The sequence below is a fragment of the Burkholderia catarinensis genome (assembly GCF_001883705.2).
GTDB lineage: Bacteria > Pseudomonadota > Gammaproteobacteria > Burkholderiales > Burkholderiaceae > Burkholderia > Burkholderia catarinensis.
On record NZ_MDEQ02000019.1, the window covers coordinates 1 to 55389 of the forward strand.

58 protein-coding genes and 4 tRNA genes (1 of these 62 only partly in view) are annotated in these 55389 nt (G+C 66.7%); 19 read left to right on the plus strand and 43 right to left on the minus strand.

The genetic code is table 11. The annotated features are described in order from the left end of the window. Nucleotides 1-123: 123 nt before the first annotated feature. From BFF94_RS26485 to BFF94_RS26495, 3 genes are read left to right on the plus strand one after another with little or no spacing between them, the layout of a single operon-like run. Nucleotides 124-759 carry an SCO family protein gene (locus BFF94_RS26485; RefSeq protein ID WP_128842134.1) on the plus strand — a complete coding sequence of 212 codons (636 nt, stop codon included), beginning with the start codon at nt 124-126 and terminating at the stop codon, nt 757-759. Nucleotides 760-766: 7 nt separating this feature from the next. Beyond that, nucleotides 767-1213 carry a copper chaperone PCu(A)C gene (locus BFF94_RS26490; protein WP_128842135.1) on the plus strand — a complete coding sequence of 149 codons (447 nt, stop codon included), beginning with the start codon at nt 767-769 and terminating at the stop codon, nt 1211-1213. 10 nt (nt 1214-1223) lie between these two features. Next, nucleotides 1224-2093, plus strand: a complete 870-nt coding sequence (locus BFF94_RS26495; RefSeq protein WP_128842136.1) for a cytochrome c oxidase assembly protein — start codon at nt 1224-1226, stop codon at nt 2091-2093. A gap of 22 nt (nt 2094-2115) precedes the next feature. Here the strand turns inward: BFF94_RS26495 and BFF94_RS26500 are convergent, their stop codons facing one another. After that, the gene (locus BFF94_RS26500; protein ID WP_128842137.1) at nt 2116-2607 is read right to left on the minus strand and encodes a GNAT family N-acetyltransferase; all 492 of its coding nucleotides are present in this window, start codon (nt 2605-2607) and stop codon (nt 2116-2118) included. A gap of 124 nt (nt 2608-2731) precedes the next feature. After that, nucleotides 2732-3598, minus strand: a complete 867-nt coding sequence (locus tag BFF94_RS26505) for a pirin family protein (protein WP_128842138.1) — start codon at nt 3596-3598, stop codon at nt 2732-2734. A gap of 109 nt (nt 3599-3707) precedes the next feature. On the opposite strand from BFF94_RS26505, the gene BFF94_RS26510 reads away from it, so the two are divergent. Both BFF94_RS26510 and msrC read left to right on the plus strand, forming a co-directional pair. After that, nucleotides 3708-4625, plus strand: a complete 918-nt coding sequence (locus tag BFF94_RS26510; protein ID WP_128842139.1) for a LysR family transcriptional regulator — start codon at nt 3708-3710, stop codon at nt 4623-4625. 104 nt (nt 4626-4729) lie between these two features. After that, a complete protein-coding gene (gene msrC / locus BFF94_RS26515; RefSeq protein WP_128842140.1) occupies nt 4730-5233 on the plus strand; it encodes a free L-methionine (R)-S-oxide reductase MsrC in 504 nt (167 codons plus the stop codon). 147 nt (nt 5234-5380) lie between these two features. On the opposite strand, the gene map is transcribed toward msrC, so the two are convergent. Then, a complete protein-coding gene (gene map, locus BFF94_RS26520; RefSeq protein ID WP_128842141.1) occupies nt 5381-6187 on the minus strand; it encodes a type I methionyl aminopeptidase in 807 nt (268 codons plus the stop codon). Next, nucleotides 6187-6423: a ParD-like family protein gene (locus BFF94_RS26525; RefSeq protein WP_128842148.1), complete on the minus strand. Its 237-nt coding sequence runs from the start codon at nt 6421-6423 to the stop codon at nt 6187-6189. The genes map and BFF94_RS26525 overlap by 1 nt, the downstream gene beginning before the upstream one ends. Nucleotides 6424-6571: 148 nt before the next feature. Between BFF94_RS26525 and BFF94_RS26530 the strand changes: the two genes are divergently transcribed. The 3 genes from BFF94_RS26530 to BFF94_RS26540 all read left to right on the plus strand — a co-directional run bounded on the left by BFF94_RS26530 (nt 6572) and on the right by BFF94_RS26540 (nt 8564). After that, entirely contained in the window at nt 6572-7189 is a 618-nt protein-coding gene (locus BFF94_RS26530; protein ID WP_219140052.1) for a helix-turn-helix domain-containing protein, read from the plus strand. A gap of 50 nt (nt 7190-7239) precedes the next feature. After that, complete coding sequence (locus tag BFF94_RS26535) at nt 7240-7788, plus strand: GNAT family N-acetyltransferase (RefSeq protein WP_128842142.1); 549 nt, start codon at nt 7240-7242, stop codon at nt 7786-7788. Nucleotides 7789-7916: 128 nt separating this feature from the next. After that, on the plus strand, nt 7917-8564 hold the full coding sequence (locus tag BFF94_RS26540) for a terpene synthase family protein (RefSeq protein WP_128842143.1): 648 nt from the start codon (nt 7917-7919) through the stop codon (nt 8562-8564). On the opposite strand, the gene BFF94_RS26545 is transcribed toward BFF94_RS26540, so the two are convergent. The 9 genes from BFF94_RS26545 to uvrC form a co-directional block, all read right to left on the minus strand. Then, nucleotides 8542-9117, minus strand: a complete 576-nt coding sequence (locus tag BFF94_RS26545) for a TlpA disulfide reductase family protein (RefSeq protein ID WP_128842144.1) — start codon at nt 9115-9117, stop codon at nt 8542-8544. The genes BFF94_RS26540 and BFF94_RS26545 overlap by 23 nt on opposite strands. Further along, the gene (locus BFF94_RS26550) at nt 9107-10174 is read right to left on the minus strand and encodes a transporter (RefSeq protein ID WP_128842145.1); all 1068 of its coding nucleotides are present in this window, start codon (nt 10172-10174) and stop codon (nt 9107-9109) included. Before BFF94_RS26550 ends, BFF94_RS26545 begins: the two co-directional genes overlap by 11 nt. Before the next feature lie 149 nt (nt 10175-10323). Then, nucleotides 10324-10695: a DUF2946 domain-containing protein gene (locus BFF94_RS38495; protein WP_372454331.1), complete on the minus strand. Its 372-nt coding sequence runs from the start codon at nt 10693-10695 to the stop codon at nt 10324-10326. Between the two features lie 852 nt (nt 10696-11547). Continuing rightward, nucleotides 11548-11621, minus strand: a tRNA-Cys gene (locus tag BFF94_RS26560). A gap of 100 nt (nt 11622-11721) precedes the next feature. Further along, nucleotides 11722-11797 (minus strand) — tRNA-Gly (locus BFF94_RS26565). 52 nt (nt 11798-11849) lie between these two features. Next, a tRNA-Gly gene (locus BFF94_RS26570) sits at nt 11850-11925 on the minus strand. 52 nt (nt 11926-11977) lie between these two features. Then, nucleotides 11978-12053 (minus strand) — tRNA-Gly (locus BFF94_RS26575). Nucleotides 12054-12192: 139 nt separating this feature from the next. After that, the gene (gene pgsA, locus BFF94_RS26580; protein ID WP_128842147.1) at nt 12193-12780 is read right to left on the minus strand and encodes a CDP-diacylglycerol--glycerol-3-phosphate 3-phosphatidyltransferase; all 588 of its coding nucleotides are present in this window, start codon (nt 12778-12780) and stop codon (nt 12193-12195) included. Between the two features lie 111 nt (nt 12781-12891). Further along, complete coding sequence (uvrC, locus tag BFF94_RS26585) at nt 12892-14925, minus strand: excinuclease ABC subunit UvrC (protein WP_219140054.1); 2034 nt, start codon at nt 14923-14925, stop codon at nt 12892-12894. A gap of 76 nt (nt 14926-15001) precedes the next feature. On the opposite strand from uvrC, the gene earP reads away from it, so the two are divergent. The 3 genes from earP to BFF94_RS26600 all read left to right on the plus strand — a co-directional run bounded on the left by earP (nt 15002) and on the right by BFF94_RS26600 (nt 18535). After that, nucleotides 15002-16195 (plus strand): elongation factor P maturation arginine rhamnosyltransferase EarP, encoded by a 1194-nt coding sequence (gene earP, locus BFF94_RS26590; RefSeq protein WP_219140055.1) that lies wholly within the window; start codon nt 15002-15004, stop codon nt 16193-16195. A 128-nt stretch (nt 16196-16323) separates the two neighbouring features. Further along, nucleotides 16324-16881, plus strand: coding sequence for an elongation factor P (gene efp, locus BFF94_RS26595; RefSeq protein WP_128844773.1), 558 nt, complete (start codon nt 16324-16326; stop codon nt 16879-16881). 268 nt (nt 16882-17149) lie between these two features. Next, nucleotides 17150-18535, plus strand: coding sequence for a sigma-54-dependent transcriptional regulator (locus BFF94_RS26600; RefSeq protein WP_128844775.1), 1386 nt, complete (start codon nt 17150-17152; stop codon nt 18533-18535). 169 nt (nt 18536-18704) lie between these two features. Here BFF94_RS26600 and nagZ read toward each other — a convergent pair whose 3' ends face one another. The 22 genes from nagZ to BFF94_RS26710 form a co-directional block, all read right to left on the minus strand. Beyond that, nucleotides 18705-19733 (minus strand): beta-N-acetylhexosaminidase, encoded by a 1029-nt coding sequence (nagZ, locus tag BFF94_RS26605; RefSeq protein ID WP_128844778.1) that lies wholly within the window; start codon nt 19731-19733, stop codon nt 18705-18707. Nucleotides 19734-19749: 16 nt separating this feature from the next. Beyond that, on the minus strand, nt 19750-20178 hold the full coding sequence (acpS, locus tag BFF94_RS26610; RefSeq protein WP_021159685.1) for a holo-ACP synthase: 429 nt from the start codon (nt 20176-20178) through the stop codon (nt 19750-19752). A gap of 72 nt (nt 20179-20250) precedes the next feature. Beyond that, nucleotides 20251-21027: a pyridoxine 5'-phosphate synthase gene (gene pdxJ, locus BFF94_RS26615; protein WP_128844781.1), complete on the minus strand. Its 777-nt coding sequence runs from the start codon at nt 21025-21027 to the stop codon at nt 20251-20253. Further along, nucleotides 21024-21860: a DNA repair protein RecO gene (gene recO / locus BFF94_RS26620; protein ID WP_219140056.1), complete on the minus strand. Its 837-nt coding sequence runs from the start codon at nt 21858-21860 to the stop codon at nt 21024-21026. The genes pdxJ and recO overlap by 4 nt, the downstream gene beginning before the upstream one ends. After that, nucleotides 21847-22746 (minus strand): GTPase Era, encoded by a 900-nt coding sequence (era, locus tag BFF94_RS26625; protein ID WP_128844784.1) that lies wholly within the window; start codon nt 22744-22746, stop codon nt 21847-21849. Before era ends, recO begins: the two co-directional genes overlap by 14 nt. 60 nt (nt 22747-22806) lie before the next feature. Further along, a complete protein-coding gene (gene rnc, locus BFF94_RS26630) occupies nt 22807-24018 on the minus strand; it encodes a ribonuclease III (RefSeq protein ID WP_219140057.1) in 1212 nt (403 codons plus the stop codon). 153 nt (nt 24019-24171) lie between these two features. Next, nucleotides 24172-25065 (minus strand): signal peptidase I, encoded by an 894-nt coding sequence (gene lepB / locus BFF94_RS26635; RefSeq protein WP_128845111.1) that lies wholly within the window; start codon nt 25063-25065, stop codon nt 24172-24174. 16 nt (nt 25066-25081) lie between these two features. Continuing rightward, nucleotides 25082-26875: a translation elongation factor 4 gene (gene lepA / locus BFF94_RS26640; protein ID WP_128845113.1), complete on the minus strand. Its 1794-nt coding sequence runs from the start codon at nt 26873-26875 to the stop codon at nt 25082-25084. Nucleotides 26876-27057: 182 nt separating this feature from the next. After that, nucleotides 27058-27294, minus strand: coding sequence for a glutaredoxin family protein (locus tag BFF94_RS26645; protein WP_128845117.1), 237 nt, complete (start codon nt 27292-27294; stop codon nt 27058-27060). Nucleotides 27295-27301: 7 nt separating this feature from the next. Continuing rightward, the gene (locus BFF94_RS26650; RefSeq protein WP_128845119.1) at nt 27302-28804 is read right to left on the minus strand and encodes a DegQ family serine endoprotease; all 1503 of its coding nucleotides are present in this window, start codon (nt 28802-28804) and stop codon (nt 27302-27304) included. Between the two features lie 16 nt (nt 28805-28820). Next, a complete protein-coding gene (locus tag BFF94_RS26655) occupies nt 28821-29873 on the minus strand; it encodes a MucB/RseB C-terminal domain-containing protein (protein WP_128845121.1) in 1053 nt (350 codons plus the stop codon). A 5-nt stretch (nt 29874-29878) separates the two neighbouring features. Further along, nucleotides 29879-30496 carry a sigma-E factor negative regulatory protein gene (locus tag BFF94_RS26660; RefSeq protein WP_219140058.1) on the minus strand — a complete coding sequence of 206 codons (618 nt, stop codon included), beginning with the start codon at nt 30494-30496 and terminating at the stop codon, nt 29879-29881. An 86-nt stretch (nt 30497-30582) separates the two neighbouring features. Continuing rightward, the gene (rpoE, locus tag BFF94_RS26665; protein ID WP_006490873.1) at nt 30583-31182 is read right to left on the minus strand and encodes an RNA polymerase sigma factor RpoE; all 600 of its coding nucleotides are present in this window, start codon (nt 31180-31182) and stop codon (nt 30583-30585) included. A gap of 91 nt (nt 31183-31273) precedes the next feature. After that, entirely contained in the window at nt 31274-31747 is a 474-nt protein-coding gene (locus tag BFF94_RS26670) for a protein YgfX (RefSeq protein ID WP_219140059.1), read from the minus strand. Nucleotides 31748-31758: 11 nt separating this feature from the next. Then, nucleotides 31759-32991: a beta-ketoacyl-ACP synthase II gene (fabF, locus tag BFF94_RS26675; RefSeq protein ID WP_128843548.1), complete on the minus strand. Its 1233-nt coding sequence runs from the start codon at nt 32989-32991 to the stop codon at nt 31759-31761. 164 nt (nt 32992-33155) lie between these two features. After that, nucleotides 33156-33395, minus strand: a complete 240-nt coding sequence (acpP, locus tag BFF94_RS26680; RefSeq protein WP_004197638.1) for an acyl carrier protein — start codon at nt 33393-33395, stop codon at nt 33156-33158. Nucleotides 33396-33539: 144 nt separating this feature from the next. Continuing rightward, nucleotides 33540-34289 (minus strand): 3-oxoacyl-ACP reductase FabG, encoded by a 750-nt coding sequence (gene fabG, locus BFF94_RS26685; protein WP_034183095.1) that lies wholly within the window; start codon nt 34287-34289, stop codon nt 33540-33542. A gap of 36 nt (nt 34290-34325) precedes the next feature. Beyond that, nucleotides 34326-35258, minus strand: coding sequence for an ACP S-malonyltransferase (fabD, locus tag BFF94_RS26690; protein WP_128843549.1), 933 nt, complete (start codon nt 35256-35258; stop codon nt 34326-34328). Nucleotides 35259-35341: 83 nt separating this feature from the next. Further along, on the minus strand, nt 35342-36331 hold the full coding sequence (locus BFF94_RS26695) for a beta-ketoacyl-ACP synthase III (RefSeq protein WP_128843550.1): 990 nt from the start codon (nt 36329-36331) through the stop codon (nt 35342-35344). Then, nucleotides 36332-37435 carry a phosphate acyltransferase PlsX gene (gene plsX, locus BFF94_RS26700; RefSeq protein WP_128843551.1) on the minus strand — a complete coding sequence of 368 codons (1104 nt, stop codon included), beginning with the start codon at nt 37433-37435 and terminating at the stop codon, nt 36332-36334. A gap of 129 nt (nt 37436-37564) precedes the next feature. Continuing rightward, nucleotides 37565-37744 carry a 50S ribosomal protein L32 gene (gene rpmF / locus BFF94_RS26705; protein WP_047900174.1) on the minus strand — a complete coding sequence of 60 codons (180 nt, stop codon included), beginning with the start codon at nt 37742-37744 and terminating at the stop codon, nt 37565-37567. Nucleotides 37745-37842: 98 nt separating this feature from the next. Beyond that, nucleotides 37843-38481, minus strand: coding sequence for a DUF177 domain-containing protein (locus tag BFF94_RS26710; RefSeq protein WP_128843552.1), 639 nt, complete (start codon nt 38479-38481; stop codon nt 37843-37845). Nucleotides 38482-38708: 227 nt separating this feature from the next. Between BFF94_RS26710 and BFF94_RS26715 the strand changes: the two genes are divergently transcribed. Beyond that, nucleotides 38709-39341 (plus strand): Maf-like protein, encoded by a 633-nt coding sequence (locus BFF94_RS26715; protein WP_128843553.1) that lies wholly within the window; start codon nt 38709-38711, stop codon nt 39339-39341. Further along, the gene (locus BFF94_RS26720; protein WP_128843554.1) at nt 39338-40060 is read left to right on the plus strand and encodes an SAM-dependent methyltransferase; all 723 of its coding nucleotides are present in this window, start codon (nt 39338-39340) and stop codon (nt 40058-40060) included. Before BFF94_RS26715 ends, BFF94_RS26720 begins: the two co-directional genes overlap by 4 nt. 40 nt (nt 40061-40100) lie before the next feature. On the opposite strand, the gene BFF94_RS26725 is transcribed toward BFF94_RS26720, so the two are convergent. Genes BFF94_RS26725 through BFF94_RS26740 form a run of 4 tightly spaced genes read right to left on the minus strand, consistent with a single transcriptional unit; the run spans nt 40101 to nt 43173 of the window. Next, nucleotides 40101-41093, minus strand: a complete 993-nt coding sequence (locus tag BFF94_RS26725) for a S49 family peptidase (protein ID WP_128843555.1) — start codon at nt 41091-41093, stop codon at nt 40101-40103. A gap of 12 nt (nt 41094-41105) precedes the next feature. Continuing rightward, nucleotides 41106-41507 carry a Rieske (2Fe-2S) protein gene (locus BFF94_RS26730; RefSeq protein WP_219140060.1) on the minus strand — a complete coding sequence of 134 codons (402 nt, stop codon included), beginning with the start codon at nt 41505-41507 and terminating at the stop codon, nt 41106-41108. Next, nucleotides 41504-42163 (minus strand): HAD-IA family hydrolase, encoded by a 660-nt coding sequence (locus BFF94_RS26735; RefSeq protein WP_219140061.1) that lies wholly within the window; start codon nt 42161-42163, stop codon nt 41504-41506. Before BFF94_RS26735 ends, BFF94_RS26730 begins: the two co-directional genes overlap by 4 nt. Nucleotides 42164-42168: 5 nt before the next feature. Continuing rightward, nucleotides 42169-43173: an RluA family pseudouridine synthase gene (locus BFF94_RS26740; RefSeq protein WP_128847481.1), complete on the minus strand. Its 1005-nt coding sequence runs from the start codon at nt 43171-43173 to the stop codon at nt 42169-42171. Between the two features lie 722 nt (nt 43174-43895). Here BFF94_RS26740 and BFF94_RS26745 point away from each other — a divergent pair. The 6 genes from BFF94_RS26745 to BFF94_RS26770 all read left to right on the plus strand — a co-directional run bounded on the left by BFF94_RS26745 (nt 43896) and on the right by BFF94_RS26770 (nt 51131). Continuing rightward, nucleotides 43896-47036, plus strand: a complete 3141-nt coding sequence (locus BFF94_RS26745) for an Rne/Rng family ribonuclease (RefSeq protein ID WP_219140062.1) — start codon at nt 43896-43898, stop codon at nt 47034-47036. A gap of 130 nt (nt 47037-47166) precedes the next feature. Then, entirely contained in the window at nt 47167-48279 is a 1113-nt protein-coding gene (gene moaA / locus BFF94_RS26750; protein WP_128848229.1) for a GTP 3',8-cyclase MoaA, read from the plus strand. A gap of 28 nt (nt 48280-48307) precedes the next feature. Beyond that, entirely contained in the window at nt 48308-48925 is a 618-nt protein-coding gene (gene mobA / locus BFF94_RS26755; protein WP_219140063.1) for a molybdenum cofactor guanylyltransferase MobA, read from the plus strand. Between the two features lie 112 nt (nt 48926-49037). Continuing rightward, the gene (gene moeA / locus BFF94_RS26760; protein ID WP_219140064.1) at nt 49038-50336 is read left to right on the plus strand and encodes a molybdopterin molybdotransferase MoeA; all 1299 of its coding nucleotides are present in this window, start codon (nt 49038-49040) and stop codon (nt 50334-50336) included. Between the two features lie 37 nt (nt 50337-50373). Next, nucleotides 50374-50649, plus strand: a complete 276-nt coding sequence (locus tag BFF94_RS26765) for a hypothetical protein (protein WP_006476519.1) — start codon at nt 50374-50376, stop codon at nt 50647-50649. After that, complete coding sequence (locus BFF94_RS26770) at nt 50646-51131, plus strand: GNAT family N-acetyltransferase (RefSeq protein ID WP_128846205.1); 486 nt, start codon at nt 50646-50648, stop codon at nt 51129-51131. Before BFF94_RS26765 ends, BFF94_RS26770 begins: the two co-directional genes overlap by 4 nt. Before the next feature lie 91 nt (nt 51132-51222). Here BFF94_RS26770 and BFF94_RS26775 read toward each other — a convergent pair whose 3' ends face one another. From BFF94_RS26775 to BFF94_RS26790, 4 genes are all read right to left on the minus strand, one after another. Then, entirely contained in the window at nt 51223-52701 is a 1479-nt protein-coding gene (locus tag BFF94_RS26775) for a DNA recombination protein RmuC (RefSeq protein WP_219140065.1), read from the minus strand. Continuing rightward, entirely contained in the window at nt 52698-53687 is a 990-nt protein-coding gene (locus BFF94_RS26780) for a 2-hydroxyacid dehydrogenase (RefSeq protein WP_128846201.1), read from the minus strand. Before BFF94_RS26780 ends, BFF94_RS26775 begins: the two co-directional genes overlap by 4 nt. An 81-nt stretch (nt 53688-53768) precedes the next feature. Continuing rightward, complete coding sequence (locus BFF94_RS26785) at nt 53769-55199, minus strand: sodium:proton antiporter (RefSeq protein ID WP_128846198.1); 1431 nt, start codon at nt 55197-55199, stop codon at nt 53769-53771. Nucleotides 55200-55242: 43 nt separating this feature from the next. Beyond that, nucleotides 55243-55389, minus strand: the end of a protein-coding gene (locus tag BFF94_RS26790; RefSeq protein WP_128846195.1) for a LutC/YkgG family protein. The gene runs 516 nt beyond the window's last position; the window shows 147 of its 663 coding nt (coding positions 517-663); its start codon lies beyond the right edge, outside the window; the stop codon is at nt 55243-55245.

The following is a 55389-nucleotide window of genomic DNA, read 5'->3' on the forward strand; positions in this document are numbered from 1 at the left end:
CCCACCCCGTAAGGGTTTCGAACGGACGCAGGCGCGCGAATTGCGCTACAGTCGCAACCGCCTGCCGCGCGGCGCATGGCATCGCGCGGCCGGCCACCATTTCTCGTCCGATCGAGCCCCAGGATGTCGTCTGCCCGTCCCGCGCCGCACCGGCGCCCCTCCCGCTTCATCCGCACGGCCGCGGCCCTCGCCGCCGCCGTGGCGCTCGCCGCGTGCACGCACGACGAGCCGCGCTGGAACCTGACCAACGTCACCGGCCACCTGCCCGACCTGTCGTTCACGCTGACGGGCGGCGACGGCCATCCCGTCGACGCCGATGCGTTCCACGGCCAGATCGCGCTCGTCTACTTCGGCTACACGCACTGCCCCGATGTCTGCCCCGAAACGTTGGCGCGGCTGATGGAAGTACTCGCGAAGCTCGGCCCGCAGGCGAACGACGTGCGCATCCTGTTCGTCTCGGTCGACCCCGCGCGCGACACGCCGCAGGCGATGCAATCGTATGTCGCCGCGTTCGACGCCGCGCATGCGCGCGGCCTGACCGGCACCGACCGACAGATCGAATCGCTCGCGAAGCGCTATCGCGTCGCATACCAGATGGAAAAACGCGATCCGGCCGGCGGCTACGAAGTCACGCACAGCTCGGCCGTCTACATCTTCGACGCGACCGGCCGCGCGCGCCTGCTCGCGACCGACCGCGATTCGCCCGACGCCATCGCCGCCGATGTGCGCCGGATCATCGACACCGCCTCCCCTACCTGAATCCGACATGAAGACGAAGACGACACTCAAGGCGTTCGCCCTCCTCGCCGCGCTGTGCGCCGGCGCCCACGCGTATGCCGCCGGCGCGATCACCGCGCAGAACGCATGGGTGCGCTGGCTGCCGAACAAGCTGCCCGCGGGCGGCTACGTGACGCTCGTGAACACGGGCGACAAGCCCGTCGATCTCGTCGACGTCGACAGTCCCGATTACGGGATGGCGATGCTGCACCAGACCGTCTCGAACGGCTCGACGCAGAAGATGGAAATGGTCGACAAGCTGACGGTCCCCGCGCGCGGCAAGGTCGACATCGCGCCGGGCGGCTACCACTTCATGCTCGAGGAGCCGAAGCACGCGATCAAGCCCGGCGACACCGTGCACCTGCGCCTGAAATTCTCCGACGGTGAAACGGTCGACGCGCCGTTCGCCGTGAAGTCGCCGGCCCAGGCGAAGTGATGCGCGCGCGATGAACCTCCTGTACTGGCTCGATCCGTGGGAACCGTCGCCGACCGTGGTCATCGCGGTGCTGGCGGCTGCCGTGCTGTTCGCGCGCGGCGTGAAGAAGGCGAAGGTGTCGCCGCTGCGGCAGTTCTCGTTCTGGTTCGGGCTGACTGCGCTCTACATCGCGCTGCATACGCGGCTCGACTATTTCTTCGAGCACGAGTTCTTCCTGCACCGCGCGCAGCACCTCGTGCTGCACCATCTCGGGCCGTTCTTCATCGCGCTGTCCTACCCGGGCGCGGCGATTCGCGCCGGCATCCCGTTTCGCTGGCGGCAGCGCTTCGTGCGCCCCGCACTCGCCTGGGCGCCCGTGCGCGCGACGCTCGACGTGGTGTTTCATCCGGTCGTCGCGGTCGTGCTGTTCGTCGGGCTGATCTATTTCTGGCTGCTGTCGCCGATCCACTTCATCGCGATGCTCGACTGGCGTCTCTATCGCGTGATGAACTGGAGCATGGTGATCGACGGGCTGCTGTTCTGGTGGCTCGTCGTCGATCCGCGTCCCGCGCCGCCCGCGCGGCTGTCGCCGGGCCGCCGGATCCTGATCGTCGTCGCGGCGATCCCGCCGCAGATCGCGCTCGGCGCGCTGATCTTCTTCACGCCGCACGAGCTGTATCCGATCTATTCGATCTGCGGCCGCGCGTTCACGTGGCTGAGCCCGCTGCGCGATCAGCAGATCGGCGGCCTGCTGCTGTGGATTCCGGGCTCGATGATGAGCGTGATCGGCGCGCTGATCGCTCTGCGGCACTGGCTACGGCTGTCCGCGCGCGGCCGCCTGATCGGCGAACGAGCCGTGCAGCGCGCGGACGAGCCGCCGGTGGCGAACGCCGCGCATTGACCGCTGCGCGGCGCGTGGCGCATCACGCGCGCGCGCTGCTCATCCACACGTGCGGGATGCCGTCCTCGTCGTGCACGTCCGAACTCGGCGTGAAGCCGAATGCCCCGTAAAAACGCTGCAAGTGGGCCTGCGCATGCAGGCTCACCGGCGTATCCGGCCACTGCGCGCGGATATGCTCGAGCGCGCGCGACAGCAGCCCGTTGCCGAGGCCCGCACCGCGAAACGCGGCGGTCGTCAGCACACGGCCGATGCGGACGTCGGTGTTCTGCGCATCCGGCAGCAGCACGCGCAGGTAACCGGCCACACGGCCGGCCGGATCGAACGCGGCCAGGTGCCACGCGGCCTGGTCCGCGTCGTCGATGTCGCGATACACGCAGTTCTGCTCGACGACGAACACGGCGCTGCGCGCTTCGAGGATCGAATAGATTTCGCGCGCCGTCAGCGCGTCGAAGGATTTCCAGCGCCAGTCGAGATCGGCGGCGCTCGGGGATGCGGCGGATGCGGATACGTTCATTTACGGTCCTGATTCGGGCGCGCCGGCCGGCGCGCGGCAACCGTTGATTATGCCTCGAAGCGCACGCGGCGCGCGACGCCCGTCCGCGCGCAAAAAAAGCCCCGCATTGCGCGGGGCCTGTCCGTCATGCCGGCATCTTGCCGAAGCGGCCGCTGTTGAAGTCCTCGATCGCGGTACGGATCTCCGCTTGTGAGTTCATCACGAACGGCCCGTAACCGACGACGGGCTCGTCGATCGGCTCACCGCTCAGGATCAGCAGCTTCGCGTCGCCGTTCGCTTCGATCTCGACATCGCGGCCGTCGCGACCCAGTTGCACGAACTGCGCTTCGCGGGCGACCGTCTCGCCGTTCACCTGCACGGTCCCGCCCAGCACGACCACCGCGAGCGTGCGCCCTTCAGCGACCGGGAACCGCGCATGGCCGCCTGCCACGAGCCGCACATCCCACACGTCGATCGGCGTGTGCGTGCGGGCCGGGCCGCGCCGCCCGTCGAGTTCGCCCGCGATGATCCGCGCACGCCCCGCGCCGTCCGGCAGCTCGACCACGGGGATGTCCGCGTTCAGCAGCGTCTGGTAGCCGGGCGCGCCCATCTTGTCCGCGGCAGGCAGGTTCACCCACAACTGCACCATCTCGAGCGGGCCGCCACGCTTCGTGAACCCCTCCGAATGGAATTCCTCATGCAGGATCCCGCTCGCGGCCGTCATCCACTGCACATCGCCCGGGCCGATCACGCCGCCCGCGCCGGTCGAGTCGCGATGCGCGACCTCGCCGTCATAGACGATCGTCACCGTTTCGAACCCGCGGTGCGGATGCTGGCCGACACCGCGCGGCGCCGAAGCCGGCTCGAACGTCGCGGGGCCTGCGTAATCGAGCAGCAGGAACGGGCTCAGATGCGTGCCGTGAGACTGGTAGCTGAACATCGAGCGCACCGGAAAACCGTCGCCGACCCAATGACCGCGCGGCGCACTGTACACACCCTGGATCTTCTTCATTACCCTCTCCAAATTGCGGCGAAACACGTGTTTCGCATCCTGAAGAGGAATATAGAGGTGGAACGATCGATCCGGTAGACTGCCAGAATCGCACTCAGCGTTCCATTTCATGAACGATAAAGCGCGGGATCTGAACGATCTCTACTACTTCGTGCAGGTCGTCGAACACGGCGGCTTCGCGCCGGCCGGGCGCGCGCTGGACATGCCGAAATCGAAGCTGAGCCGCCGCATCGCGCTGCTCGAGGCGCGGCTCGGGATGCGGCTGATCCAGCGCTCGACGCGCCGCTTCACGGTCACCGACGTCGGCCAGACCTATTACGCGCATTGCCGCGCGATGCTCGTCGAGGCCGATGCCGCCGACGAGGCGATCGCGCTGCTGCACGAGGAGCCGCGCGGCATAGTGCGCGTCAGCTGCCCGATCGTGCTGCTCGATTCGCTGGTCGGCACGATGATCGCCGCGTTCATGGCCGCGTGCCCGCGTGTCGAGATTCATCTGGAAGCGACCAACCGGCGCGTCGACGTCGTCGGCGAAGGGTTCGACGTCGCGATCCGCGTGCGCCCGCCGCCGCTCGAAGACAGCGATCTCGCGCTGCGCGTGCTGGCCGAGCGCGGCCAGTGCCTCGTCGCGAGCCCCGCGCTGCTGCGCGACCATGGCGTGCCGGCGGTTCCCGCCGATCTCGCGCGCCTGCCGAGCCTCGATCACGGCGTGCCACAGTCCGCGCACGTGTGGCGGCTGCGCGGGCCCGACGGCGCTCACGCGGAAATCCACCACCAGCCGCGCTTCGTGACGGGCGGCATGCTCGCGCTGCGTGCAGCGGCGGTCGCGGGCATCGGCGTCGTGCAATTGCCGACGATGATGGTGCGCGATGAGGTCGCGCGCGGCGAACTGGCGACCGTGCTGCCGGACTGGGCGCCGCGCCGCGAGATCGTGCACGCGGTGTTCGCGTCGCGCCGGGGGCTGCTGCCCGCGGTGCGGGCGCTGCTTGATTTCCTGGCGGAGCGGTTTGCCGGGCTCGAGCCCGATTGAGCGCGCCGCATCGCACGCGAATCGCGCGCTGCAGACCGCGTGCGCGTGCCGTAGACTGCGGTACGCGCATCGCGCATTTTCGCAACCCCTATCGCCTTCCCGCCATGTTCACGCTGTCCAACGACCCCAATGCCTCCAAGGCCGATCAATACGCGACGCTCGTCAAACAGGCGCGCGCGCTCGTCGAGTCCGAACGCGACCTGACCGCGAACGCGGCGAACTTCGCCGCGCTCGTCTATCACTCGCTCGACCGTCTCAACTGGGCCGGCTTCTACTTCTTCGACGGGTCGGAACTCGTGGTCGGGCCGTTCCAGGGCAAGCCCGCGTGCGTGCGGATCGCGCTCGGCAAGGGCGTGTGCGGCACCGCCGCACAGACGCGCGAGACGCAGGTCGTGCGCGACGTGCACGACTTCCCCGGTCATATCGCGTGCGACGCGGCATCGGAATCGGAAATCGTCGTGCCGCTGGTGGCCGGCGACGGCACGCTGATCGGCGTGTGGGACGTCGACAGCCCGGTCGCCGCGCGCTTCGATGACGAAGACCGCCAGGGCATGGAAGCGCTGTGCCGCGTGTTCGTCGAACACGCATGGCAGAAGGCACGCGGTTGAGCCGCGGCTACGTAGCGTTCAGGCACCCCGGAGCCGGTCGCCGCGATCGCGTGTGAATCGCACCGCGCGACCTCGAACGAAATGGGCCCCACGACGGGGCCCGATCCATTGCGCCGCTGCGCCGCCGTGCGCGGCGCACGGCAGGCATCAGGCGGCGTGCGTGCCGGAAAGCGCCGCGACCGCCTGCGGCTGCGCGTCTTCGGTCAGCACCTCGAAGCCTGTTTCCGTCACCACGACCATGTGCTCCCATTGCGCGGACAGCGAATGGTCCTTCGTGACGACCGTCCAGCCGTCCGCCAGCACGCGCGTGTCGCGCTTGCCCGCGTTGAGCATCGGCTCGATCGTGAAGATCATCCCCGGACGCAGCGGAACGCCAGTGCCCGGGCGGCCGTAGTGCAGCACCTGCGGCTCGTCGTGATAGACATCGCCGATGCCGTGCCCGCAGTACTCGCGAACCACGCTGAACCCTTCACGATGCGCGACCTGCTGGATCGCATAGCCGACGTCGCCGAGCGTCGCGCCCGGACGAACCGCGCGGATGCCCGCGTGCATCGCCTCATAGGTCGCCGCGACGAGACGCCGCGCGAGTTCGTTCGGTTCGCCGACGAAATACATGCGGCTCGTATCGCCGAACCAGCCGTCCTTGATCACCGCGATGTCGAGGTTCACGATGTCGCCGTCGCGCATCGGCCGCGACGTCGGAATGCCGTGACAGACCACATGGTTGACCGACGTGCACAGCGTCTTCGGATAGCCGTGGTAGCCGATGTTCGCGGGAATCGCGCCAAGCACGTCGACGATGTATTCGCGGCAGCGCGCGTCCAGCTCGTCAGTGGACACGCCGGGCTTCACATGCTCGGTGATCATCGTCAGCACCTGCGACGCCAGCTTCGCGGCTTCGCGCGACTTGGCGATTTCTGCGTTGCCGCGGATCGGGATTTCGCGCTTCGCCATTACGCCACCTGCTCGATGCCGTGCGCGACCGGTTCCGCCGGCGCCCCATCGCCGCCGCGTGCTTCGGCCTCGATCAACATCCGGCAGATGTCGCCGTAGGACAGCGCCGGGTTGAGTTCCGCCAGCATCCCGACGCGCAGCCAGTGTTCGGCCTGCGCATTGATCGAGCGGCTCAGCGCCGTGCTGGTCGAGCGCAGCCGCTCGTGCATGTGCTCGGAAATCTTGATGATGCCCATATATCCCCAATTAAACGAAACGTAGCTGTTTCGTATATTACGCTGTGCGCGCGCGACGGGCAAGCCGTTCGGATGCCGTCGCCCTCTTGGGCCGCCACGACAAACGTCGTTGACATTGAATTCCAGTTTGCTGGAAAATAAATCCATCATGAAAGAATCAGCACCCGCCGCTGCCGACGACGGCATCAACGAACGCATCGCCCGGCGCGTGCGCGACCTGCGCACCGTCCGAGGCTACACGCTCGACGCGCTGGCCGCGCGCTCGGGCGTCAGCCGTTCGATGATCTCGCTCATCGAACGCGCATCGGCCAGCCCCACGGCCGTCGTGCTCGACAAGCTCGCGGCCGGTCTCGGCGTGTCGCTGGCCGGCCTGTTCGGCGGCGACCAGGACGACGCGCCCGCGCAGCCGCTGGCACGGCGCGCGCAGCAGGCCGAATGGCGCGATCCGGCGTCCGGCTATGTGCGGCGCAACCTCTCCCCGGCCGGCTGGCCGTCGCCGATCCAGCTCGTCGAGGTCGACTTCCCGCCTGGCGCGCGCGTCGCGTACGACAGCGGCGGACGCGAAAGCGCGCTGCATCAGCAGGTGTGGATCATCAGCGGCCGCGTCGACGTCACGTTCGGCGATGCGCTTCACGAACTTCGCGAAGGCGACTGTCTGGCCATGCGGCTCGACCAGCCGCTGATTTTCAGCAATCCGTCGTCGCATGCCGCGCGCTATGTCGTCGTGATCTGCGATGCATCCGCCGCCGGCGTGCGGAGCACGTGATGCGCACGTCGTGTGCGCAACCGGTTTAAAGCCAACAGGAAGGTGCCCGTATGAACTCCCCGAAACAGCGCGACGACGTGCGCCTGATCGATTGCAGCGAGGCCGAGCATGCAGCGGCCATCCTCGAGATCCTGAACGACGCGATCGCGAACTCGACCGCGCTGTACGACTACCAGCCGCGTCCGCCGGAAGCGATGGCCGCGTGGTTCGCGGCGAAGCGCGCGGGCGGCTTCCCGGTCATCGGCGCGGTCGATGCGTCCGGCACGCTGCTCGGCTTCGCGAGCTGGGGCACGTTCCGCGCGTTTCCCGCCTACAAGTACACGGTCGAGCACAGCGTGTACGTGCATCGCGACCAGCGCGGCCGCGGGCTCGGCGAGGTGCTGCTGCGCGAAGTGGTCCGGCGCGCGCGGGAAGCGGGAGTACACGTGGTGGTCGGCTGCATCGATGCAACCAATGCCGGGAGCATCGCGCTGCATACGAAGCTGGGTTTCGTGCATGCGGGCACGATTGCGGAAGCGGGCTTCAAGTTCGGGCGCTGGCTCGATGCGGCGTTCTATCAGCTGAAGCTCGACACGCCGGCACAGCCGGTGGATGGCTAAGCGGCGTCGCGGCCCTCGACCGTCGCCCCGCGTCATTCATCCGGGCTCGCGTGATTCATCCCGGGAGCCGCGCAGGGAGTCGGTCGGCGCCCGGGTGCTGATCGACCGCCTGGAAGCGGCCTGCGGTTATGAAATGGCGCCGCGCGTCATCGCGCATCGCGCATCGCGCATCCCGCATCCCGCATCCCGCATCCCGCATCCCGCATCCCGCGGTACGGCGGTACGGCGGTACGGCGGTTATGCGACCCAGCATCGACACGGTGTTTCCGGTCAACGACGTCTTTTCATACGAACGGGAAAAGCACTTGGGCGAAGTGCACAATTTCGTGATGGTTCAGGAGCGCGAACGCGAATGGTCGCTCGAGCGCGCCATCGAAGCATGCCGGCGGCTGGTGGACGACGCGTATCGGGAATTCAGGCGCCTGCAGGGCGCGCTGCGGCAAACCGACGTGTTGCCGAAATCGGCCGGCGAGCGGGAATGGCGGCAACTCGAACACTACGTCGGGATGTGGCACGACCTGATTATCGGTCAAGCCAATGCGCGGCCCCGCTGTGGTCCTATCGCTGGAACCGAACGCACGTCGCGAGTTGCGCCGCCCGTTTGCGAACTGTACGAGCACGTTGTCATTGCCGACTGCGCTTACGCCCACAGCGCTGCCATTTGCGATCTATCCCCCACCAGTGCAATTCCAAACAAGAAAGCGTCCCGTCGCATGCATAGGGGGCCACTTTACAAAGTGATCGATACCGACTCTATCTTCGGAAGAGCGGCGTAACGATACGCTCGAGGCGCTCGGCGGTCCAAGACGGTTGCGAATCATCCCAGCCGTTGTCGACAAGGAACCCGTTCCGGTCGATCGTAAAGCTCACCGGAATCCGCCACATGCGCCCGTAGCCTCCAGCATATGCACTGCCCAGCAGGCCCACCGGAAAGCTCAGATTGGCCGCCACCTGCCGCACCTCAGCAAGATTGTCCGGCCCGTCGAGGCTGAAGCCGAGCACCCGCAAACCGTTCGCCGCGTGGCGTGCGGCATACGCGGACAACAGCGGCAGTTCGGTCCGGCAGGGCTCACACCATGTGGCCCAGAAGGTCAGGATGACCACATTGCCCCGCAAGTCCTCGCTGGCGATGCTTTGTCCGTCAAGCGTGTGCAGGACGAGGCCGGGTGCGGGACGGCCAACTGTCAGACTGCTGGCCTGCGCCGCCGGCAGCCATCCGCTGACGCTGGCGCCCAGTGCAAGACCACCGACCATGCGCAGCCAGTTGCGCCTCGACCGGCCACGCCCAGCGCACCGCGAGTGGTCAACGCCGAAACCGTCAGAATGCATAGCTCGCCCCCACCGTGCCCGACCAGCGCGGAAACAGCTGATAGCCGCTAAGCCGGCTATACAGTGCCTTCTGGACGAACGCATAAACGTTCAGGTTCGTCACGACGTTCACCGTCACGCCGGGCGACAGATAAACGACCGTGCCGGCCGTGTTGCCGGTGTCGGCGAGCGCGCCTTGGTCCGAGCCCTTTCGGGTCACGTTGATCTGGAGCTGCGGGACGATCTTCGGGTTCGCCTCGTAGCGCAGGCCGATACTGACCGTCGCCTGGTTGCCGGGCCGGAAGTCTTCGCCGAGGCCGCGAAGATTCTCGATTACTGCAGCCTGAAATTGGCCGTTGATAAACGCGTCGAAGTTCTGGCTGATCGGCTGGTAGTAGTAGCCACCGACGATCAGATCGGTACTGCCGGTGCCAGGCTGCAGGCTCGTATCAAGCGTCTGTCCGTTCGTGCTGTTCGGGCCTGACGAGAAGAACACCGGGCTGCGCCCGACGGTAGCGCCCGTCAGCACATTCTGGCCACCGTACTTTCCAGTCGGCAGCTTGACTCCCAGCTGCACGCCGAGATTGCGGGTCGGCAGGAAGCCCTGATAGCTGGCGATCAGCTTGACGTCGCCCAGCCCCTTGCTCGTGACGCCACTCAAATTGTCGGGTGTGAGCTGGTCCGGTGTGGCATTCCCGAATGTCGAGTGGCCGCGATCGACGAACGGCACGATCGCGCTGAAGTTCCACTTGGGGTTCGGGCTGTAGTTGATGCCCAGATTCCAGTAGCGGTTGATCGTCTGGTGCTCGACCTCCTGACTGCCGCCCGCCGCATTAATCGCCGCCGGTACGGCGGGCGAAACCGCACGCGTTCCGTTACGCAACTGGTTCTGCGGAATGAAGGTGTAATCCAGGCTGATACGCCAGCCCGGCATCGCCGAATAACCCGTCGCGGCATCCGTGCTCAGCGAGCAGCCACAGGTCGCGCAAGCGTGGGCGGCAACGGGTAGGGTCAGGCCAGTCAAGCAGGCGAGCGTAGCCAATGCCGCGTCGACGGCTTTCTTCGATTCGATTCGCATGTCGTTCCTCTCTCATGTCGTGTGCACGCACGCGAGCAGTCCGCAGCGTTGCGGACGCACGGTGCGAATGTCCCGATTGCCGGCTCGCAGCCGCAGGCGTTTCGCGCGATGCGGAGGAGCCTGTCCGGATCAACGGCTGGGGGACTACGTCAGAGGTAGAACGGCGAATCCCGGGGACGGCCCGCCCTGGAGATATCCCGAAAGACGAACGGGAGCGAAGCTGGGGGGACTGCGACGGCAGAGCTTGGAACCTCCAGCCATTGCGACAAGGAGGGGGAAGGTGCAGGCGTATGATGCGCGAGCAGATCGCAATAACCGCAAGCAGCGAAATGGTCTGCCGCAGGTGCGTTGTTTACGTCAGGCTGCCCGTCGGCCGAGCAGATCGACGCGACTGGCGCATTCCGATCGTGGGATACCAGCCCATGACTCACGATCGGCGCAATGACGACGAGCCATATGGCGAAAATGCCAAGCCAGGCTGTCGTACGAATGCGGGAACGTGCGGTCATGATGAGCGGCATCGGGACGGTGGCAGGATGCTAGCCGGAGCGAGCTTTGGCCACCGGGAAATCACGGCTGGCACGATGCAACAACGCCCCGGACGATTCCCGGCGGATGCACGTTCCAGATCGACCGCCGAGATCAAGCAGCCGCTTGCCATCACGATCGTGCTGCGGATCGGTACGCGCAAGCTGCCCGCCCCTCCTGTTCGACTTCATTTAGCCGTCCCCCGACGAGTCGATTCGCTACGCGGCGCCGAAGTCACATACGATGCCCGGAGCCTTCCGATTTCCGCATACGACAATGCAAACGACGTGCCATGTGGAGCAAATGTCCGCTGCAACGACACGTCAGGCATATGCGAAAAAAACGCCGTCGTGCGAATCGACTGGTTTGTTTCAAACTCGCAACGTCATCGCGGACTTCGTGCGAAACATGTCAGATACCATGCTTCAAGCGGACCTTCTTGCAAGGTGACGTCTGTCGAATACAGCCACTTGCCTACTTCGCAAGATGTACCCCATCGAGCTGGCACAACACCGTTGGCACGATGCCAGCGTCGAGCAGCTGCTCAAGGCGAGCGACATACGCGTCACCCTCTTCTTCTGATTGGAACGTCAGGGAAAGTGGCTTTGGGAGGAGCTTCGAACGTCGGATGATGTATTCCCACGTTCCGGAGGGTCGTAATCGCTTGGTCGCCATGCGCGGACGCGAGCCTATACGGCCAAAGAGCCGACTTAGGCGTGGCTACGCGTGTTTGTTGAGTGGTTAGAGGCGACTTTGCACCACTCCAGGCGACACTCTTATAAGAATGAAAGCGGAGCAGAAAAAAGAAAAAGCCCTGATTTCTCAGGGCTTTTTCTCTTCTTACTTGGAGGCGCGAGCCGGAGTCGAACCGGCCTAAACGGCTTTGCAGGCCGCTGCATAACCGCTTTGCTATCGCGCCAAAAGCGGGCTGTCCGGATGCCGTGAAGGCAAGCGACAGATTTTTATTCGATGACCACCAGTCCATCAAATAAAAAGGGAAGCGTGGCTTCCCCATTACTTGGAGCGGGAGACGAGTCTCGAACTCGCGACCTCAACCTTGGCAAGGTTGCGCTCTACCAACTGAGCTACTCCCGCATTGTCCTGCATTTGCAGCGCCTTGCCGTACAACACGCTGCCAGAAAAATCCTGGAGCGGGAGACGAGTCTCGAACTCGCGACCTCAACCTTGGCAAGGTTGCGCTCTACCAACTGAGCTACTCCCGCATTTGTCCTGCATCTGCAGCGCTTTGCCGTGCAACACGCTGCCAGAAAAATCTGGAGCGGGAGACGAGTCTCGAACTCGCGACCTCAACCTTGGCAAGGTTGCGCTCTACCAACTGAGCTACTCCCGCATGTTGCGCTACTGCTTCTCCGTCACACCTACTTCGCCGTGCAGCGGAGAAGCGAGATTATGTCCAAGGCACATTCGTATGTCAAGGGCTTTTCCAGCCCTTTTTCCAAAAACCTGCGCCGCCGAACACGTGGCGCAGGTCACGCACCACCGCGTTCGCGAATCTGCGGCCACGCAAGCTTCATGTAGTACAGCATCGACCAGATCGTCAGCACCGCCGCGAGATACATCAGCCACTCGCCCCACACGCGCGTGTCGATCGTCACGATGCCGAACGGCAGCGGACCGTAGAACAGCAGCATCGGGATCGCGATCATCTGACACGCGGTCTTGAACTTGCCGAGCTGGTTCACCGCGACGCTCTTCGACGCGCCGATCTGCGCCATCCACTCGCGCAGCGCCGAAATCGCGATCTCGCGGCCGACGATCACGAGCGCGATCGCCGCGTCGACCCGTGAAATCTGCACGAGGATCAGCAGCGCGGCCGTCACCATCAGCTTGTCCGCCACCGGATCGAGAAATGCGCCGAACGACGACGTCTGGTTCCACTTGCGCGCGAGAAACCCGTCGAACCAGTCGGTCAACGCGGCGAGGATGAAGATCGCCGCGGCCGCGAGATTGCGGTGCGCGCCGCCCATCACCGTGTCCGGCAGATAGAACACGCCGACGACGAGCGGAATCAGCACGATCCGTACCCACGTCAGGAAAATCGGGAAATTGAACGGCATGGCATGCGGGACAGTAAAGGATTCGCAATTGTGCCGTGTCGACCGGCCTGCCACAAGAACGCGAAAACGGAACGCGAAAACGCGGGCAAGGCAGCCGGCCGCACGGGCGTGTCAGTGAAGCTGCTTGTAAATCTGCTCCGCGAGCGCGTGCGAGATGCCCTCGACGCTCGCGAGCTCCTCGACGCTCGCGGCAACGACGCCGCGCAACCCGCCGAACCGCGCGAGCAGCCGCTGCCGGCGCTTCGCACCGATGCCTTCGAGCTCCTCGAGCCGCGACGTCTGGCGCGCCTTCGCCCGCTTTGCGCGCATGCCGGTGATCGCGAAGCGGTGCGCCTCGTCGCGGATCTGCGCGACGAGCATCAGCGCGGCGCTCTCCTTGCCGAGTTCGAGCGGCGTGCGGCCGTCCGCGAACACGAGCGTCTCGAGGCCGACCTTGCGCCCCTCGCCTTTCGCGACGCCAACCAGCATCGACGTGTCGAGGCCGAGTTCGGTAAACACCTGGCGCGCGATTTCGACCTGACCCTTGCCGCCGTCGATCAGCACGATGTCCGGCAGCAGGCTCGACGCCTCGGCCTGGCGCGTCGACTCGCCGTCGATGCCGGCCGCATCGTCGGCAGCCGCCGCCTGCGCGGCCTGTTCGACCATCTTCTCGTAGCGGCGCGTGAGCACCTGCCGCATCGCCGCGTAATCGTCGCCCGGCGTGATCCCGGTGATGTTGTAGCGGCGGTACTCGCCCGACTGCATCTTGTGATGGTGGTAGACGACGCACGACGCCTGCGTCGCCTCACCCATCGTATGGCTGATGTCGAAGCATTCGATCCGCAGCGTCGCGAGATCGTCGCATTCGAAGCTGAGCGTCTCCGCGAGCGCGCGCGTGCGCGCCTGCTGCGAACCTTGTTCGGACAGCAGCCGGGCGAGCGCGATCTGCGCATTCTGTTCGGCCATCGACAGCCACGCGCGCCGTTGCCCCTGCGGCTGCCGCACCAGTGACACCTTGTGCCCGGCCTGCTCCGACAGCAGTTCGAGCAGGTCGCGGCTCGCGGGCGCATGGCTGACGACGAGCACGGGCGGCACGCGATTGCCGAGATAGTGCTGCGCGATGAACGCGTCGAGCACCTCGGCCTCGATCGACGCCACCGCATCGCCGCGCGCGCCGCCGGCTTCTTCCGCGGGCTGGTCGGGCAACACGTCGACGGGCACGTCGGCCGCCTCCGCCAACTCGGACTCGCCGCCGAGGCCGCCCTCGGCGAGCGTCAACGCGCTTTCGACGTGCGTCGGGAAATACGCCTTGTCGCCGAGGTGCCGGCCGCCGCGCACCATCGCGAGGTTCACGCACACGCGCCCGCCCTGCGCGACAACCGCCAGGATATCGACGTCGCTGTCGCTGCCCACTTCAATCGCCTGCTGGTGCAGCACCGTCGCCAGCGAACTCATCTGGTTGCGCACGGCCGCCGCCTGCTCGAATTTCAGCTCGGCCGCGAACGCGTGCATCTTCTGCTCGAGCTCCTTCATCACTTCGGACTGCCGCCCGAGCAGGAAACGCGCGGCATTCGACACGTCGACCGCGTAATCCTCGCCGGAGATCGCGCCGACGCACGGCGCCGTGCAGCGCCCGATCTGGTGCAGCAGGCACGGCCGCGTGCGGTTATTGAAGACCGAATCCTCGCAGGTCCGCAACTGGAACACGCGCTGCAGGATCTGGATGCTCTCGCGCACGGCCCATGCACTCGGGAACGGCCCGAAATACTGGTTCTGCTTGTCGACCGAGCCGCGGTAGTAGGCCATTCGCGGAAAACGGTGCGCGGTGAGCTTCAGGTACGGATACGACTTGTCGTCGCGAAACAGGATGTTGTAGCGCGGCGCGAGCGCCTTGATCAGGTTGTTCTCGAGCAGCAGCGCCTCGGCCTCCGAGCGCGTGACGGTCGTCTCGATGCGCGTGATGCGCGTGACCATCATCGCGATGCGCGGCGACAGCTGCGTCTTCGTGAAATAGCTCGACACGCGCTTTTTCAGGTCGCGCGCCTTGCCGACGTAGAGCACGGCACCCGCCGTGTCGTAATAGCGATAGACGCCCGGCATGTGCGGCAACTGCGCAAGGATCTTCTTCGGTTCGAACGGAGTATCGGAGGCTTCTGGGGATGTCATGCGTGATCCGGGCGCCTTGTAACGCGGAACGGGTCTATTAGAATCGCCAGTTTAGAGCATTCACCGGCCCGCTTCGATGCCACGTACCACCGCTGCCCCCTTATCCGCCGCGCCGCTCGCGCCGGACGAACCGATCGCCTGCGACCTCTTCTGCACGGTGATCGACAATTTCGGCGACATCGGCGTGTGCTGGCGCGTCGCGCGCCAGCTCGCACACGAACACGGCTGGCAGGTTCGCCTGTTCGTCGATGACCTGCGCACGTTCGCGCGCCTGCTGCCGGGGATCGATCCCGACGCGACGCGGCAGACGGTCGACACGATCGTGATCGAGCACTGGCATGCGGAAGTCGGCGACGCGCTGGAGATCGCCGATGTGGTGATCGAGGCATTCGCGTGCGAACTGCCCGGTGCGTATCTCGCGGCGATGGCGCGCCGCGCGCGCCGTCCGGTGTGGATCAACCTCGAATACCTGAGCGCCGAGGACTGGGTCGCCGACTTCCATTTGCGGCCGTCGCCGCATCCGCGCTACCCGCTGCTGAAGACGTTCTTCTTCCCGGGCCTGTCGGCCGGCACGGGCGGCGTCCTGAAGGAGCACGACCTCGATGCGCGGCGCACGGCCTTCGAGACCGACCCGGCAGCGCGCGCCGCGTGGTGGCAGCGCGCGACCGGCGGCGCGCCGCCGGCGCCCGGCACGACGGTCGTCAGCCTGTTCGCGTACGAGAATCCGGCCGTCGACGCGCTGCTCGCGCAGTGGCGCGACGGCCCGTCGCCGGTCGTCGCGCTCGTACCGGCCGGCCGCGTGTCGCCGGCCGTCGCGCGCTTTTTCGGGGTCGAGTCGTTCACGGCGGGCGCGCACGCGAGCAGCGGCAACCTGGCCGCACACGGGCTCGCGTTCGTCCCCCAAACCGACTACGATCCGCTGCTGTGGGTCGCCGACATCAATTTCGTGCGCGGCGAGGATTCGTTCGTCCGCGCGCAGTGGGCGCGCAAGCCGTTCGTGTGGCACATCTACCCGCAGGCCGACGATGTGCACCTGCCGAAGCTCGACGCCGCGCTCGCGCACCTGTCGGCCGGTCTCGCCGACGCGCCGCGCGCGGCGCTCGAGCGGTTCTGGCACGCGTGGAACGGCGCCGGCACGCCCGACTGGGCCGATTTCTGGCAACACCGCGCCGCACTGGACGCCAACGCGGCCCGCTGGGCCGACGCGCTCGCGGCCGTCGGCGATCTCGCCGGAAAGCTGGCGGAATACGCAAAATCTCAGTTAAAATAAGCGGTTATCCGACGGCTGACCACGCAAGCGCTCGCTTTTTGGCGTCCACCGGAATGCACCGCTTGGCGCCTCATCCCTCGCGCAACGCTCAGGCACTTATTTATTTGATTTGATCAGGACAGTTTTTTATGAAAACCGCTCAGGAACTCCGCGTAGGCAACGTCGTGCAGATCGGCAGCGATGCTTGGGTCATCGCCAAGGCCGAATACAACAAGTCGGGCCGCAACTCTGCCGTCGTCAAGATGAAGATGAAGAACCTGCTGACGAACGCAGGCCAGGAATCGGTCTACAAGGCTGACGACAAGTTCGACGTCGTCGTGCTCGACCGCAAGGAAGTGACGTACTCGTACTTCGCCGATCCGATGTACGTGTTCATGGACGCCGACTACAACCAGTTCGAAGTCGAAGCCGAAATGATGGGTGAAGCGCTGAACTACCTCGAAGACGGCATGGCGTGCGAAGTCGTGTTCTACAACGAGAAGGCGATCTCGGTCGAACTGCCGACGACCCTCGTTCGCGAGATCATCTACACGGAGCCGGCCGTCAAGGGCGACACGTCGTCGGGCAAGGTGCTGAAGAACGCCAAGCTCAAGACGGGCTTCGAACTGCAAGTGCCGCTGTTCTGCAACATCGGCGACAAGATCGAAATCGATACGCGTACGAACGAATACCGCAGCCGCGCGTAATCGCAGGTCGTACCCGCATCGAACAAAGCGCCCTTCGGGGCGCTTTTTGTTTGCCTGCCGCAAACAGCGACCGCGGACCAATGCCATACGAAGCACAAAATCCACCGGTAAAGATATTCAATTTGTATCATCGGTAACTGTTTTATAGCGCCGGAGAAATAATGCTCGTTACGCGTTCGGCGGGGCATAAAATCAGTTTTTAATCTGACATGCGGCTGCGGCCTCGATGGCCGACAGCCCGCCTCTCTTGACTCGACTCGCGTCCACCATGCCACACGCCCTGATTGTCGAAGACGATCCCAACAGTCTCTCCGGCCTCACCGCGCTGCTCGCCGCAGACGGCTTCTCGGTCGACACGGCCACGTCGCTCGCCGAAGCGCGCACGGCGCTCGGCCGCTCGATTCCCGATGTCGTCCTCGTCGACCTGAACCTGCCGGACGGCAGCGGGTTCGACCTGCTCCAGCACCTGCCGCAGCAACAGCCGAACGGCTCGCTGCCCGTCATCGTGCTGACCGGCAATGCGACGGTCGAGAGCGCAATCGAGGGCCTGCGTCACGGTATCTGGGACTACCTGCTGAAGCCGATCAACATTCCGCGCCTGCGCAGCCTGCTCGCGCGGATCCCCCGCCCGTACGAGCTGATCGACGAAGTGCAGTCGCTACGCGCATCGCTGCGCCATCTCGGCCGCTTCGGCGCGCTGGTCGGCCGCAGCGACGCGATGCAGCACGTGTACGACATGATCGAGCACAACGCCCGCACCGAAACGGCCGTGCTGTTCTCGGGCGAAACCGGTACCGGCAAGAAGCTGGCCGCGCGCACGCTGCACGAACTGAGCCGGCGCCGCAAGGGGCCGTTCGTCTCGTTCGACTGCCGCATGATCGCCCAGGCCGGGCGGCACGGCGCATCGCTCGACAGCGTGCTGTTCGGCCATGAGCGCGGCGCGTTCGACGGCGCCGAACGCCGCGAATCGGGGCTGTTCGAGCAGGCCGGCGGCGGCACGCTGTTCCTCGACGAAATCACCGCGCTGCCGCTCGTGCTGCAGGAAGCGCTGCTGCATGCGCTCGATTCGCAGAACTTCATGCGGATCGGCGGCACGAGTTCGATCACGAGCGATTTCCGGCTGATCGCGACCACGCGCCGCCCGGCGCGCGAAGCGGTCGCGAACGGCACGCTGCGCGAGGATCTGTGGTTGCGCCTCGATGCCGCGTCGATCACGATGCCGCCGCTGCGCGAGCGCGAGGGCGACGCGCTCGCGATCGCGGACGCACAGATCGACGAACTGAACCGCGAAGCGCGCGCAACCGGCCGCAGCACGACCGACAAGCGTGCGGCGCCGGGCTTCGTGCGCGAATGCCTGTCCTACGAATGGCCCGGCAACGTGCGCGAGCTGCAGGAGCGCGTACGCTTCGCGTACGACGCATCGGGCGATTTCATCGAGACGCTGCGCGCGGGCGAGGCAAGCTTCTCCGCCGGCGCCGCGCTGAACGGCAGCAGCGTGCAGATCAAGGTCGGCACGCCGCTGTCCGACGTCGAGGATCTGCTGATCCGCGCGACGCTCGACGCGGTCGGCGGCACGCGCCACCGCGCAGCGACGCTGCTCGGCATCAGCCCGAAGACGCTGTACAACAAATTGCAGCGGATGAAGGTGAACTGAGCAGGCGACGGTGAATACGGGCGCTGGTCGGATTTGACCGTTAGTTGCGTCAAAACTCGAACACCGACCGCTTGATTCGCCCCTGCCGCCTCCATGAAAAAGCCGCGCTATGGCGCGGCTTTTTGTTTCAGCAACCGGAATGGCATGCCCCGCGCCATCCCCTCCCCGCTTATGCCAGCGCGCTGCTCAACAGCGCCTGCGCCTTCAGATACTCGGGCTGCGCGATCAGCTTGTCCCACTTGAGCGCCTTGCCGCGCGCGCGCATCCGTTTGATGCGTCGCACCGACTCGGCCGATGCCTGCGCTTTCAGCCCGTGCAGCACGACCTCGGCCGCATCCGGCTGGTTGCAGACGAGCACCATGTCGCAACCGGCGGCGAGCGCGGCTTCGGCCGCCTGCGTGAGCGTGCCGCCTTCGCGGGCGGCTTCCATCGACAGGTCGTCGCTGAAGATCGCGCCCGTGAAGCCGAGCTGCCCGCGCAGGATGTCCTGCAGCCACACGCGCGAGAAACCGGCCGGCCGCTTGTCGACCTGCGTGTAGATCACGTGTGCGGGGATCACCGCGGACAGCGACAAGCCGAGCCAGTCGTACGGCGCGACGTCCTGCTTGAGGATCGCGTCGAGCGTGCGATCGTCGGTCGGCAGCGCGACGTGCGAATCGGCCTCCGCGAAGCCGTGCCCCGGAAAATGCTTGCCGCAGTTCGCCATCCCGGCGAGCGACAGCCCGTGGTTCAGGCTCTTCGCGAGCAGCGTGACGACGCGCGGGTCGCGATGGAATGCGCGATCACCGATCACCTTCGAGTGCCCGTAGTCGAGGTCGAGCACGGGCGTGAAGCTCATGTCGATCCCGCACGCGCGCAGCTCGGCGGCCAGGATGTAGCCGACGGCGGTCGCGACCTTCGTCGCGAGCAGCACGTCGCGATCCCACAGCTCGCCGAGGCGGCGCATCGCGGGCAGCACCGTGAAGCCGTCGGTGCGGAAGCGCTGCACGCGCCCGCCTTCGTGATCGACGGCGATCAGGATGTCTTCGCGCACCGCGCGTATCGAGTCGGTCAGCGCGGTCAGCTGCGCGCGATTCTGGAAGTGCCGCGCGAACAGGATCACGCCGCCGGTGTTCGGATGCGCGAGGCGCCGCGCATCGTCGCGCGACAGGGCCGTGCCGACGACGTCGAGCATGACCGGGCCGGGAGTCGTTTTCATCGATTCGGGAATTCCGTCAGGAGGAGGTTCGGGAAACAGGTGCGGGTGCGGCGTCCGTCTCGGCGATCACGAACGACACCGCATAGTCGCGTTCGTCGCTGACCGTCACGCGGGCCGTGATGCCGCGCGCGGCAAGCCAGTCGGCCAGCTCGCCCGACGCGACCACGTACGGCTCGCCGCTCGGGTGGTTGAGGGTCTGCAGCGCCCGCCACGTCATCGGCCAGTGCATGCCGAGCCCGATCGCCTTCGAGAACGCTTCCTTCGCGGAAAAGCGCGTCGCGAGAAACGCGATGCCGCGCGCCTCGGAGCGCGCACGGCGCGCATGGAACACGCGCAGTTCGTCGGGGCCCAGCACCTTCTCGGCAAACCGGCCGCCCGTGCGTTCGAGCACGGCCGCGACGCGGCTCACCTGGGCAATGTCGGTACCGATGCCGTAGATCGCCATGTCAGTACGCGCCGGTGCGCCCCAGCGGGGCAGGGTTAAGAACGACGTGCGAGACGCGGCGGCATTTCATCGTCAGCGCGCACCGCCGTGCAGCGCGGCGACACGTGCGGCGACCATGATCGCCTTCATCTCGCGCACCGCGTTGTCCCAGCCCGCGAAGATCGCGTGCGCGACGATCGCGTGGCCGATGTTCAGCTCGACGATGCCGTCGATCGCGGCGATCTGCTGCACGTTCGTGTAATGCAGCCCGTGCCCCGCATTGACCTTCAGGCCAAGCTGCGCGCCGGCCTGCACGCCCGCGACGATGCGCTCGTATTCGCGCTGCTGTTCTGCTTCGTCGTGCGCCTCGGCGTAGCGGCCCGTATGCAGCTCGACCACCGGTGCGCCCGCTTCATGCGCGGCGCGGATCTGCGTCTCGTCCGGGTCGATGAACAGCGACACGCGCACGCCCACGTCGGCAAGCTGCTTGCACGCCGCGCGCACGGCCTCGAAGTGGCCGGCGACATCGAGACCGCCTTCGGTCGTCAGCTCCTCGCGCTTCTCGGGCACGAGACACGCATCGTGCGGACGCACTTCGCACGCGATGTCGAGCATCTCGGCCGTCACCGCGCATTCGAGATTCATGCGCGTCTTCAGCAGCGGGCGCAGCTTGCGCACGTCCGCGTCGACGATGTGACGGCGATCCTCGCGCAAGTGCAGCGTGATGGCATCCGCACCGGCCTCTTCGGCGGCGAGCGCCGCGCGGATCGGATCGGGATAGCTCGTGCCGCGCACATTGCGCAGCGTCGCGACGTGGTCGATGTTCACGCCGAGGTCGATGGCGGTGGGCGTTGTCAGGAAGAAGCTCATAGGTTTTGCAGGTCGATCAGGATCTGACGCGTGGCAAGCGGCGTACCGCCGAGATAGGTGTTCAGCAGGAAGCGCATCAGCGTCTTGCTTTGCGCAACCGTCTGGGCTCGATGGTAATCGTCCTGCTCCATGTCGAGCAACGTCTGACCCGTGATGACCGGCCAGTGCGACGGCACATCGTCGTCCGCGTTGCGCACGCCGCGCTCCGGATCGAACACGTAGCGGCGGTCGGGCTCGACCGCGCGGCGCGCGACCGTGCGGTTCAGCGCCACCGCATAGCCGGTCTCGCGCAGCAGCACGCGCTCGAACGAGCGCAGCACCTGCACCGCGGGCTCGCCGTGCGCGAGGCGCGTGAGGGTCAGCACGTAATGATTGAAGAGCGGCGGCTGGGGATCCTCGCGCGCGCAGAATTTCACGAGCAGCTCGTTCGCGTAGAAACCGCACAGCAGCCCGTCGCCGCCGAGCGGCAGCATCCCGCCGACCCACTCGGCGCCCGTCAGCGTGCGCACCTCGGATTTGCCCGACCAGGACAGCAGCAGCGGCTGGAAGGTCTGCAGTACGCCGCGCAGCGCGGAGTGCGGGCGCTTCGCGCCCTTCGCGACGAGCGCGAGCCGGCCGTGATCGCGCGTCAGCACGTCGACGATCAGGCTCGTTTCCCGGTACGGATAGCTGTGCAGCACGAACGCCGGCTGCTCGGCGACGCGGAAATCGGACGTGCGAGACGTCGCGCGCCGCGCCTTGCGCGGCGGTTCGGGCGGTGCCGGCAGCGGCGCGTCGTTCGCGCCGGCCGTCACCGCGTCTTCGGTCGACGTCAGCGCGTCATTCGTACCCATAGGCGCGCAGCCCCGCCTCGTTGTCGGCCCAGCCGCTCCTCACCTTCACGAAGGTTTCGAGATACACGGGGCCGTCGAACAGCCGCTCCATGTCCATCCGCGCCTCGGTGCTGATCTGCTTGAGCTTCTCGCCCTTCTTGCCGATCACCATCGCCTTGTGCGAATCGCGCTCGACGAGGATCGTCGCGAAGATGCGCTTCAGGCGCCCTTCCTCCTCGAACTTGTCGATCACGACGGTACTCGTGTACGGCAGTTCGTCGCCGGTCCAGCGGAAGACCTTCTCGCGCAGTATCTCGGCCGCGAGGAAGCGCGAGCTGCGGTCGGTGAGTTCATCCTCGCCGTAGATCGGCACGCCTTCCGGCAGGTACGGCTTGATCGTCTCGAGCAGGCGCTTGATGTCTTCCGGCCGCTGCGCCGACAGCGGCACGAGCTCGGCGAATTCGCGCAGCGCGCTCATCTTCTGCATGAACGGGAACAGCGTCGCCTTGTCGGTCACGCGGTCGATCTTGTTCGTGATCAGCAGCGTCGGCATGCCGGGCGGGATCAGGTCGAGCACCTTCTGGTCGTCGGGCCCGAAGCGGCCGGCCTCGATCACGAACAGGATCACGTCGACCGACGTCAGCGTCGACGTGACCGCGCGGTTCAGCGAACGGTTCAGCGCGGTGCTGTGGCGAGTCTGGAAGCCCGGCGTGTCGACGAACACGAATTGCGCGTCGTCGGTGGTGTTGATGCCGGTGATGCGGTGGCGGGTCGTCTGCGCCTTGCGCGACGTGATGCTGATCTTCTGGCCGACGAGTGCGTTCATCAACGTCGACTTGCCGACGTTCGGGCGGCCCACGATCGCGATCATGCCGCAACGGAAACCGGTAGGAGCGGGAGTGTTCATATCGTTTGGGAGACAGGTTCGGAAACGGCCGCGCAGCGCGCGGCACGATCGATGGGCAATTTAGTAGTCGGCATCGGCCACGCGCGCCTGCGCGGCAGCGAGGCTCGCGCCGCCCGGCGGCGTTTCGGAGTCGGGCGCCGCGGCATCGCGCGTGCGCACGGCCGCGCGCGAAGCGGGGTCGGAACCGGCGGCAGACTTGTCGGCCGGCGAGGATGCCGGATCGGCTGCGTGACCGGCCGGCTTGTCGGCTGCGCGCGGCGCGGCTTCCGCGGGCTTTTCCGCGACCTTGTCGGGCCGCTCGGCAGGCTTTTCGGCAACCTTGTCGGTCGCCGGCTTCGCCGCCCGTTCGCCCTTGTCGGCAGCCGTCTCGACATGCGTCGCGCGAATCGCGGCCATCGGTGCCGCGGCCGGCTCCGCGCCGCTCGCCGCGGGCGCCGCACCGGCCGCCCTGGCCTCGCGCGCCGCTGCACGTTCCTTCCGCTCCGGCGAGCGCAGGTCGAGCGCTTCCTGCACGCCCTTCACGCCCGGCACGATTTCGGGTTCGACATGCTTCGACCCGCGCGCGTTCTTCGAGCGCTTCGGCTTCGTGGCCAGCATCGGCGCGGCCGCCATCACTTCGTCGAGCGCCTTCTTCGCGGCGGCCTGCTCGGCCGCGCGCCGGCTCGCACCGGAGCCCGACACCTTCACGTCGAGCTTCGGCACCGTGCACTCGACCTCGAACTGCTGATTGTGCGCCGCACCATGCGTCGCGACGACCGTGTAGGTCGGCAGCGCGATCTTGTGCCCCTGCAGGTATTCCTGCAGCAGCGTCTTCGCGTCCTTGCCGAGCGTGCGCGGATCGATGTGGTCGAGAATCGGGATATAGAGGCGCTTGATGACCCCTTGGGCGGCTTCGAAGCCGCCATCGAGGAACACGGCCCCGATGATGGCTTCGAACGCGTCCGCGAGGATCGACGGGCGGCGGAACCCACCGCTGCGCAGTTCGCCCTCGCCCAGCCGCAGCCCGTCCGAGATATTCAGGGCCTGAGCAATTTCGTACAGCGACTGCTGTTTGACGAGGTTGGCGCGTACGCGCGACAGGTCACCTTCGTCCAGCTTGCTGAAACGCTGGAACAAAAGGGCGGCCACCGCGCAATTCAGAACGGAATCGCCGAGAAACTCGAGCCGTTCGTTGTGCGTGGCACTGTGACTGCGATGGGTCAAAGCCTGGCGCAACAATTCCGCATTGCGAAATTCGTAGCGCAGCCGGCTTTCCAACTGGGATAGGGGCATGTGCAGGAGTATAACGCGCGCGCCGGTCGGGCCGAAACGGCACGGCCGGACACGAAAAGGCGTGACGAGGCGGTGTTACCGCCGGTTCTTAAAGTAGTTCGGCAATACGCGACGCGGCCCGTGCGTCACGTATTGCGTGTACGTCGAATGCGATCAGTTGAAGGAACCGATGCGCTTCAGATCGCTGAAGTTCATCCAGATGAAGAACGCGCGGCCGACGATGTTCTGGTCCGGCACGAAACCCCAGTAGCGGCTGTCCGCGCTGTTGTCGCGGTTGTCGCCCATCATGAAGTAGTGACCGGGCGGCACCTTGCAGATCACGCCGCGGCTGTTGTACGTGCAGTTGTCGCGATACGGATAGTCGTAGGCGCCCATCACGAACGGCGGCACGGCAGGGTTGTTGAGGATCGCGTTCTTCTTGTTGCCGATCGTTTCCTCGAACTGCTTCGCGTAATTCTGGCGCTCGTCGTCGAAGAAATCCGGCAGTGCCGTTTCAGGCACCGGCTGGCCGTTGATCGTGAGCTGCTTGTCCTGGTATGCGACCGTGTCGCCCGGCAGGCCGATCACACGCTTGATGTAGTCGACCGACTCGTCCTTCGGATAGCGGAACACGACGACGTCGCCGCGCGACAGCGGGCTGCCTTGCGTGATCTTCGTGTTCGTGACCGGCAGGCGCAGCCCGTATTCGAACTTGTTGACGAGGATGAAGTCGCCGACCAGCAGCGTCGGCACCATCGAGCCCGACGGAATCTTGAACGGCTCGACGACGAACGAACGCACGACGAACACGGCCAGGATCACCGGGAAGAAGCTCGCCGTGTACTCGAGCCACCACGGCTGGCGCAATTTCTCGTCGCGCAGCTTCGAACGCGTCTGCACCGCGTTTTCGTCGGCGAAACGCTTGTCGATGCGCGACTGCTGGCGATCGAACTCGTCGATCGCCGTATCGGCCGCCTTGCGTCGCCGCGGCAGGAACACCAGCTTGTCCAACACCCACGCCACGCCCGTCACGACGACGAGCACAAAAAGAATCAGCGCAAAATTCATAAACGGATCAGTCCTGTTATTTGTCTTCGACGCGCAAGATTGCAAGGAACGCTTCCTGCGGGATCTCGACCGAACCCACCTGCTTCATCCGTTTCTTGCCTTCTTTCTGCTTCTCGAGCAGTTTCTTCTTCCGCGTGATGTCGCCGCCGTAGCACTTCGCGAGCACGTTCTTGCGGAGCGCCTTGATGTTCTCGCGCGCAACGATGTGCGCGCCGATCGCGGCCTGGATCGCCACGTCGTACATCTGGCGCGGGATGATCTCGCGCATCTTCGCGGCGACTTCGCGGCCGCGGTATTGCGACTGCGAACGGTGCACGATGATCGACAGCGCGTCGACCTTGTCGCCGTTGATCAGCATGTCGACCTTCACGACGTCGGACGTGCGGTATTCCTTGAACTCGTAGTCCATCGACGCATAGCCGCGCGACACCGACTTCAGGCGATCGAAGAAGTCGAGCACGATCTCGGCCATCGGGATCTCGTACGTGAGCTGCACCTGGCGGCCGTGATACTGCATGTTGATCTGCGAGCCGCGCTTCTGCTCGCACAGCGTGATCACGGAACCGACGTAGTCCTGCGGCATGTACAGGTTCACGGTGACGATCGGCTCGCGGATCTCGCCAATGCGCGCCGGCTCCGGCATCTTCGCCGGGTTCTCGACCCGGATCGTCGAGCCGTCGCTCTGCACGACCTCGTAGACGACCGTCGGGGCGGTCGTGATGAGATCCATGTCGAACTCGCGCTCGAGCCGCTCCTGCACGATTTCCATGTGCAGCAGCCCGAGGAAGCCGCAGCGGAAGCCGAAGCCGAGCGCCTGCGACACCTCCGGCTCGTACTGCAGCGACGCATCGTTCAGCTTCAGCTTCTCGAGCGACTCGCGCAGCGCGTCGTACTGGTTCGCCTCGACCGGATACAGCCCGGCGAACACCTGCGGCTTCACTTCCTTGAAGCCCGGCAGCGGCTCGGCGGCGGCCTTGGCCAGGTGCGTGACGGTATCGCCGACCTTCGCGGCCGTCAGCTCCTTGATGCCGGCGATGATGAAGCCCACCTGCCCCGCCGACAGCGATTCGAGATTGCGCGACTTCGGCGTGAACACGCCGACGTGCTCGACCGGGTACTGCGCACCGGTCGCCATCATCTTGATCTTTTCCTTCGGGCGCAGCGTGCCGTTGACGATGCGCACCAGCATCACGACGCCGACGTAGTTGTCGAACCACGAGTCGATGATGAGCGCCTGCAGCGGCGCATTGACGTCGCCCTTCGGCGGCGGCACCTTCGCGATCAGCGACTCGAGCACGTCCTCGACGCCGAGGCCCGTCTTCGCGCTGCAGCGCGTCGCGTCGGTCGCGTCGATGCCGATCACGTCCTCGATCTCCTCGATCGCGTTCTCGGGGTTCGCGGCCGGCAGGTCGATCTTGTTCAGCACGGGCACGACCTCGACGCCGAGTTCGATCGCCGTGTAGCAGTTCGCGACCGTCTGCGCCTCGACGCCCTGGCTTGCGTCGACGACCAGCAGCGCGCCTTCGCACGCGGACAGCGAACGGCTGACTTCGTACGAAAAGTCGACGTGCCCCGGCGTGTCGATCAGGTTCAGGTTGTAGACCTTGCCGTCGCGCGCGCGATAGGACAGTGCGGCCGTCTGCGCCTTGATCGTGATGCCGCGCTCGCGCTCGATATCCATCGAGTCGAGCACCTGCGCCTCCATTTCACGGTCGGCGAGGCCGCCGCATACCTGGATGATGCGATCCGCGAGCGTCGACTTGCCATGGTCGATGTGGGCGATGATCGAGAAATTGCGAATATGATCCATTCAGTGCCGATCAAGCGAAAAAGGCGCGCTCGACGACTGCGGAGCACGCCTTGTAAGTCGGTGAAAAAACGGCTTATTTTAGCCGAAAAGGCCTTTGCCGGGCGGTATTTCGGACGCGCGGCACGGCACCCTGCCGCGGGCGCCCGCCGGACGAGGTGCCGCCGTCCGGTGACAGACCCGGCTCAGTGCCGGGCCGCAAGCGCGTCGCGCACCCTCGCGTCGTCGAACCGGTGACGGCACACCTCCGCACCGTCCAGCAGCAGCACGGGTACGTCCTCGTCGTAGCGGGCGACGAGTGCCGCATCGGTGTCGATGTCGACGTACTCGACCGCGATGCAGAATTCGGCCGCCACCGGCGCCAGTGCGTCGCGCATGTCGTCGCACAGGTGGCACCAGCCGCGGCCGTAGAGCGTGAACATCGGCGCGCTACTTCTGGCGCGGCCGCACGGGCACGAACTGCGTGTTGTCGCCGCGCCGCACGAGCACCGCGACCGCCTTCTGCGGATCGAGCTGCGCGGTCACGTCGGCGAACTGCTTCGCGCTCGTGATGTCGGTATCGCCGACGCGCAGCACGATGTCGCCGCGCTGCAGGCCCGCACGCGCTGCCGGGCCGTCGACGCCGTCGACCTGCACGCCGTTCTTCAGCTTCAGCGACTTCATCTGATCCGCCGTGAGGTCGCTGACCGTCAGACCGAGCGCATTGGTCTGGCGCGGCTTCTGCGGCGTGCTCTTGCGCTGCTCGGCCTTCGCCGTCGACTCGGCCGGCGTCTCCGTGATCGTGATCGGCAGATCGCGTGCCTGACCCTTGCGCCACACGCTGACCGTCGCCTTCGTGCCGGGCTTCGTGTCACCGACCATGCGCGGCAGGTCCGACGCCGTGTCGACCGGACGGCCGTTGAACTTCAGGATGATGTCGCCCGGCTGGATGCCCGCCTTGTCGGCCGGGCCGCCCGGCTCGACGCTGCTGACGAGCGCGCCCTCGGCCTTCGGCAGCCCGATCGAATCGGCCACGTCCTTCGTCACCTCGCCGATCGCCACCGCGATCCGGCCGCGCGTGACCTTGCCCGTCGCCTTCAACTGGTCGGCCACGCGCATCGCCTCGTCGATCGGAATCGCGAACGAGATGCCCATGAAGCCGCCGGTACGGCTGTAGATCTGCGAATTGATGCCGATCACCTCGCCCTGCATGTTGATCAGCGGGCCGCCCGAGTTACCGGGGTTCACGGCGACGTCGGTCTGGATGAACGGCAGGTAGTCGCCCGTGTTGCGGCTCTTCGAGCTGACGATGCCGGCCGTCACCGTGTTGTCGAGACCGAACGGCGAGCCGATTGCGACGACCCACTCGCCGACACGCACCTTGTTCGAGTCGCCGATCGCGACGACAGGCAGGTTCGACGCCTGGATCTTGACGACCGCGACGTCCGTGCGATCGTCGACGCCGATCAGCTTCGCCTTGAATTCGCGCTTGTCGGTCAGCGTCACGTAGATGGTGTCCGCATCGTCGACGACGTGCGCATTGGTCATCACGTAACCGTCGGCCGATACGATGAAACCCGAGCCGACGCCGCGGTTCTGCTCGGTGTCGGGCGGATTGTCCGGCGCCGGTGCGTTCTTCGGGTTGCCGTTGCCGTTGCCGCTCCCGTTGCCGGGTGCCTGCGGCAGCGGGATGCCGAAGAAGCGCCGGAAGAATTCCGACATGTCGCCGTTGTCGAAGCCCGGCGGGAGCATTCCGCGCGGGCCGCTGCTCGTCGGCACGTTGGCGGTGGTCCGGATGTTCACGACGGCTGGCCCGACCTTTTCGACGAGATCGGCGAAGTCGGGCAGGCTGGCGGCGGGAGCCGTCACCGCGACGGCGGTATGCGGCACGAGCGGCAGGCAGGCAGACAGCGCCGCCGCCGCGAGCCATTTGCGCAGCGTGAGTTTCATCATGTCGGAAGCCGTAGCGTTACTTGGAAGCCTTGTATTCTATGGCAGACGCGAACTGCTGCAACGTAGCCGGCGGCACTTCGCCGAGCACGGTGATCCAGTAGTCGCCGCGGCGCTTCACGAGAACGTGCGTCGCGCCGGTGCTGCCCGCGCCTTCCTTGCGCGTATTCTTCTCGGCCGGCTCGATGAAAACCGAGATGGTCGCGAGACCGTCGGTGAAGACGGCCTGATCGACCGGAATCGGCGGATCGCCCGCGTCGCGCGCGGCCATCGGCCGGCGCACTTCACGAATCTTCTGGAAACCGGCGACGCTCGGCGCAAGCTGCCAGCCCTGCGCCTCCATGTCGACCGTCGCGACCGGCGGGCGCACGACCGTCCAGCCGCTCAGGTTGCGCATGCCGGCCACGATCGCGGCCTTGTCGCCGCTTGCGCCGCCCGTCTGCAATTGCGAGAACGCAATCTGCTCGAGCACGTGATCGTTCGCATCGAGCGTCTGCGAACGCAGCAGCAGCCCCGTGCGCGCGTCGGCCCACAGCTTGTACGTGAAGCGGTATGCATCCTTCGGCACGAGCTCGACGACCTGCGCGTCGATCCCGGCCACGCGGTCCTTGCCGAGCGACTTCGCATCGTAGACGGACATCACGTGCTCGCCGCTCGCGCCGAGCAGCGCCGGGAACGAATCGCGCGTCTGACGGCGCTCGACCACGCACAGCTTGCGTTCAGGCACGAACGTGTACAACTCGTCGTTATGCCGCAGCAGCTTGCGCGGCTTGCCGTCGAGCGTCTCGATCCGCTCGAACTCGCCGTCGCGGGATGCGACGTGCGCGATCCGCGACGACTGGACATACCCGCCGCGCTGGTAGACGAACGTGCCCTCGTAGCTCTGCTGCTGCGCCGCCTGCTGGACACGGTCGAGCCAGTCCGCGGCACCCTTGCGGGTCGCGACGGGATCGTCCGGTTGCTGGGCGCTGGCAGGAAGGGATTGAACGGACAACAGGGCGGCCGCGCAAAGCAGGAGGGCCGGCAGCCGCTTCCATCCGGAGATGGCGTGATTCAACTGCAATGTCCGCATCGGGTTTATTGGCCTGGCGTGGTGGTCACGGCAGCGCGGATCAGCGGCATCGAACCCGTGACGACGGGCTGCTGTGCGAATTGCTGGTGCGCTTCAAGGTATTGGTCGAGGCTGGCGTCGCGAATGATGTTGACGTCCTGCAGCCCCGGCTGGGCCGATGCCTGGGCTACCGTCACGCGTTGCAGGTTGCCGCCTTGCGGCGCACCGGCCGACGCGACCTGAACGGCACCCGGGGTACCGGCCGTCTGCATTTGCGGGACGACGATCCACGTCAGCGTGGCCGCCGCGGCGGCTACCGCGAACGCGGGCACGACGCGCCGGCGCAGCGACAGCAGCTTGCGCGCGACAGGCGCGGCCGCCGGCGCGAGCAGGTGCGGCTCGCTTTCGAGCGCAGCCGACATGCGCGCGGTGAACGCGACGCTCAGCGCAGGCGACAGCGCAAGCTCGTCCGAGCGCAGCGCATCGCCGATCAGGTGGTAATCGGCCCACGCAGCGCGATCCGCGCGGTTGAGCTCAGCCAGAAACTGCCCGTTATCCGGGCCATCGAACATTTCGCCGTCGACCAGCGCGGAAAGGCGCTCGCCGCGCGAGCTCGCTTGCGACTGCGTATTGACCGATCCCATGATGCTCCCCATCTTGCACACCCCGTCGTGACTTCACGACTCTATCCGTAACTAGACCCCGACCCGCGTCGTTCCGCCTGTCGCGCTTACCAGCGCTTGCCTTCGGGCGTATCGAGCAGCGGACGCAATTTAGCAGCGATTGCCTCGCGCGCGCGGAAAATCCGCGACCGGACCGTCCCGATCGGACAGCCCATCATTTCCGCGATCTCTTCGTAGCTCAGGCCCTCGATCTCGCGCAGCGTAATCGCCTGGCGTAACTCTTCGGGCAGGAGAGCCATTGCAGCGTTGACCGTCTCGGCAATCTGCTTGCTCATCAACATCGACTCAGGCGTGTTGATATCCCTTAGTTGGTCTGCGTCGGAGAAAGTTTCCGCTTCTTCCGCATCGGCCTCGGTAGAGGTCGGCGCCCGGCGGCCTTGCGTCGCAAGGTAGTTCTTCGCCGTGTTGACGGCAATCCGGTACAACCACGTATAGAACGCGGATTCGCCGCGAAATTGCGGCAGCGCACGATACGCCTTGATGAACGCGTCCTGGGCCACATCCTCGACCTCGGCGGGATCCCGCACGAGGCGCGAGATCAGCCGAATGATCTTCCGGTGGTATTTGGAGACCAGGAGTTCGAACGCCGCCTTGTCGCCCTTCTGTACGCGCTCGACCAGAGCCTGATCGATTTCTTTTTCACTCACCTGACAAATCCGTTAACTAGGGATGCAACGCGGAGCGCTATTGTAGCGCTCCCGCGCCGACCGCTGGTTACGGTCGGTAACGGCGCCGTCGTCATGCCCGCCCCGCCACGCCCGCCGCGCCCGCCGTTCTCGCCAGCACGGACAGCGCGCTGAACGACGCGGCGTCGAGCGCATCGGCCGGAATCAGCAGCGGCCGGGCCCGCCGGGCGCCCTGCCCGACCGACAGCACGAGCAGCAGGCTGCTCCAGTGCGCATGGCCCGTCACGCGGCCGCGAGCCAGCAGCCGCCCGGTGCGGCCAAACGCCGCAATTTCCCCGAATGCGTCGATCCGCAACTCGGCCGGCAGCCGGCGGGCGCAGGCCCGCGCGGCGCACACGGCCAGCAGCGCGGCCGTCGCGGCCGACACGCATGCGCCGGCGGCAGCGCCTGCGCGCGGCGCCCAGAACAGGTAGGCCGACGCGGCAGCCGATGCGACGAACACCGCCAGCACGAGATACGACACGGCCGAGGCCCGCAACGCAAAGCGCTGCGGACGCCCGGCCGGAGCATCAAATGGACTCGTCAAGCGCTTCTGCGTCAGACGCGCTTGAACACCAGCGTGCCGTTGGTACCGCCGAAGCCGAAGTTGTTCTTCACGGCGACGTCGATCTTCATGTCACGCGCGGTGTTCGCGCAGTAATCGAGATCGCACTCGGGGTCCTGGTTGAAGATGTTGATGGTCGGCGGCGAGACGTTGTTGTGCAGCGCCAGCACCGTGAACACCGATTCGAGGCCGCCCGCGCCGCCCAGCAGGTGGCCCGTCATCGACTTCGTCGAGTTCACGACGAGCTTGTACGCGTGCTCGCCGAAGGCCGCCTTTACCGCGTCGGACTCGTTCTTGTCGCCCAGCTGCGTCGACGTGCCGTGCGCGTTCAGGTACTGGACTTCGTCCGCGTTCACGCCGGCGTCGCGCAGTGCCGCGACCATGCAGCGGCGCGGGCCGTCCATGTTCGGCGCGGTCATGTGGTACGCGTCGCCCGTCATGCCGAAGCCCGAGACTTCCGCATAGATCTTCGCACCGCGCGCCTTCGCCGCTTCGTACTCTTCGAGCACCATTACGCCTGCGCCCTCGCCCAGCACGAAGCCGTCGCGGTCCTTGTCCCACGGACGGGACGCGGTAGCCGGATCGTCATTGCGGGTCGACAGCGCGCGCGCGGCCGCGAAACCACCGATGCCGAGCGGCGACACCGTCGATTCGGCGCCGCCCGCGACCATCACGTCCGCATCGCCCGCCTGGATCAGGCGCGCCGCGAGACCGATGCTGTGCAAGCCGGTCGTGCAGGCCGTCACGGCCGCGAGGTTCGGGCCCTTCAGGCCGAACATGATGCTCAGGTGACCCGAGATCATGTTGATGATCGAACCCGGCACGAAGAACGGCGAAATCCGGCGTGCGCCGCGATCGACGTAGGTCTGGTGCGTATCTTCGATCATCGGCAGGCCGCCGATGCCGGAACCGACCAGCACGCCGATGCGTTCCGCATTGGCTTCGTTCACGTCCAGCCCGCTGTCCTTGATAGCCTGGACACCGGCGGCGATGCCGTAATGGATGAACGTATCCATGTTCCGGGCTTCCTTCGCCGGGATGTACTCCTCGGCGCTGAAACCCTTCACTTCGCCCGCGAAATGGACGGCGAGGTTCGACGGATCGAACTTCGTGACGGTGGCGATACCGGACTTGCCGGCGACGAGATTGGCCCAGCCGTCGGCAACACTATTGCCAACAGGCGAAATCAGCCCCAGGCCTGTAACGACAACACGACGGCGGCTCACGGTAACCTCTTTTCCATTATTGGATGACAAAAACAAAAGCCACAGTGGCCACAGGAACCAGCCCTGCGAGCCCTGTGGCTGTTAGCCCGTCCGGCGCGAAGCCGGCAGGATGGCGCGTCAATCGCGAAGATCGCGGCGACGTGGCGGACAAGCGCGAAAGGCGCTTACGCCTTGACGTTTGCGCGAGCGTAGTCGATCGCTTGCTGAACGGTCGTGATCTTCTCTGCTTCTTCGTCCGGGATTTCCATGCCGAACTCGTCTTCCAGAGCCATCACCAGTTCGACCGTGTCGAGCGAGTCGGCGCCCAGGTCGTTCACGAACGAAGCTTCGTTCTTGATCTCGGCTTCCGCGACGCCCAGTTGTTCAGCGACGATCTTCTTGACACGTTGTTCGATGTTGTCCATTACCCCTCCGAGGGAAAGTTCAGATTTACAAGTGCGCGCATTTTATCAGGTTTGCTGACGCCAAAACGCGCGTTGGCTTGATGGCCGATCAAGCGCCGATCCGCCTGAAAAACGGGATACGGCGCGGATAGTAAACGAAAATCGTTACGACATGTACATGCCGCCGTTCACGTGCAGCGTCGTGCCGGTAATGTAACCGGCCTGCGGCGATGCGAGGAACGCGACGGCATGGGCGATGTCTTCCGGGCTGCCGAGGCGGCCGAGCGGAATCTGGGTCTTGAGCGCGGCCTGTTGTTCTTCCGGCAGCGTCTTCGTCATGTCGGTGTCGATGAAGCCCGGCGCAACGCAGTTCACGGTGATGCCGCGGCTGCCGATCTCGCGCGCGAGCGCACGGGTCATGCCCGCGACGCCGGCCTTCGCGGCCGCGTAGTTGACCTGGCCCGGGTTGCCGGCGGAGCCGACCACCGACGTGATGTTGATGATGCGGCCGCCGCGCGCCTTCATCATCGGGCGCAGCACCGCGCGCGACAGGCGGAACACCGACTTCAGGTTGGTGTCGATCACCGCGTCCCAGTCCTCGTCCTTCATCCGCATCGCGAGCTGGTCCTGCGTGATGCCCGCATTGTTGACGAGCACGTTCAGTGCGCCGAATTCCTTCACGGTCGCATCGATCAGCGCCTCGGCAGCCGCCGCGTCGTTGACGTTCAGCACCGCACCGCGGCCCGTGACGCCCGCTTCCGCGAACGCCGCGGTGATTGCCGCGGCGCCCGATTCGCTCGTCGCGGTACCGATCACCGTCGCGCCCAGGCGCGCGAGTTCGAGCGCGATCGACCGGCCGATGCCGCGCGATGCGCCGGTTACGATCGCAACCTGTTTATCGAGAGTCTTTTCCATGAATCGAATATCCGTTTCTTGAGAACAGGCGCCGCGTCAGGCGGTCACCAGCTTGAGCGCTTCGCCGAGCGAAGCCGGATCGAACACCGACGCACCCGTCAGGTTGCCGTCGATGCGCTTCGTCAGGCCCGCGAGCACCTTGCCCGGACCGCATTCGATCACGTGCGTGATGCCCGTGCCGGCGATGTGCTGCACGCACTCGACCCAGCGCACCGGGCCCGCGGCTTGGCGCACCAGCGCATCCTTGATCGCGGCCGGATCGCTGACCACGGCGACGTCGATGTTGTTGACGACCGGAATCTGCGGCGCCTTCACGTCGACGTTCGCGAGATAGTCGCGCAACTGGTCCGATGCCGGCTTGAGCAGCGACGAATGGAACGGCGCCGACACAGCCAGCGGCAGCGCGCGCTTCGCACCCTTCGCCTTCGCGATCTCGCATGCCTTTTCGACCGCGGCCTTGCTGCCGGCGATCACGACCTGCGCGGGCGCATTGAAATTCACGGCTTCGACGACGCCCGCTTCCGCGGCTTCGGCGCATACCGCGCGCACCGTGTCGTCATCAAGGCCCAGGATCGCGGCCATGCCGCCCTGGCCGACCGGCACGGCCGTCTGCATCGCCTGCGCGCGGAAGCGCACGAGCGGCACCGCGTCCTTGAACGCGAGCGCGCCCGCCGCGACGAGCGCCGTGTATTCACCGAGGCTGTGTCCGGCAACGATCGACGGCGCCGGGCCGCCTGCCTGCTGCCACGCGCGGTAGCACGCGTAAGCGGCGGTCAGCATCACGGGCTGCGTGTTGGTAGTGAGATTCAGCTCTTCGGCCGGGCCTTCGGCGATCAGCTTGCCGAGATCCTGATTGAGTGCATCGGACGCTTCCTGCAGCGTCTCGCGCACGACGGCCAGATCGGCGAATGCATTGAGCATGCCGACCGCCTGCGAGCCCTGCCCCGGAAAAACGAATGCAAATTTCATATCGTCCCCAATTGAATCGATTCGGACGGCGCGCACGAACGGCGCGCCGGTGGGATCCGCGCGCAGCAATCGTGCGCCGCGGATCAGAAGCGGAAGACCGACGCGCCCCAGGTGAAGCCGCCGCCGACGCCTTCGATCAGCACGTGCTGGCCACGCTGGATGCGGCCGTCGCGCACCGCGGTGTCGAGCGCCAGCGGGATCGACGCGGCCGACGTGTTGCCGTGCTGGTCGACCGTCACGACCATGCGCTCCTGCGGCAGGCCGAGCTTGCGGCAGGTGCTGGTCATGATGCGGATGTTGGCCTGGTGCGGAATCAGCCAGTCGATCTGCTCGGGCGCGAGATTCGCCTTCGCCAGTGCCTCGATCGCGACCTTTTCGAGCACGTTGACCGCGAGCTTGAACACGGCCTGCCCGTCCATGTACAGGAACGCGCTGCCTTCGATCACGCCGCGATTGACGTTACCCGGCGTGCAGAGGATATGCGCATAGCTGCCGTCCGCATGCAGCGCGCTGCCGAGCACGCCCGGCTCGTCCGATGCGGACAGGATCACCGCGCCCGCGCCGTCGCCGAACAGCACGCAGGTCGTGCGGTCCTTGAAGTCGAGAATGCGCGAGAACGTCTCCGCGCCGATCACGAGCGCCGTGCGGTGCTGGCCGCTGCGGATGAAGCTGTCGGCCGTTGCCATCGCGTACGCGAAGCCCGAACACACGGCCTGCACGTCGAATGCCGCGCCGCCGTTCTTGATGCCGAGCTTGTTCTGCAGCAGGCACGCGGTGCTCGGGAACACGAAATCGGGGGTCGAAGTCGCGACGATGATCAGGTCGATCGACTGCGGATCGATGCCGGCCGCCTCGATCGCACGGCGCGACGCCTCGAGCGCGAGGTCGCTCGTCGTGACGTCCGGTGCGGCGAAATGGCGCGCATGGATGCCCGTGCGCGCAACGATCCATTCATCGCTCGTCTCGATGCCTTCTTTCGCGAGACGATCGGTCAACTGCTGGTTCGTGACGCGGTCAGGCGGCAGGTAGCTGCCCGTGCCGAGCACGCGGGAATAGAGGGTCGATTGGGCCATTTATGCTTTAGAGGATTGCGCAGCGGAAGGTTCGGCGTGATGACCTGCGGCCGGGCTTGCATGGCCCGCGCCGCCCGCATCGTGCTCGCCGCCGAGCGATACTGAATTATCCGCCATTGCGCGCGCGAGGCGCTCCAGCACGCCGTTTTTGACGGCATCATACCCGCGTTTGATCGCCCACTCAAACGCGTACGCATCGGCCGAACCGTGGCTCTTGATCACGAGGCTCTTCAGCCCCAGCAGCGCCGCGCCGTTGTACTGGCGGTGATCGACGCGCTTCTTGAAACGCATCAGGACAGGCAGCGCGAGCAGCGCCATCAGCTTCGACATCAGCGAACGGCCGAACTCCTCGCGGATGATGTCGGACAGCATCTGCGCGAGCCCCTCGGACGTCTTCAGCGCGACATTGCCGACGAAGCCGTCGCACACGATCACGTCGACGGTGCCCTTGTAGATGTCGTTGCCTTCCACGTTGCCGCGGAAATTCAGCGTGCTGGCGCGCAGCAGTTCACCTGCGCGCTTGATCGTCTCGTTGCCCTTGATGACCTCTTCGCCGATGTTCAGCAGGCCGATCGTCGGGCGCTCCTTGCCTTCGAGCGCGGCGACGAGCGCGTGCCCCATCTCCGCGAACTGCAGCAGGTGCTGCGGCTCGCAGTCGACGTTCGCACCGAGGTCCAGCATCATCGTGTAGCCGGTCGGGTTCGGCAGCGCGAACGCGATCGCGGGCCGCTCGATGCCGGGCAGCGTCTTGAGTACGTAACGGGAAACGGCCATCAGCGCGCCGGTATTGCCGGCGGAAATGCAGGCCTGCGCCGCGCCTTCCTTGACGTGGTTGAGCGCGACGCGCATCGAAGAATCCTTCTTCTTGCGCAGCGCCACTTCGACAGGATCATCCATCGCCACGACTTCGGTGGCGGGCACGATGGTCAGCGCGGGATCGTCGAGGGCTTTCAGCTTCTTCAACTGAGCGCGGATCGCGCCTTCGATGCCGACGAGCATCAGGTGCGCATCGGGATGCGCGCGGACGAACTTGACTGCCGCGGGAACGGTCACGGACGGGCCGTGGTCGCCTCCCATGCAATCGATTGTGAGCTTTACGGTCATGGAATGCGACGAATTTCAGGCACAAAAAAGCGGCAGTTGAATGCCGCCTTTTTGTTGCGCCAGGAAAGTGTCAAGCGAACCAGTTGTCACGCGAACGGCAAACGTAGCGCGCAACGCGTGACTTGACGCTTAGTCGTTCTTCGTCTTGACGACTTTCTTGCCGCGATAGTAGCCGTTCGGGCTGACGTGGTGACGCAGATGCACTTCACCCGTGCTCGGCTCGACTGCCAGCGGCGATGCCGTCAGGAAATCGTGCGAACGGTGCATGCCGCGCTTCGACGGCGACTTCTTGTTTTGCTGGACTGCCATGACTAACTCCTAAATAATTTTCCGGATTCTAACACAGCCCGATCCGGCGCTCGACTACCCTGGCCCAAAGCCCTTACGCCTTCCCGCGCCACAACTGCTTAATGTTTCTTGGTGCCGTCACCGCCCTTCTTCAGCGCTTCCAGCGCTGCGAACGGATTCGGCTGTTTGCCTTCGTCCTCGGCTTCGCCGGACTCTTCGTCCGCCTCTTCCGCAGGACCGCTCGCACCCGACACGAGGCTTTCGTGAACTGCCGGGCAAACCTCGTGCTTGGGCACGAGCGGCAACGAAAGCAGCAACTCCTCTTCGATCAAGTCGACGAGATCGAACTGGCGTGAGCCCACGATCACATCGGCTTCATCGTCGTCGAGCGGGAATTCTTCAGCTTCTTCTTCGGTCGCGACGACCCGGTACACCATGTCGACGCCGAACGCCTGGTCGTACGGGGTCACGCAGCGCTGGCACGTCAGCCATGCCTGGCCGTGCACCGCAAGGCGCAGATACGGCTGCTGCCCATCGGCGCCGTCGTCCTGCAACTCCTTCTGGGTGAACCCTTCCGCCTGCCACGTGAAGACCGTGTCGCGATCTGGCGCGTCCGCCGGCACTTCGTTTAACATGCGCGGCAGTTGCGAGAGGCGCAACGCACCGGCGGCCTGCCGCCCGCTGCGGGCGAACTCGAACAGGTCGACCGCGTGCGGATCCAGCGGCGCAGCAGCAGGTTTGCCAGAAGAAGTGTTCATGTGCGCTCCTGCCTACAGGCTGACTTGCGGATCCGGCTTGGCGCCGCTCGCGTACGGCTCATCTACCGATGACGTACTTTACTTCCGAAGACCCGACAGGCACCACTACGGAAGCCTGCCGACGAAAAGCGGGAAAGCATACCTGTTTTACCTTTTTCAGTCAATCACTTAAGCTTGCGTCCGCGCAACGTTGCGCAACCCCCGACGACTCACCGATCCAACCGACCATGCCGGATACCGTTTGCCGCCCGCCGCGGCTGATTCTTGCCTCCAGTTCCCGTTACCGCCGCGCGCTCCTCGAGCGCCTCGGCGTGCCGTTCGACGTCGTGTCGCCCGACCTCGACGAAACCCCGCTCGACGGCGAAACGCCGGCCGCGACCGCGCTGCGCCTGGCCACTGCGAAAGCGCGCGCCGTCGCCGCGACGATCGACGCGCCGGACGGCGTGCTCGTGATCGGGTCGGACCAAGTCGCGACCTTCGACGGCCTTCAGATCGGCAAGCCCGGCACGCATGAGCGCGCGCTCGCGCAACTCGTGTCGATGCAGGGCCGCGAAGTCGAATTCCACAGCGCGCTCTGCCTGTACGACAGCCGCACGGGCGAAGCGCAGGCCGAGGACGTCGTCACGCGCGTGCGCTTCCGCTCGCTGCCCGAGGCCGATCTCGACGCATACCTGCGCACGGAAACGCCCTACGACGTCGCCGGCAGCGCGAAGTCCGAAGGGCTTGGCATCGCGCTGCTCGACGCGATCGACTCGGACGACCCGACCGCGCTCGTCGGCCTGCCGCTGATCGCACTCACGCGGATGCTGCGTGTCGCGGAATATCCGCTGTTTGCAACCGCCCGTGGAGCCCGCGCATGACGGCCGGCACGCTCTATCTCGTCCCGAACACGCTCGGCGAAGGCGACGAATCGATGCTCGCCGCCGTGCTGCCCGCGGCCGTGCAGGCGCGCGCCGGCACGCTCGGCTATTACATCGGCGAGAACGCGAAAACGACGCGCGTCTTTCTGAAGAAGATCGGCACGACGCGCCCGATCCAGGAAATCGAGATTCGCGAGCTGAACGTCAATACGCCGGCCGGCGAAATCGACCGGCTGCTCGCGCCCGTGCTGGCTGGCGCCGACGCCGGTCTCGTGTCGGAGGCCGGCTGCCCGGCCGTCGCCGACCCCGGCGCGCTGCTGGTACGCCGCGCGCACGAGCGCGGCGTGAAGGTCGTGCCGCTCGTCGGGCCGAGTTCGATCCTGCTCGCGCTGATGGCGTCGGGCCTCAACGGCCAGAGCTTCGCGTTCAACGGCTACCTGCCGGTCGATGCGGCCGCGCGCGCGAAACGCCTGCGCGAACTCGAGCAGCTGTCGCGCAAGGCGCGCCAAACGCAGATCTTCATCGAGACGCCGTACCGGAACCACGCGATGCTCGACACGCTCGTCGCGACCTGCGCGCCGTCGACGCAAATCTGCGTCGCGGCCGACCTGACCCTCGCGACCGAGACGATCGCCAGCCGCACCGTGGCGGACTGGAAAAAAGCGCCGGCACCGAATCTGCACAAGCGCCCCGCGATCTTCCTGCTGCTGGCGAACTGAAGCCGCGGCCGACGGACCATCGCGGCCTGCCGGCCGCCCGTCAGCGCAGGCTGAACGACGCGCCGCCGGCCGTCAGCGCCTTCATCGCCGCACCGCCGACGGCCGCGCCGAACTTGCGCGCGACGCGGTTCGTCAGGCTTTCCTTCACCGTATAGTCGACGAGATCGGGGGCCTTCAGCACGTCGCGCGCGACCGTATCGGTCGTGCCGTAGCCGTCGGCGAGCCCGAGCTCGACACTCTTCTCGCCGGTCCAGAACAGGCCCGAGAACATGTCGGGCGTCTCATGGAGCCGATTGCCGCGCCCCTCCTTCACGGCCTTGATGAACTGCGCGTGCACCTGGTCGAGCAACGCCTGCGCATGCGCGTCCATCTTCGGCGTCGCCGGCGAGAACGGATCGTAGAAGCCCTTGTTTTCGCCCGACGTATGCAGGCGCCGCTCGACGCCGAGCTTGCCCATCAGCCCCGTGAAACCGAAACCGTCCATCAGCACGCCGATCGACCCGACGATGCTCGCCTTGTCGACGAAGATCTTGTCGGCCGCGGCCGCAATGTAATAGCCGCCCGACGCGCACATGTCGGTGACGACGACGTACAGCGGCTTGTCCGGGTGCTTCGCGCGCAACCGCCGGATCTCGTCGTAGACCATGCCGGCCTGGACGGGGCTGCCGCCCGGGCTGTTGATCCGCAGCACGACGCCGGCCGTGCCGTCGTCGTCGAACGCGGCGTCGAGTGCCGTGTTGATGTCGTCGGCGTTCGCGTTGACGCCGGCCGCGATCTCGCCGTCGATCGTCACGAGCGCCGTATGCCGCCCGCTCGACGAGAACTTCGAATCGCTCGAGAAGTCGATCAGCGCGAACGCGAACAGCACGAATACGCCGAGGAACGCGAAGCGGAAGAAGATCTTCCAGCGCCGCGCCGCGCGCTGTTCCTTGACGGCCGCGAGCGCGATCCGTTCGAGCGCCACGCGCTCCCAGCTCGGTTCACGGCTGTCGGGACGGGAGGAGGAATCCGGAGAATTCGGTTGGTCGGCCATGCAGTGTTGTCGTCAGTCGGTCGAGGCGGAAACGGCGGGACGCAGGTCGGCGTCGGGCACCCAGAATACCGCACGCCCGTCGGGCGTGTCGCGCTCGTCGACCTCGACGGGCCGCAGGCGGCCGCCGCGGCACGGGCCGCCGACGCACTTGCCGGTATCCGGCGCGTAGATCGCGCCGTGCGTCGCGCACATCAGGTAGAGGCCCGACGACTCGAAGAACTGCCCTTCGGCCCAGTCGAGCTCCATCGGCACATGCGCGCAGCGGTTCAGGTAGCCGTATGCGCGACCGTCATAGCGCACGAAGAACACGACCGCCTGCTCGCCGCGCAACGTCGCGTCGACCCGCACGCCGGCGCCGCCGTCGGCCAGCACGCCCGATGCGCACACGCGCACGGCGTCCGGCGCCGTGCTCATGCGTGCTCCCGCAGCCACGCGGCCAGCGCGACGACGTCCGGCGCGACGAAGCGCGGCGTGAGCGCAGCCAGCGCGTCGGCCGTGTGCGCGCCGTACGCGACGCCGACGCCGGCCGCTCCGGCGCTCGCGGCCATCTGCAGGTCGTGCGTCGTGTCGCCGATCATCACGGTGCGTGACAGGTCCTGCCCCAATTCCCGGGTCAGTTCCTGCAGCATCGCCGGATGCGGCTTCGAGAACGTCTCGTCCGCGCAGCGCGTCGCGTCGAACAGGCTCGTCAGCTTCGACTGGTCAAGCACGCGGTTCAGCCCGACGCGACCCTTGCCGGTCGCCACGGCAAGCAGATAGCCTGTATCGCGCAACTCGGCGAGCAGTTCGCGCACGCCGGCGAACAACTCGATGCGCTGGTCGTCGAGCAGATAGTGATAACGGTAGCGCTCGGCCAGCCGCGGATAATCGGACGGATCGAGGGTCGGAGCCGTAATCTGCAGCGCATCGCGCAAGCCAAGGCCGATCACGTAGCGCGACGCCTCGTCGGATGGCGTGGGCAGGCCGAGATCGCGGCATGCGGCCTGGATGCTGTGCGCAATGTGCGCAGTCGAATCCATCAGCGTGCCGTCCCAGTCGAAGACGATCAGGTCAAATTGCTGTCGAGCCATGCGGTTCAGGCGGTATCGCGCAATGCGCTGAGTTGGTCGAGAAAGCGCCGGCATTCGTCCGGCAGCGGCGCATCGAACTGCAGCGCCTCGCCGGTCAGCGGATGGGCGAGCCGCAGCCGGTACGCATGCAGGAACATCCGTTTCAACGACGGCTGCGCGTTCGCGCGCGCCAGCGCCTTGTTCAGTGCGAAGTCGCCATACTTGGCGTCGCCTGCGATCGGCAGGCCGAGATGCGCGAGGTGCACGCGGATCTGATGGGTCCGACCCGTTTTGAGTTCCGCTTCGACGAGCGCGTAGTCGGGCCAGCGGTCGACGAGATTGAACACCGTATGCGACGACAGTCCGTCGTCCTGCACGCGCACGCGGCGCTCCCCTTCCGGGGTCAAATACTTGAACAGCGGCGCCTTCACCACGCGGCGGCGGCCCCAATCGGGCTGCCACTCACCGTGGGCGCACGCGAAGTAGCGCTTGTCCATCCGGTTCTCGCGAATCTGCTCGTGCAGGCCCACCAGCGCCGTGCGCTTCTTCGCGAGCATCAGGATCCCGGACGTCTCGCGGTCGAGCCGGTGCACGAGTTCGAGGAATTTCGCGCGCGGACGGGCCTGGCGCATCTGCTCGATCACGCCGAACGCGACACCGCTGCCGCCATGTACGGCGACTCCGGCCGGCTTGTTGATGACGAGCATCGCGTCGTCCTCGTACAGCACGTCGAAATTCGCGGGCGGCACGACGGGCGTATCGGCGCGCGCGAGGTCCGCCGCCGCCACGCGCACGGGCGGCACGCGGACGATGTCGCCATGGACGAGGCGGTACTGCGCGTCGATCCGGCCCTTGTTCACGCGCACTTCGCCGCTGCGGAGGATCCGGTAAATATGGCTTTTCGGCACGCCTTTACAGACGCGCAACAGGAAGTTGTCGATCCGCTGACCGGCCGAGTTTTCGTCGATCTCGATCATCGAGACCTGGCCGCTTGCGACCGAATTCTGGGATATTTTGCCTAACTCATTCATACTGAATATAATTTTGCCCAACCTGACGTTGAGGGTGGCCTGACCGGCCGGCCCCGACCGAGTCGGGTAAGGCGCAAGCGCAAACCATTATTTTACTTGCGCCGGGGGTCCGCTGCTCGCCCTTAATCAAAGAGATGCAGCAAGTTGCACGCACGGCGCCGCCCGTCGGCAAGGATCGCGCCCACAGGCGGATTCGGTCGGCAAGGCGCCGCGGTAACGGAAAGTTGGTTGAAAAGAATTTGATCGGCAGCCCGACGGCGCGAAGTGCGTCCGCAGGCTGCCGGTTGCGAAAATTACGGCGTTGCGCCTGATTTGGCCCCGCGAAGCGTGCGGGGCTTGGCGACGTCAAACCAGGGAAGTACACCCCAAGCGGGAAAGTCGGGCTGGATTCGATACTCCCCGCTGCGGCCCAAGCCGCAGCATCTGCCGCCCGTCGGCGCGCGCGACGTATTGTGCGCGCCCGTGGCAATGCCCGGACTCAGGCTTAGCGCGCTTTTGCAGCGTGCGGTGTGTGAACGCCGTGCTTTGAAACCGTATTCGCAGGTGCCCTACGGCCGCCGGCCCCGTCTTTCGGGCCCAAGCGCCTCTTCAGGCAATTCTCCCCGCCATCGTTCCCGCTCCAGCGTGCTTGTGACAACACAACAAGGTGCGGCCTGCCGTCGTTCCCGCCCTCGCGACTGACAACCGCGAGGCGCCGGCAGCGGAGCCGCCTGGAGCCGTTTATGAAACGCATGCTGTTCAATGCGACGCAGCAGGAGGAGCTGCGCGTCGCCATCGTCGACGGGCAGAAGCTCATCGACATCGACATCGAGACAGCCGGGCGCGAACAGCGCAAAGGCAATATCTACAAAGGTGTCGTCACCCGCATCGAGCCGTCGCTCGAAGCGTGCTTCGTCAACTACGGCGAAGACCGCCACGGCTTCCTGCCGTTCAAGGAAGTCGCCCGCCAGTACTTCAAGGAAGGCATCGACATGCGCTCCGCGCGCATCCAGGATGCCCTGCGCGAAGGCCAGGAGCTGATCGTCCAGGTCGAGAAGGAAGAACGTGGCAACAAGGGCGCCGCCCTCACCACCTTCATCTCGCTCGCCGGCCGCTACCTGGTGCTGATGCCGAACAATCCGCGCGGCGGCGGTGTGTCGCGCCGGATCGAGGGCGACGAGCGCCAGGAACTGCGCGAGACGATGGCGCAACTGCAGATTCCGGACGGCATGAGCATGATCGCCCGTACCGCGGGCATCGGCCGCAACGCCGAGGAACTGCAGTGGGACCTGAACTACCTGCTGCAACTGTGGCGCGCGATCGAAGCGGCGTCGCAAAGCGGCAACACCGGCCAGCCGATGCTGATCTACCTGGAATCGAGCCTCGTGATCCGCGCGATCCGGGACTATTTCCAGCCCGATATCGGCGAAATCCTGATCGACACGACCGAGATCCACGATCAGGCCCGTGCGTTCATGGACATCGTGATGCCGGACAACGTGTCGAAGGTGAAGCGCTACCACGACGACGTGCCGCTGTTCTCCCGCTTCCAGATCGAACACCAGATCGAGACCGCGTACTCGCGCACGGTGCCGCTGCCGTCCGGCGGCGCGATCGTGATCGACCACACGGAAGCACTCGTCGCGATCGACGTGAACTCGGCGCGCGCGACCAAGGGCGCGGACATCGAGGAAACGGCAACCCGCACGAACCTCGAAGCGGCCGATGAAGTCGCCCGCCAGCTTCGCCTGCGCGACCTCGGCGGCCTGATCGTGATCGATTTCATCGACATGGAATCGGCAAAGAGCCAGCGCGAAGTCGAGCAGCGCCTGAAAGACGCGCTCAAGCATGACCGCGCACGCGTGCAGATGGGCAAGATCTCCCGTTTCGGCCTGATGGAACTGTCGCGCCAGCGTCTGCGTCCGGCCCTGTCGGAAGGCAGCCACGTGACCTGCCCGCGTTGTAACGGCACCGGCCACATCCGCGATACCGAATCGTCCGCGCTGCAGGTCCTGCGGATCATTCAGGAAGAAGCGATGAAGGAAAACACCGCGGCGATCCACTGCCAGGTGCCGGTCGAGGTGACCGCCTTCCTGCTCAACGAAAAGCGTCAGGAAATCAACAAGATCGAGTCGCGCTTCAAGGTCGGCATCGTGCTGATCCCGAACAAGCACCTCGATACGCCGCACTACAAGCTCGAGCGCTTGCGCCACGACGACGCACGCCTCGACGATCCGCGCGCGTCCTGGAAGATGGCCGAGGAAGCCGCCCGCGAACTCGAGTCGGAAACCGGCTACAGCAAGCGCACGGCGGAAGTGAAGCCGAAGCAGGAAGCCGCGGTCAAGGGCATCACGCCCGAGCATCCGGCCCCGAGCCCGGCGCCGCAGCGCCCGGCCGAGCCCGTTGCCGCGCCCGCGCCTGTCGCCGCGGCAAGCGGCGGCTTCATCGGCTGGCTGAAGGGCCTGTTCGGCGTGTCGCCGGCTCCGGCACCCGCACCGGTTGCTCCGGCACCGGCGAAGGAGCAGGCAGCCCGTCCGGCTCGCGAGCGTACCGAGAAGACCGAGCAGCGCGGCGGCGATCGCAACCGCAACCGTCGTGGCGGCACCCAGCAGGCGCAAGGCGGCCGCGACCAGGCCGCGGCAGGCCGTGGCCAGCCGCAACGCCAGGAACGGGAAGGCAAGGAAGCGCGCGAACCGCGCGAAGGCCGTGAACCGCGTGAAGGCCGCGAGAATCGCGAAGGCCGTGAGGGTCGCGAAGGTCGTGAGGGTCGTGAGACTCGCGAAGGCCGTGAGGGCCGCGAAGGTCGCGAGGGCCGTGGCCCGCGCGAAGGCCGCGAACCGCGCGAGCCGCGTGAAAGCCGTGAGCCGCGCGAACCGCGCGAGCGTGCCGAGCAGCCGGAAGCCGTCGATGCAGCCGGCCGTGGCGAGCGCCAGGAACGCGGCGAGCGTCGTGAGCGCGGCGAACGCCGCAAGCCGACCCAGCATGCGGCCACGCTCGAGACCGTCACCCGTGGCGAGAACCATCCGGAACCGGAAACCGACAATACCGTCGCAGAAGCGCTGCCCGGTGCCGACCTGACAGCCGATGCGGAAGCCAGCGCGCGTGACGGCGAGGAACGTCGCCGTCGCCGTCGCGGCCGCCGCGGCGGTCGTCGCGAGCGCGAGGAAGACGGCGCAGCCGTCGACCAGGCCGAGCAAGGCACGGATGGCGAAGCCGCAGTGCAAACCGTGACGCCGGAAGCACCGGCTGCTGTCGAACCGGCCCACACGGCCGCGCCGGCAGTCGTCGTGGCCGTAGCCGCGGCAGGCGCTGTCGTCGCCGAAGCAGCGGTCGAGCACCATGCCGAACCGGTCGCACCGGTCGCTGTCGAGCCGCAACCGGCACCGGCACACGTCGAAGCGGCTCCGGCCGCTCCGGTCGAGCCGGCCGTTGCCGCCCACGCAGCAGAACCGGCACCGGCTGTCTACACGGAAGCCGTTCCGGCTCCGGTCGCGGTTTCGCCAATCGACGCGTTCGAAGTGCCGGAAGTACCGGCCGCTGTCGAGGCGCCGCAGTCCGCGCCCTTCGAGCAAGCTGCCCCGGCCGTGACGACCGAAGCCGCCCCGGTGGCTGTCGAGCCGGCGCGTGTCGAAGCTGCGCCGGTCGAGGCAGCCGCAGCACCGGCACCGGCTCCCGCGCAACCGGCAGCCGCGCCCGCTTCGGCGAGCCTGGATGTCGCGCTGGAGCAGGCCGGTCTCGTCTGGGTGAACACGGACGCCGGCAAGTTCGCCGCTGCGCAGGAAGCTGCGTCGCAGCTCCCGCGTGCGGCCCGCGTGCCGCGCGAACGCAAGACGTTGCCGCCGGCCGATACGGCCCCGATGCAGCAGGTCGAGACGCATCATTAATCGGCGCATCGCCCGACCAGGAAAAGCCCGCCTCGGCGGGCTTTTTCACGTCCGCGCTGCGGGTTTCCGCCCACCGGACCGACCGGCCGCTTGCGGCTAAAATAGAGGTCTGGTCCGCACTTCTTTCAACATGTCCCGACGCATCATTCCTCTCGCCGACGTCAGCGGGATGCCGGACGTCTCCGGCGTCGCGCATGCCCCCGACGGCACGCTGGCCGACTCGTTCGCCAGGCCGCTGCGCGATCTGCGCATTTCGGTGACGGATCGCTGCAACTTCCGCTGCGTGTACTGCATGCCGCGCGCGGTGTTCGACAAGGACTACCCGTTCCTGCCGCACAGCGCGCTGCTCACGCACGAGGAAATCGAACGCGTGGCGCGACTCTTTGTCGCACACGGCGTCGAGAAGATCCGCATCACGGGCGGCGAGCCGCTGCTGCGCAAGAATCTCGAATTCCTGATCGAGCGCCTCGCACGCCTGACAACGCATGACGGCCGCCCGCTCGACCTGACGCTGACGACCAACGGTTCGCTGCTCGCGCGCAAGGCGCGCGCGCTGAAGGACGCCGGGCTCACGCGCGTGACGGTCAGCCTCGACGCGCTCGACGATACGCTGTTCAAGCGCATGAACGATGCCGAGTTCGCGAGCGCCGACGTGCTCGACGGCATCTTCGCCGCCCAGGCCGCGGGCCTCGCGCCGGTCAAGGTCAACATGGTCGTGAAACGCGGCACCAACGACAGCGAGATCCTGCCGATGGCCGAGCGTTTCCGCGGCACCGGCGTGATCCTGCGCTTCATCGAATACATGGATGTCGGCACGTCGAACGGCTGGAACATGACCGAGGTGCTGCCGTCGGCGGACGTCGTCGCACGAATCGCCGAACACTTCCCGCTCGCGCCGCTCGATCCGCACACGGCGGCCGAAACCGCGCAGCGCTGGAGCTATGCGGACGGCAGCGGCGAGATCGGCGTGATCTCGAGCGTCACGCAGGCCTTTTGCGGCGACTGCACGCGCGCACGGCTGTCGACCGAAGGCAAGCTGTACCTGTGCCTGTTCGCGTCGACGGGCCACGACCTGCGCGCGCTCGTGCGCGGCGGCGCGAGCGACGCCGAGATCGCAACGGCGATCGCCCGCATCTGGCAGGCCCGCACCGACCGCTATTCGCAACTGCGCGGCAGCGCGTCGGCCGACGCCGCGCCCGACGGCACCGGCAAGCGCGTCGAAATGTCGTATATCGGCGGCTGACGCACGCCCCCCTTTCCGCCTTCGCACGATGCCCGCTTCCGCCCCCCCTTCGATCGCCGGCCTGCTGCTCGCAGGCGGGCGCGCCACGCGCATGGACGGCGTCGACAAGGGCCTGCAATTGCTCGACGGCACGCCGCTCGCGCTGCACGTGCTGCGCCGGCTCTCGCCGCAGGTCGGCGAGACGCTGATCAGCGCGAATCGCCATGCCGATCGCTATGCCGAACTCGGTGCGCCGTTCGATGCGCGCATCGTCGCGGACGAAACGCCCGACTTCCCCGGCCCGCTCGCGGGCCTGCTCGCCGGCATGCGGGCGGCGCGCGCGCCGCTCGTCGCGTGCTCGCCGTGCGATACGCCCTACCTGCCCGCCGACCTCGTCGCGCGGCTGCATGCGGCGCTCGACGCACGGCAGGCCGACATCGCGATGGCGGTGACCGTCGACGCGCAGCAGGTGCGCTCGCCGCAGCCGACGTTCGCGCTGCTGCGCACCGCGCTGGTCGACGATCTCGCCGCCCGGCTCGCGGCCGGCGATCGCAAGGTGCGTGCGTGGTACGCACGCCACAAGACGGTCGAAGTCGAGTTTTGCGACGAGCGTGCGTTTTACAATGCCAACTCCTGGCAGGAACTCGCCGCGCTGGCCCGCCGCTGACGGCGCCCGTGCCGTTCCCGCCCGGCGCCCGCCGCACGCGAAACCCGCGCCCAGGCACCCTCCTCGCGCCACCGGCCACGAACCCGATACGCCTTGCGGCGCAGTCCGACTGATGATCACGCAATCCTCGCCCGCCTCCCGAACCGCGCCCGATGCCGATGCCCCGCTGTCGCTCGCCGACGCGCAGGCGCTCGCGTGCCGCTTCGCGGTGCCCGTCGATGCGTGCGACACGGTGACGCTGCGCGATGCGCTCGACCGCGTGCTCGCGACCGATGTGAACGCGCCGTTCGACATTCCCGCGTACGACAACTCGGCGATGGACGGCTATGCGTTCGACGGCGGCGCCGGCGCGCCTGCGTCGCCGCAAGGAGACGTCGCGATGACGGTCGCCGGCACCGCGTTGGCCGGCCATCCGTTCGACGGCGCCGTGGCGGCCGGTTCCTGCGTGCGCATCATGACGGGCGCGCCGATGCCGGCCGGATGCGACACGGTGATTCCGCAGGAACGCGTGCGCGTCGACGGCGATACGGTCCGCTTCGCCGCGCACGACGTCGCGCGCGGCGCGAACTGCCGCAAGGCCGGCGAGGATCTCGCGCGCGGCGCCTGCGCGCTCGCCGCGGGCCGCATCCTGCGGCCGTCCGATCTCGGCCTGCTCGCATCGTTCGGCGTCACCGACGTCACGGTGCGCCGACGCGTGCGCGTCGCCGTGTTCTCGACCGGCGACGAACTGCGCGAGCCCGGCGAACCGCTCGGCCGCGGCACGCTGTACGACAGCAATCGCGGGATGCTGATCGCGATGCTCGAACGGCTGCACGTCGACGCGGTCGATCTCGGGATCGTCCGCGACGACCCGGCCGCGCTCGAAGCCGCATTGCGCGACGCCGTCGCCGCGCAGGCCGACGCGGTGATCACGTCGGGCGGCGTATCGGTCGGCGAAGCCGACTTCACGCGCGACGTGATGGCACGGCTCGGCGACGTGACGTTCGCGAGCCTCGCGCTGCGGCCCGGCCGGCCGCTCGCGTGCGGCACGCTCGCGCGCGCGGCCGACGGGGCCGGTCACGCGCTGTTCTTCGGGCTGCCCGGCAATCCGGTCGCGTCCGCCGTGACGTTCTACGCGATCGTGCGCCCCGCGCTGCTGACGCTGGCCGGCGCGCAGACGCCGCCGCCGGCAATGTACACGGCGCTCAGCACGCAGGCGTTGAGGAAGCGCCCCGGCCGCACCGAGTACCTGCGCGGCATCGCGACGCGCGCCGCCGACGGCCACTGGCATGTCACGCCGGCCGGTTCGCAGGGTTCCGCATCGCTGAACGGCCTTGCTGCCGCCAACTGTTTCATCGTCCTGGGCCACGATTCCGCGGCAGTCGACGCGGGCACCCTGGTCGACATCCTGCCGCTCGACGGCCTGATCTGAATTCCACTATCGGTATATCTACGGGGGCAATCCGCACATGAAGAAACAAATTTCGTCGATCGCCGCGGGGCAAACCGCAAAGGCGCTGATCCTCGTCTACCTGACGTTCAGCGTGCCGATCGTGCTGCTCGGCATTCTCGTCGCGTATATCCGCTACGGCATGGTCGAACTGAGCACGATCCTGAGCGCGCTGCTGCTGAATGCAATCCTCGGCTTCGTGCTGCTGTGGATCGCGTGCCACGCGTACAACTGGGTCGCATCGCGCTTCGGCGGCATCGAGATCGTGCTGTCCGATCCGCCGGAGGAAGCGTGAGCGGCAAGCCGCTGATCCGCGCGGCCGAAGCACGCGACGTCGGCGCGATCCTCGCGCTGATGCGCGAGCTCGCCGAGTTCGAGAAGCTCACGCACCTGTTCGTCGCGACCGAAGCGGATCTCGCCGACGCGCTGTTCGGTGAGCGGCCTGCCGCCGAAGCGCGGGTGGCCGAACACGACGGTGCGATCGTCGCGTATGCGCTGTTCTTCCACAACTATTCGACCTTCCTCGGCCGTCGCGGCCTCTATCTCGAGGATCTGTACGTGCAGCCGTCGCAGCGCGGCACCGGCCTCGGCACCGCGATGCTGCGTCACCTCGCGGCACTGGCCGTCGAGCGCCGCTGCGGGCGCTTCGAATGGTCGGTCCTCGACTGGAACCAGCCCGCGATCGATTTCTACGAAAAGATGGGCGCCACCGTGTTGCCCGACTGGCGCATCGTCCGCATGACGGGCGACGCGCTGGACACGCTCGCCGGACATTGAGCGCGGGCCGGTCGCGCCGGCCGCCGCTTCAAAAGAAAACGGGCGCCGCGGCGCCCGTTTTTTCCTTTCCAACCGGTGTCGGCCGCGCGCGTCACGCGTCGTCCGCATCGGCGCCGTCGGAGCCTTCCGCACCGAGCAGCCCAGCCGCCGTGTCGCCCGGCAGCGCCTCGACCTGTTTCAGCTTGCGGTTCATCACACGCGTGCGCTGCTCGGCAGCCTCGATCGAACGCGTGACCGTTTCGAGTTGCGACTTCGTGCGCGCGAGCACGTCGCCGAACTTGCCGAACTCCGTCTTTACCGCGCCGAGCACCTGCCATACCTCGCTCGACCGCTGCTCGATCGCGAGCGTCCGGAACCCCATCTGCAAGCTGTTCAGCAACGCGGTGAGCGTCGTCGGCCCGGCGATCGTCACGCGATAGTCGCGCTGCAGCAGGTCGGTCAGCCCGGGACGGCGCAGGATTTCCGCATAGAGCCCCTCGGTCGGCAGGAACAGCAGCGCGAAATCGGTCGTGTGCGGCGGCGCGACGTACTTCTCGGAGATCGTGCGTGCCTCCAGCCGCACGCGCGCTTCGAGCGCACGCGCCGCTTCCTCGACCGCCGCCGCATCGGCGCGCTCCTGCGCATCGATCAGCCGCTCGTAGTCTTCGCGCGGGAATTTCGCGTCGATCGGCAGCCACACGGGCGGCGCGTCGCGCGTGCCGGCTTCGCGACCCGGCAGCCGGATCGCGAATTCGACGCGCTCGGTGCTCCTCGGCACCGTCGCGACATTCTTCGCGTACTGTTCGGGCGTCAGCATCTGTTCGAGCAGCGCCTCGAGCTGCACCTCGCCCCAGGTGCCGCGCGTCTTCACGTTGGTCAGCACCTTCTTCAGGTCGCCGACGCCCGCCGCGAGCGTCTGCATCTCGCCGAGCCCGCGATGGACCTGTTCGAGCCGGTCCGATACGAGCTTGAACGATTCGCCGAGCCGATGCTCGAGCGTCGCGTGCAGCTTCTCGTCGACGGTGCGACGCATCTCCTCGAGCTTCGCCGCGTTGTTGGTCTCGATTTCCTTCAGCCGCTGTTCGAGCGTCGCGCGCACTTCGCCGATCCGGCGGTCGTTCGCCTCGGTCAGTTGCGTGAGCTGCCGGTTCAACGTGTCGCCGAACAGCCTGAGCGCGCCCGTCTGCTCCTCGCGCGCCTGCTGCGCCTGGCGCTGCACGCTCTCGCGCATCGCGTCGAACTGTTGCGCATTGCCGGCGACGAGCTTGCCGAGCTGCTGCGCGAAGCCCTCGATCTGGTTGTTCTGCACGGTCGCCACGCTCGTCAGCTGCGCGGCGAGCGTCTGCTGAAGCTGCGCGAAGCTGCCGGCCAGCTCGGTGCGCGAACCGCGCGCGCTCTCGACGATCTCGCCCCGCAATTCGCGTTCGAGCCGCTCGACCGCGCGCGCCTGCGCATGCGCGGCGTCCTCGATCCGGTCGCCGAGTACCGCCGCATCGTCGCGGCCGCCGCCGCCGCGCACGATCGCGACGATCGCCACCGCGAGCGCGACAGCCAGCACGATGATCGCCGCAAGCAACAACGTCGTCGTCATGCGCGCGGCTTCCCGATCACGCCAGGGTTGATCGGATTCGGCGGCTGTCCCGCGCGCGGCCCCTCGCCGAGGGCGGCGATCAGGTTGTCGGCGGCGAGGTTCGCCATTGCGCGGCGCGTCTTTTCGGTCGCGCTCGCGATATGCGGCGTCAGCACGACGTTGGGCACCTCGAGCAGCGCCGGATGTACCGTCGGCTCGCCTTCGTACACGTCGAGGCCGGCCGCGGCGATCGTCCCGTCGCGCAGCGCGACGGCCAGCGCCGCGTCGTCGACGATCCCGCCGCGCGCGATGTTGGTCAGCGTCGCGGTGGGCTTCATCTTCGCGAGTTCGGCCGCGCCGATCGTGTGATGGTTTTCCTTCGTGTACGGCAGCACGAGCACGACGTGATCGGCGCGCGCGAGCAGCGCATCCTTCGACACGTATTCGGCGTTCAGCTCGGCCTCGATCTCGGGCGCGACCCGCGACCGGTTGTGATAGATCACCTGCATCCCGAAGCCGCGCGCGCGGCGCGCGAGCGCCTGACCGATGCGGCCCATCCCGACGATGCCGAGCGTGGAGCCGTAAATGTCGGTGCCGAGGAAACCGTCGTACGCCCACTTCTGCCAGTGACCGGCGCGCAGCCAGTGCTCGGATTCGGCAATCCGGCGCGCAGCCGCCATCATCAGCGCCCAGCCGAAATCGGCGGTCGACTCGTTCAGCACATCGGGCGTGTTGGTGCCGAGCACGTTGGCCGCGTTGAACGCGGCCATGTCGAAGTTGTTGTAGCCGACCGCCATGTTCGCCACGACGCGCAGGCGCGGCGCTGCCGCGAGCGTCGCCGCGCCGACCGGGTCGCCCGCCGTCAGCGCGCCGTCCTTGTCGGCGAGGCGCGCGGCGAGCGCATCGGGAGCGAGCGCGTCACCGTTGTTCCAGTCGACTTCAAAATACTGCTCGAGCCGTTCGATCACGTCCGGGAAGATCGGACGCGCGACCAGGATCTTCTGCATCGCCATCTCCGTATGCCGCGGGCCGATCGCAGCGCGCATCGCGCCGCCGGGATTGCCCGCGCTTGGTTGAAAGTTGCCAGGTTACGCCGGGAAGAAGATCAGCGACGTCAGCAGGAAGACGGGCACCAGGATCAAGAGCGCCCAGCCGAGGTACGCAAAGAAGCTCGGCATCTTCACGCCGCGCGACTCCGCGATCGCCTTCACCATGAAGTTCGGCGCGTTGCCGATATAGCTGTTCGCGCCCATGAACACCGCACCCGCGGAGATCGCGGCGAGCGTCGACGCGCCGGTCGTCATCAGCGTCTGCGCATCGCCGCCCGCGAGGTTGAAGAACACCAGATAGGTCGGCGCGTTGTCGAGGAACGACGACAGCAGGCCCGTCGCCCAGAAGTACATCGCGTCGATCGGCTTGCCGTCCGGCCCCGTGACGAGATGGACGATCTGCGCGAACGCGCCGTCCGCGCCCGCGCGCAGGATCACGATCACCGGTGCGATCGTCACGAAGATCCCCGCGAACAGTTTCGCGACTTCCTCGATCGGTGCCCAGTTGAACGCGTTGCCTTCGCGCGCCGAACGCGGCGTCAGCGCGAGCGACGCAAGCGTCACGACCACGAGCGCGACGTCGCGCGCAAGGTTCTGCAGCGCGACGTGCGTGCCCCATACGTCGAACGTGATGCCCGGCTTCCAGATGCCGCTCATCAGCACGAGCGCGACCACGGCCGCGAGCAGCACGAAGTTAATCTTGCCGTCGATCGACAGCGCCGCGCCGTCGGGCGTCGGGTCGAGCGCGGCCGGCCGCTCCTCGCCGCCCTTCCGGTAGAAGTACGTATCGAGCACGAAGAACAGCGCCAGCAGCACGACGCAGATGAACAGCATCGGCAGCGCGAGGTGCGTGGTCGTCCAGAAGAAGCTCACGCCGTTCAGGAAGCCGAGGAACAGCGGCGGATCGCCGAGCGGCGACAGCGAACCGCCCGCGTTCGCGACGAGGAAGATGAAGAAGATCACGACGTGCACGACATGCTTGCGGTTGTCGTTCGCGCGCAGCAGCGGCCGGATCAGCAGCATCGCGGCGCCCGTCGTGCCCATCACGCTCGCGAGCAGCGTGCCGAGCGCGAGGATCGCCGTGTTCAGCTTCGGCGATCCATGCAGGTTGCCGTTCACGCAGATACCGCCCGCCACCGTATAGAGCGCGGTGAGCAGCACGATGAACGGAATGTATTCCTCGAGCAGCGCATGCACGAGCGTGCCGAGCGCGGTGCCCGCGCCGAACGCTGCCGCGAACGGAACCAGGAACGCGATCGCCCACCCGGCGGCGATCTTGCCGAAGTGGTGATGCCAGAACACGGGGGCGACAAGCGGGAACAGCGCGATGGACAACAGGATCCCGGCGAACGGGATGCCCCAGAGCGCGGACAGCGTGGCACCGTCGAGCGTGGCGGCCGATGCGAGCGCGGGAACGGCGCCAAGCGCGACTCCCGACGCCATGCCCGCCCAGGCGGCATGTCGTTTCATGCAGAACTTCCTTGTTCGAGTGGGGGTGAAGGTGGCGGGCGCGTCATGCGCCCCGCACGACGATCGCGTGCACGCGGTACGGGCCGTGCGCGCCCAGTACGATGGTCTGCTCGATGTCGCCCGTACGCGATGGGCCCGACACGAAATTGACCGCGCGCGGCAATTCACCGCGCTCCGCGCGGATCAGCGC

Coding starts and splice junctions, on each gene's coding strand:
- BFF94_RS26530 (WP_219140052.1), top strand. CDS start 6,572: ATGAAAGAATCAGCACCCGCCGCTGCCGACGACGGCATCAACGAACGC.
- BFF94_RS26730 (WP_219140060.1), bottom strand. CDS start 41,507: ATGAGCACGGCGCCGGACGCCGTGCGCGTGTGCGCATCGGGCGTGCTG.
- recO (WP_219140056.1), bottom strand. CDS start 21,860: ATGGGTACGAATGACGCGCTGACGTCGACCGAAGACGCGGTGACGGCC.
- BFF94_RS26540 (WP_128842143.1), top strand. CDS start 7,917: ATGAAATGGCGCCGCGCGTCATCGCGCATCGCGCATCGCGCATCCCGC.
- BFF94_RS26490 (WP_128842135.1), top strand. CDS start 767: ATGAAGACGAAGACGACACTCAAGGCGTTCGCCCTCCTCGCCGCGCTG.
- BFF94_RS26660 (WP_219140058.1), bottom strand. CDS start 30,496: ATGGGATCGGTCAATACGCAGTCGCAAGCGAGCTCGCGCGGCGAGCGC.
- rnc (WP_219140057.1), bottom strand. CDS start 24,018: ATGCCCCTATCCCAGTTGGAAAGCCGGCTGCGCTACGAATTTCGCAAT.
- moaA (WP_128848229.1), top strand. CDS start 47,167: ATGTCCCGACGCATCATTCCTCTCGCCGACGTCAGCGGGATGCCGGAC.
- lepA (WP_128845113.1), bottom strand. CDS start 26,875: ATGGATCATATTCGCAATTTCTCGATCATCGCCCACATCGACCATGGC.
- BFF94_RS26785 (WP_128846198.1), bottom strand. CDS start 55,199: ATGAAACGACATGCCGCCTGGGCGGGCATGGCGTCGGGAGTCGCGCTT.
- pdxJ (WP_128844781.1), bottom strand. CDS start 21,027: ATGAGCTTCTTCCTGACAACGCCCACCGCCATCGACCTCGGCGTGAAC.
- BFF94_RS26600 (WP_128844775.1), top strand. CDS start 17,150: ATGCCACACGCCCTGATTGTCGAAGACGATCCCAACAGTCTCTCCGGC.
- acpP (WP_004197638.1), bottom strand. CDS start 33,395: ATGGACAACATCGAACAACGTGTCAAGAAGATCGTCGCTGAACAACTG.
- rpmF (WP_047900174.1), bottom strand. CDS start 37,744: ATGGCAGTCCAGCAAAACAAGAAGTCGCCGTCGAAGCGCGGCATGCAC.
- BFF94_RS26735 (WP_219140061.1), bottom strand. CDS start 42,163: ATGGCTCGACAGCAATTTGACCTGATCGTCTTCGACTGGGACGGCACG.
- plsX (WP_128843551.1), bottom strand. CDS start 37,435: ATGACCGTAAAGCTCACAATCGATTGCATGGGAGGCGACCACGGCCCG.
- pgsA (WP_128842147.1), bottom strand. CDS start 12,780: ATGCCGTTCAATTTCCCGATTTTCCTGACGTGGGTACGGATCGTGCTG.
- era (WP_128844784.1), bottom strand. CDS start 22,746: ATGAACACTCCCGCTCCTACCGGTTTCCGTTGCGGCATGATCGCGATC.
- earP (WP_219140055.1), top strand. CDS start 15,002: ATGCCACGTACCACCGCTGCCCCCTTATCCGCCGCGCCGCTCGCGCCG.
- BFF94_RS26495 (WP_128842136.1), top strand. CDS start 1,224: ATGAACCTCCTGTACTGGCTCGATCCGTGGGAACCGTCGCCGACCGTG.
- BFF94_RS26485 (WP_128842134.1), top strand. CDS start 124: ATGTCGTCTGCCCGTCCCGCGCCGCACCGGCGCCCCTCCCGCTTCATC.
- map (WP_128842141.1), bottom strand. CDS start 6,187: ATGGCGAAGCGCGAAATCCCGATCCGCGGCAACGCAGAAATCGCCAAG.
- fabG (WP_034183095.1), bottom strand. CDS start 34,289: ATGGAAAAGACTCTCGATAAACAGGTTGCGATCGTAACCGGCGCATCG.
- BFF94_RS26545 (WP_128842144.1), bottom strand. CDS start 9,117: ATGCATTCTGACGGTTTCGGCGTTGACCACTCGCGGTGCGCTGGGCGT.
- BFF94_RS26550 (WP_128842145.1), bottom strand. CDS start 10,174: ATGCGAATCGAATCGAAGAAAGCCGTCGACGCGGCATTGGCTACGCTC.
- BFF94_RS26775 (WP_219140065.1), bottom strand. CDS start 52,701: ATGACGACGACGTTGTTGCTTGCGGCGATCATCGTGCTGGCTGTCGCG.
- BFF94_RS26645 (WP_128845117.1), bottom strand. CDS start 27,294: ATGTTCACGCTCTACGGCCGCGGCTGGTGCCACCTGTGCGACGACATG.
- fabD (WP_128843549.1), bottom strand. CDS start 35,258: ATGAAATTTGCATTCGTTTTTCCGGGGCAGGGCTCGCAGGCGGTCGGC.
- BFF94_RS26740 (WP_128847481.1), bottom strand. CDS start 43,173: ATGAATGAGTTAGGCAAAATATCCCAGAATTCGGTCGCAAGCGGCCAG.
- nagZ (WP_128844778.1), bottom strand. CDS start 19,733: ATGAAAACGACTCCCGGCCCGGTCATGCTCGACGTCGTCGGCACGGCC.
- efp (WP_128844773.1), top strand. CDS start 16,324: ATGAAAACCGCTCAGGAACTCCGCGTAGGCAACGTCGTGCAGATCGGC.
- lepB (WP_128845111.1), bottom strand. CDS start 25,065: ATGAATTTTGCGCTGATTCTTTTTGTGCTCGTCGTCGTGACGGGCGTG.
- BFF94_RS26655 (WP_128845121.1), bottom strand. CDS start 29,873: ATGCGGACATTGCAGTTGAATCACGCCATCTCCGGATGGAAGCGGCTG.
- BFF94_RS26745 (WP_219140062.1), top strand. CDS start 43,896: ATGAAACGCATGCTGTTCAATGCGACGCAGCAGGAGGAGCTGCGCGTC.
- BFF94_RS26535 (WP_128842142.1), top strand. CDS start 7,240: ATGAACTCCCCGAAACAGCGCGACGACGTGCGCCTGATCGATTGCAGC.
- acpS (WP_021159685.1), bottom strand. CDS start 20,178: ATGGCGATCTACGGCATCGGTACCGACATTGCCCAGGTGAGCCGCGTC.
- BFF94_RS26505 (WP_128842138.1), bottom strand. CDS start 3,598: ATGAAGAAGATCCAGGGTGTGTACAGTGCGCCGCGCGGTCATTGGGTC.
- BFF94_RS26650 (WP_128845119.1), bottom strand. CDS start 28,804: ATGATGAAACTCACGCTGCGCAAATGGCTCGCGGCGGCGGCGCTGTCT.
- uvrC (WP_219140054.1), bottom strand. CDS start 14,925: ATGACATCCCCAGAAGCCTCCGATACTCCGTTCGAACCGAAGAAGATC.
- BFF94_RS26710 (WP_128843552.1), bottom strand. CDS start 38,481: ATGAACACTTCTTCTGGCAAACCTGCTGCTGCGCCGCTGGATCCGCAC.
- msrC (WP_128842140.1), top strand. CDS start 4,730: ATGTTCACGCTGTCCAACGACCCCAATGCCTCCAAGGCCGATCAATAC.
- BFF94_RS26765 (WP_006476519.1), top strand. CDS start 50,374: ATGAAGAAACAAATTTCGTCGATCGCCGCGGGGCAAACCGCAAAGGCG.
- BFF94_RS26695 (WP_128843550.1), bottom strand. CDS start 36,331: ATGGCCCAATCGACCCTCTATTCCCGCGTGCTCGGCACGGGCAGCTAC.
- BFF94_RS26510 (WP_128842139.1), top strand. CDS start 3,708: ATGAACGATAAAGCGCGGGATCTGAACGATCTCTACTACTTCGTGCAG.
- BFF94_RS26500 (WP_128842137.1), bottom strand. CDS start 2,607: ATGAACGTATCCGCATCCGCCGCATCCCCGAGCGCCGCCGATCTCGAC.
- moeA (WP_219140064.1), top strand. CDS start 49,038: ATGATCACGCAATCCTCGCCCGCCTCCCGAACCGCGCCCGATGCCGAT.
- BFF94_RS26720 (WP_128843554.1), top strand. CDS start 39,338: ATGACGGCCGGCACGCTCTATCTCGTCCCGAACACGCTCGGCGAAGGC.
- BFF94_RS26780 (WP_128846201.1), bottom strand. CDS start 53,687: ATGCAGAAGATCCTGGTCGCGCGTCCGATCTTCCCGGACGTGATCGAA.
- mobA (WP_219140063.1), top strand. CDS start 48,308: ATGCCCGCTTCCGCCCCCCCTTCGATCGCCGGCCTGCTGCTCGCAGGC.
- BFF94_RS26715 (WP_128843553.1), top strand. CDS start 38,709: ATGCCGGATACCGTTTGCCGCCCGCCGCGGCTGATTCTTGCCTCCAGT.
- BFF94_RS38495 (WP_372454331.1), bottom strand. CDS start 10,695: ATGCCGCTCATCATGACCGCACGTTCCCGCATTCGTACGACAGCCTGG.
- BFF94_RS26725 (WP_128843555.1), bottom strand. CDS start 41,093: ATGGCCGACCAACCGAATTCTCCGGATTCCTCCTCCCGTCCCGACAGC.
- BFF94_RS26525 (WP_128842148.1), bottom strand. CDS start 6,423: ATGGGCATCATCAAGATTTCCGAGCACATGCACGAGCGGCTGCGCTCG.